Source organism: Natronorubrum thiooxidans, assembly GCF_900156475.1.
GTDB classification, from domain to species: Archaea; Halobacteriota; Halobacteria; order Halobacteriales; family Natrialbaceae; genus Natronorubrum; species Natronorubrum thiooxidans.
The window spans coordinates 110,719-167,936 of record NZ_FTNR01000009.1 but is presented as its reverse complement, the minus strand read 5'-3'; the positions used below and the strand labels follow the sequence as shown (position 1 = coordinate 167,936).

General features: G+C 62.9%; 52 protein-coding genes (2 of these 52 only partly in view). 14 read left to right on the top strand and 38 right to left on the bottom strand.

Annotated features, from left to right (window positions below; all coding sequences use genetic code 11):
* Together BW940_RS13425 and BW940_RS21840 are read right to left on the bottom strand one after the other, a co-directional pair.
* Positions 1–36, bottom strand: partial view of an Hsp20/alpha crystallin family protein gene (locus BW940_RS13425; protein ID WP_076609727.1) — the beginning only. It extends 420 nt beyond the left edge of the window; 36 of the gene's 456 nt are visible here — the first part of the coding sequence; it begins with the start codon at positions 34–36; its stop codon lies off the left edge, out of view.
* A 169-nt stretch (positions 37–205) separates the two neighbouring features.
* On the bottom strand, positions 206–364 hold the full coding sequence (locus BW940_RS21840; RefSeq protein ID WP_173834892.1) for a DUF7559 family protein: 159 nt from the start codon (positions 362–364) through the stop codon (positions 206–208).
* Between the two features lie 115 nt (positions 365–479).
* Here BW940_RS21840 and BW940_RS13415 point away from each other — a divergent pair, with 115 nt between their 5' ends.
* The 3 genes from BW940_RS13415 to BW940_RS13405 all read left to right on the top strand — a co-directional run bounded on the left by BW940_RS13415 (position 480) and on the right by BW940_RS13405 (position 4,379).
* Complete coding sequence (locus BW940_RS13415) at positions 480–2,207, top strand: radical SAM protein (RefSeq protein WP_076609725.1); 1,728 nt, start codon at positions 480–482, stop codon at positions 2,205–2,207.
* A 113-nt stretch (positions 2,208–2,320) separates the two neighbouring features.
* Positions 2,321–2,725 carry a TRAM domain-containing protein gene (locus tag BW940_RS13410; protein ID WP_076609724.1) on the top strand — a complete coding sequence of 135 codons (405 nt, stop codon included), beginning with the start codon at positions 2,321–2,323 and terminating at the stop codon, positions 2,723–2,725.
* Between the two features lie 289 nt (positions 2,726–3,014).
* Entirely contained in the window at positions 3,015–4,379 is a 1,365-nt protein-coding gene (locus BW940_RS13405) for a hypothetical protein (protein ID WP_076609723.1), read from the top strand.
* 18 nt (positions 4,380–4,397) lie between these two features.
* Here BW940_RS13405 and BW940_RS13400 read toward each other — a convergent pair whose 3' ends face one another.
* The 4 genes from BW940_RS13400 to BW940_RS13385 form a co-directional block, all read right to left on the bottom strand.
* Positions 4,398–5,123 (bottom strand): geranylgeranylglyceryl/heptaprenylglyceryl phosphate synthase, encoded by a 726-nt coding sequence (locus tag BW940_RS13400; protein WP_076609722.1) that lies wholly within the window; start codon positions 5,121–5,123, stop codon positions 4,398–4,400.
* A 64-nt stretch (positions 5,124–5,187) separates the two neighbouring features.
* A complete protein-coding gene (locus tag BW940_RS13395) occupies positions 5,188–5,895 on the bottom strand; it encodes a YkgJ family cysteine cluster protein (protein WP_076609721.1) in 708 nt (235 codons plus the stop codon).
* Positions 5,896–5,924: 29 nt separating this feature from the next.
* Positions 5,925–6,710 (bottom strand): MBL fold metallo-hydrolase, encoded by a 786-nt coding sequence (locus BW940_RS13390; RefSeq protein WP_076609720.1) that lies wholly within the window; start codon positions 6,708–6,710, stop codon positions 5,925–5,927.
* Positions 6,711–6,895: 185 nt separating this feature from the next.
* Positions 6,896–7,177, bottom strand: coding sequence for a helix-turn-helix domain-containing protein (locus tag BW940_RS13385; RefSeq protein WP_076609719.1), 282 nt, complete (start codon positions 7,175–7,177; stop codon positions 6,896–6,898).
* 298 nt (positions 7,178–7,475) lie between these two features.
* Here BW940_RS13385 and BW940_RS13380 point away from each other — a divergent pair, with 298 nt between their 5' ends.
* Positions 7,476–8,183 carry a class I SAM-dependent methyltransferase gene (locus BW940_RS13380; protein ID WP_076609718.1) on the top strand — a complete coding sequence of 236 codons (708 nt, stop codon included), beginning with the start codon at positions 7,476–7,478 and terminating at the stop codon, positions 8,181–8,183.
* A 169-nt stretch (positions 8,184–8,352) separates the two neighbouring features.
* Positions 8,353–9,252, top strand: a complete 900-nt coding sequence (locus tag BW940_RS13375; protein ID WP_076609717.1) for a glycosyltransferase family 2 protein — start codon at positions 8,353–8,355, stop codon at positions 9,250–9,252.
* A gap of 3 nt (positions 9,253–9,255) precedes the next feature.
* On the opposite strand, the gene BW940_RS13370 is transcribed toward BW940_RS13375, so the two are convergent.
* Together BW940_RS13370 and BW940_RS13365 are read right to left on the bottom strand one after the other, a co-directional pair.
* Positions 9,256–10,044, bottom strand: coding sequence for an enoyl-CoA hydratase/isomerase family protein (locus tag BW940_RS13370; protein WP_076609716.1), 789 nt, complete (start codon positions 10,042–10,044; stop codon positions 9,256–9,258).
* A 67-nt stretch (positions 10,045–10,111) separates the two neighbouring features.
* Entirely contained in the window at positions 10,112–10,891 is a 780-nt protein-coding gene (locus tag BW940_RS13365) for a DUF7839 domain-containing protein (RefSeq protein ID WP_076609715.1), read from the bottom strand.
* Between the two features lie 147 nt (positions 10,892–11,038).
* Here BW940_RS13365 and artA point away from each other — a divergent pair, with 147 nt between their 5' ends.
* Both artA and BW940_RS13355 read left to right on the top strand, forming a co-directional pair.
* The gene (gene artA / locus BW940_RS13360) at positions 11,039–12,055 is read left to right on the top strand and encodes an archaeosortase A (protein WP_076609714.1); all 1,017 of its coding nucleotides are present in this window, start codon (positions 11,039–11,041) and stop codon (positions 12,053–12,055) included.
* A gap of 3 nt (positions 12,056–12,058) precedes the next feature.
* Positions 12,059–12,769 (top strand): metallophosphoesterase, encoded by a 711-nt coding sequence (locus BW940_RS13355; protein ID WP_076609713.1) that lies wholly within the window; start codon positions 12,059–12,061, stop codon positions 12,767–12,769.
* 115 nt (positions 12,770–12,884) lie between these two features.
* Here BW940_RS13355 and BW940_RS13350 read toward each other — a convergent pair whose 3' ends face one another.
* The 3 genes from BW940_RS13350 to BW940_RS22110 all read right to left on the bottom strand — a co-directional run bounded on the left by BW940_RS13350 (position 12,885) and on the right by BW940_RS22110 (position 14,956).
* Positions 12,885–13,364: a cupin domain-containing protein gene (locus BW940_RS13350; protein WP_076609712.1), complete on the bottom strand. Its 480-nt coding sequence runs from the start codon at positions 13,362–13,364 to the stop codon at positions 12,885–12,887.
* A 67-nt stretch (positions 13,365–13,431) separates the two neighbouring features.
* Positions 13,432–14,721: an NAD(P)/FAD-dependent oxidoreductase gene (locus BW940_RS13345; protein ID WP_076609711.1), complete on the bottom strand. Its 1,290-nt coding sequence runs from the start codon at positions 14,719–14,721 to the stop codon at positions 13,432–13,434.
* A gap of 100 nt (positions 14,722–14,821) precedes the next feature.
* Positions 14,822–14,956 (bottom strand): transporter, encoded by a 135-nt coding sequence (locus tag BW940_RS22110; protein WP_076609710.1) that lies wholly within the window; start codon positions 14,954–14,956, stop codon positions 14,822–14,824.
* Positions 14,957–15,089: 133 nt separating this feature from the next.
* Between BW940_RS22110 and BW940_RS13335 the strand changes: the two genes are divergently transcribed.
* Entirely contained in the window at positions 15,090–15,545 is a 456-nt protein-coding gene (locus BW940_RS13335) for an acyl-CoA thioesterase (RefSeq protein ID WP_076609709.1), read from the top strand.
* Between the two features lie 65 nt (positions 15,546–15,610).
* Here BW940_RS13335 and BW940_RS13330 read toward each other — a convergent pair whose 3' ends face one another.
* The 10 genes from BW940_RS13330 to BW940_RS13285 form a co-directional block, all read right to left on the bottom strand.
* Entirely contained in the window at positions 15,611–16,321 is a 711-nt protein-coding gene (locus tag BW940_RS13330) for an ABC transporter ATP-binding protein (protein ID WP_076609708.1), read from the bottom strand.
* A complete protein-coding gene (locus BW940_RS13325; protein ID WP_076609707.1) occupies positions 16,322–17,053 on the bottom strand; it encodes an ABC transporter ATP-binding protein in 732 nt (243 codons plus the stop codon).
* A complete protein-coding gene (locus BW940_RS13320; RefSeq protein WP_076609706.1) occupies positions 17,050–18,108 on the bottom strand; it encodes a branched-chain amino acid ABC transporter permease in 1,059 nt (352 codons plus the stop codon). The genes BW940_RS13325 and BW940_RS13320 overlap by 4 nt, the downstream gene beginning before the upstream one ends.
* Positions 18,101–18,985, bottom strand: coding sequence for a branched-chain amino acid ABC transporter permease (locus BW940_RS13315; RefSeq protein ID WP_076609705.1), 885 nt, complete (start codon positions 18,983–18,985; stop codon positions 18,101–18,103). Before BW940_RS13315 ends, BW940_RS13320 begins: the two co-directional genes overlap by 8 nt.
* 15 nt (positions 18,986–19,000) lie before the next feature.
* Positions 19,001–20,350, bottom strand: coding sequence for an ABC transporter substrate-binding protein (locus BW940_RS13310; RefSeq protein ID WP_235847805.1), 1,350 nt, complete (start codon positions 20,348–20,350; stop codon positions 19,001–19,003).
* Positions 20,351–20,596: 246 nt separating this feature from the next.
* Positions 20,597–22,093 (bottom strand): Asp-tRNA(Asn)/Glu-tRNA(Gln) amidotransferase subunit GatB, encoded by a 1,497-nt coding sequence (gene gatB / locus BW940_RS13305; protein WP_076609704.1) that lies wholly within the window; start codon positions 22,091–22,093, stop codon positions 20,597–20,599.
* Between the two features lie 67 nt (positions 22,094–22,160).
* Positions 22,161–22,838, bottom strand: coding sequence for a LiaF transmembrane domain-containing protein (locus BW940_RS13300; RefSeq protein WP_076609703.1), 678 nt, complete (start codon positions 22,836–22,838; stop codon positions 22,161–22,163).
* Between the two features lie 72 nt (positions 22,839–22,910).
* Complete coding sequence (locus tag BW940_RS13295; protein ID WP_076609702.1) at positions 22,911–25,991, bottom strand: FAD-binding and (Fe-S)-binding domain-containing protein; 3,081 nt, start codon at positions 25,989–25,991, stop codon at positions 22,911–22,913.
* An 87-nt stretch (positions 25,992–26,078) separates the two neighbouring features.
* Complete coding sequence (locus BW940_RS13290; RefSeq protein WP_076609701.1) at positions 26,079–27,812, bottom strand: L-lactate permease; 1,734 nt, start codon at positions 27,810–27,812, stop codon at positions 26,079–26,081.
* 213 nt (positions 27,813–28,025) lie between these two features.
* Positions 28,026–29,804 (bottom strand): L-lactate permease, encoded by a 1,779-nt coding sequence (locus tag BW940_RS13285; RefSeq protein ID WP_076609700.1) that lies wholly within the window; start codon positions 29,802–29,804, stop codon positions 28,026–28,028.
* A gap of 271 nt (positions 29,805–30,075) precedes the next feature.
* On the opposite strand from BW940_RS13285, the gene BW940_RS13280 reads away from it, so the two are divergent.
* Positions 30,076–30,693: a Fic family protein gene (locus BW940_RS13280; RefSeq protein WP_076609699.1), complete on the top strand. Its 618-nt coding sequence runs from the start codon at positions 30,076–30,078 to the stop codon at positions 30,691–30,693.
* Positions 30,694–30,801: 108 nt separating this feature from the next.
* Here BW940_RS13280 and BW940_RS13275 read toward each other — a convergent pair whose 3' ends face one another.
* Together BW940_RS13275 and BW940_RS13270 are read right to left on the bottom strand one after the other, a co-directional pair.
* Positions 30,802–31,089, bottom strand: coding sequence for a HalOD1 output domain-containing protein (locus BW940_RS13275; RefSeq protein ID WP_076609698.1), 288 nt, complete (start codon positions 31,087–31,089; stop codon positions 30,802–30,804).
* Positions 31,090–31,156: 67 nt separating this feature from the next.
* Positions 31,157–32,944: an L-lactate permease gene (locus tag BW940_RS13270; protein WP_076609754.1), complete on the bottom strand. Its 1,788-nt coding sequence runs from the start codon at positions 32,942–32,944 to the stop codon at positions 31,157–31,159.
* Positions 32,945–33,623: 679 nt separating this feature from the next.
* Between BW940_RS13270 and BW940_RS13265 the strand changes: the two genes are divergently transcribed.
* Together BW940_RS13265 and BW940_RS13260 are read left to right on the top strand one after the other, a co-directional pair.
* Complete coding sequence (locus tag BW940_RS13265; RefSeq protein ID WP_076609697.1) at positions 33,624–34,148, top strand: LUD domain-containing protein; 525 nt, start codon at positions 33,624–33,626, stop codon at positions 34,146–34,148.
* Complete coding sequence (locus BW940_RS13260; RefSeq protein WP_076609696.1) at positions 34,145–36,373, top strand: LUD domain-containing protein; 2,229 nt, start codon at positions 34,145–34,147, stop codon at positions 36,371–36,373. The genes BW940_RS13265 and BW940_RS13260 overlap by 4 nt, the downstream gene beginning before the upstream one ends.
* A 439-nt stretch (positions 36,374–36,812) precedes the next feature.
* Here the strand turns inward: BW940_RS13260 and BW940_RS13255 are convergent, their stop codons facing one another.
* From BW940_RS13255 to BW940_RS13235, 5 genes are all read right to left on the bottom strand, one after another.
* Positions 36,813–37,370, bottom strand: coding sequence for an OsmC family protein (locus BW940_RS13255; protein WP_076609695.1), 558 nt, complete (start codon positions 37,368–37,370; stop codon positions 36,813–36,815).
* Positions 37,371–37,388: 18 nt separating this feature from the next.
* Positions 37,389–37,562, bottom strand: coding sequence for a DUF1059 domain-containing protein (locus BW940_RS13250; RefSeq protein WP_076609694.1), 174 nt, complete (start codon positions 37,560–37,562; stop codon positions 37,389–37,391).
* A 400-nt stretch (positions 37,563–37,962) separates the two neighbouring features.
* On the bottom strand, positions 37,963–38,934 hold the full coding sequence (locus BW940_RS13245) for a deoxyhypusine synthase (protein ID WP_076609693.1): 972 nt from the start codon (positions 38,932–38,934) through the stop codon (positions 37,963–37,965).
* A gap of 107 nt (positions 38,935–39,041) precedes the next feature.
* On the bottom strand, positions 39,042–41,069 hold the full coding sequence (locus BW940_RS13240) for an AMP-binding protein (protein ID WP_076609692.1): 2,028 nt from the start codon (positions 41,067–41,069) through the stop codon (positions 39,042–39,044).
* Between the two features lie 2 nt (positions 41,070–41,071).
* Complete coding sequence (locus BW940_RS13235) at positions 41,072–41,929, bottom strand: SDR family oxidoreductase (RefSeq protein ID WP_076609691.1); 858 nt, start codon at positions 41,927–41,929, stop codon at positions 41,072–41,074.
* Between the two features lie 179 nt (positions 41,930–42,108).
* On the opposite strand from BW940_RS13235, the gene BW940_RS13230 reads away from it, so the two are divergent.
* Positions 42,109–42,819 carry a helix-turn-helix domain-containing protein gene (locus tag BW940_RS13230; protein ID WP_076609690.1) on the top strand — a complete coding sequence of 237 codons (711 nt, stop codon included), beginning with the start codon at positions 42,109–42,111 and terminating at the stop codon, positions 42,817–42,819.
* An 86-nt stretch (positions 42,820–42,905) separates the two neighbouring features.
* Here the strand turns inward: BW940_RS13230 and BW940_RS13225 are convergent, their stop codons facing one another.
* Positions 42,906–43,805 carry a PhzF family phenazine biosynthesis protein gene (locus BW940_RS13225; RefSeq protein WP_076609689.1) on the bottom strand — a complete coding sequence of 300 codons (900 nt, stop codon included), beginning with the start codon at positions 43,803–43,805 and terminating at the stop codon, positions 42,906–42,908.
* 63 nt (positions 43,806–43,868) lie between these two features.
* Positions 43,869–45,311, bottom strand: a complete 1,443-nt coding sequence (gene thiC / locus BW940_RS13220; protein WP_076609688.1) for a phosphomethylpyrimidine synthase ThiC — start codon at positions 45,309–45,311, stop codon at positions 43,869–43,871.
* A 151-nt stretch (positions 45,312–45,462) separates the two neighbouring features.
* Here thiC and BW940_RS13215 point away from each other — a divergent pair, with 151 nt between their 5' ends.
* Positions 45,463–46,161 carry a phosphoribosyltransferase gene (locus BW940_RS13215; RefSeq protein WP_076609687.1) on the top strand — a complete coding sequence of 233 codons (699 nt, stop codon included), beginning with the start codon at positions 45,463–45,465 and terminating at the stop codon, positions 46,159–46,161.
* A gap of 23 nt (positions 46,162–46,184) precedes the next feature.
* On the opposite strand, the gene BW940_RS13210 is transcribed toward BW940_RS13215, so the two are convergent.
* From BW940_RS13210 to BW940_RS13190, 5 genes are all read right to left on the bottom strand, one after another.
* Positions 46,185–47,630: an MATE family efflux transporter gene (locus tag BW940_RS13210; protein ID WP_076609686.1), complete on the bottom strand. Its 1,446-nt coding sequence runs from the start codon at positions 47,628–47,630 to the stop codon at positions 46,185–46,187.
* A 117-nt stretch (positions 47,631–47,747) separates the two neighbouring features.
* Entirely contained in the window at positions 47,748–48,755 is a 1,008-nt protein-coding gene (locus BW940_RS13205; RefSeq protein ID WP_084776765.1) for a segregation and condensation protein A, read from the bottom strand.
* The gene (gene smc / locus BW940_RS13200) at positions 48,748–52,338 is read right to left on the bottom strand and encodes a chromosome segregation protein SMC (protein WP_076609684.1); all 3,591 of its coding nucleotides are present in this window, start codon (positions 52,336–52,338) and stop codon (positions 48,748–48,750) included. The genes BW940_RS13205 and smc overlap by 8 nt, the downstream gene beginning before the upstream one ends.
* 82 nt (positions 52,339–52,420) lie before the next feature.
* Positions 52,421–52,729, bottom strand: a complete 309-nt coding sequence (locus BW940_RS13195; protein ID WP_076609683.1) for a DUF7518 family protein — start codon at positions 52,727–52,729, stop codon at positions 52,421–52,423.
* Between the two features lie 64 nt (positions 52,730–52,793).
* Positions 52,794–53,102 (bottom strand): transcription factor S, encoded by a 309-nt coding sequence (locus BW940_RS13190; protein ID WP_076609682.1) that lies wholly within the window; start codon positions 53,100–53,102, stop codon positions 52,794–52,796.
* A gap of 125 nt (positions 53,103–53,227) precedes the next feature.
* On the opposite strand from BW940_RS13190, the gene glmM reads away from it, so the two are divergent.
* Positions 53,228–54,550 (top strand): phosphoglucosamine mutase, encoded by a 1,323-nt coding sequence (glmM, locus tag BW940_RS13185; protein WP_076609681.1) that lies wholly within the window; start codon positions 53,228–53,230, stop codon positions 54,548–54,550.
* A gap of 29 nt (positions 54,551–54,579) precedes the next feature.
* Here glmM and BW940_RS13180 read toward each other — a convergent pair whose 3' ends face one another.
* The 3 genes from BW940_RS13180 to BW940_RS13170 all read right to left on the bottom strand — a co-directional run.
* Positions 54,580–55,767 (bottom strand): DHH family phosphoesterase, encoded by a 1,188-nt coding sequence (locus tag BW940_RS13180; RefSeq protein WP_076609680.1) that lies wholly within the window; start codon positions 55,765–55,767, stop codon positions 54,580–54,582.
* A gap of 227 nt (positions 55,768–55,994) precedes the next feature.
* Complete coding sequence (locus tag BW940_RS13175; RefSeq protein ID WP_076609679.1) at positions 55,995–56,885, bottom strand: SDR family oxidoreductase; 891 nt, start codon at positions 56,883–56,885, stop codon at positions 55,995–55,997.
* Between the two features lie 72 nt (positions 56,886–56,957).
* Positions 56,958–57,218 carry the 3' portion of a DUF5791 family protein gene (locus tag BW940_RS13170; protein ID WP_076609678.1) on the bottom strand. It continues 165 nt past the right edge of the window, so only the last 261 of its 426 coding nucleotides appear in the window; its start codon lies beyond the right edge, outside the window; it ends in the stop codon at positions 56,958–56,960.

The window sequence follows — 57,218 nt, the reverse complement described above, 5'->3', positions numbered from 1 at the left end:
ATTACCGACCGACTTGCGGAGATCACTGAGACTCACGGGGATTCACCCCTGCTGACTGCGTGCGGGGCCAGATCGGGGACCGGGAGGTGCGTCGAAGGCATGGCTTGTCAGAGTGTTACATGATACGCATTCATATCTCTTTTGATAGAACAAAAGAAACGTCTGACGAGTTTTCCGTTCATGGTGCGGTGACGTTCGTACCGAGCTACAGTTCTACTTTCTCGAGACAGTCTGTCCCTCCACAGACAGGACAGGAGAGATCGATCACCTCGAGGTCGTCGGGCACGTCGTACGTGTAGTGGTTCTCGAACAGATCGAGAAAACAGTCCTCGGCAGTACAGACGATCTCTTCTGTCAGTGGCATACGCGCCAGTACGGGTACGGCGACCATCAACGTCGGGGTTTCGGCGGATCAGGCACGGTCGTCTGCGCTCGAGCGTGTAGTCACCGTTTTACCCCTCGAGGCGCTACCGGGAGCTATGACTGCCCCCGAGACGCTGTCGGTGACGATCGTCGACGGCTACGTCGACGAGCCTGCTCACTTCGGGGTGCCGCCGTACATCTCGACGTACCCGCGGTATACGGCCGGAGCCCTCGTCGATGCGGGTGTGCCACGCGAACAAATCACGTATCACACGATCGACCGGCTCCGGGACCAGCCCGACACGTGGCGCGACGTTGACGAGGCTGACCTCCTGATCTACCTCGGTGGGATGACCGTGCCCGGCAAGTACGTCGGCGGCACGCCCGCTGAACCCGACGAAGTGCGAAAACTCGCCTGGACCGCCACCGGCACGAGTCTGATGGGTGGCCCCGTCAAGTTCGGCGTCGGCGACGAAAACGCCGGCGCGACCGAGACCGAACGCCAGGATCTGGACTTCGATTTCGTCGCCAAAGGCGACGTCGAAGCCGCCGTCTACGACCTCGTCGACAACGGCCTCGAGGGCTTTTCCAACCGGATGCGTGACGTCGAGGACGTTTCCCGGTGGGCCCAGGAGGGTGCGTTCATCGTCGACCAACATCCCAACCACCCCGACCATCTCATCGCCGAACTCGAGACCTCCCGTGGCTGTGCGTATCGCTGTTCGTTCTGTACGGAACCACTCTACGGCAACCCCACGTTTCGGCCGCCGCCGTCGGTCGTCGGCGAGGTCGATGCGCTCTCCGATCACGGCGTGAAACACTTCCGGATCGGCCGACAGGCCGACATTCTCGCCTACGGCGGCGACGGCGAAGCCCCGAACCCCGACGCTCTCCGCCAACTCTACACCGGCATCCGCGAGGTCGCCCCAGACCTCGAGACCCTTCACCTGGACAATATGAATCCGATCACGGTTGTCAACTGGCCCGAGAAGAGTCGGGAGGGGATCCGGATCATCGCCAAATACAACACGCCCGGCGACACGGCCGCGTTCGGCCTCGAGTCGGCCGATCCCGTGGTTCAGGAGGAGAATAACCTGAACGTCAGCGCCGAGGAGTGCTTCGAAGCCGTGCGGATCGTCAACGAGGAAGCGGGCTGGCGTCCAGGGGAGGATCCAGCAGACGCGCCTACCTTCGGTGACGACGCGCCTCGGCGGCTCCCCAAGCTGCTCCCTGGCATCAATCTCCTGCACGGCCTCAAGGGCGAACGCGAGGAGACCTACGAGCGCAACCTCGAGTTCCTCCAGCGGGTCTACGACGAGGGGTACATGCTTCGCCGTATCAATATCCGACAGGTGATGGCGTTCGACGGCACCGACATGTCCGATACGGGTGCCGAGATCGCCAACGAGCACAAAAAGCTGTTCAAACGCTACAAACAGCAGGTCCGCGAGGAGATCGACAAGCCGATGCTCGAGCGCGTCGCACCGTCGGGAACCGTCCTTCCAGATGTCCACCTCGAGTACCACCAGGACGGCAAGACGTTCGGCCGCCAACTCGGCACCTATCCGTTGTTGGTCGGGATTCCGGGCGAACGCGAGCTGGGCCAGACGATCGACGTCGCCGTCGTCGACCACGGCTATCGCTCCGTCACCGGCGTGCCGTACCCGCTCGATCTCAACGACGCCTCGATGGACGAACTCACCGCGATCCCCGGCATCGGCGATCGGACCGCGGGCGATATCGTCGTCAACCGCCCCTACGACTCCGTCGCGGACGCCGGCCTCGAGACCGAGTTCGATCTCGCACAGTTTATGACGACGCGCGTGCTCGAGCACGCCGACTGACGGGAACTCACGTCGCTCAGTCTCGAATCACTAGTGTCTTCTGTGAAAATAACGATTTGTAGTCGGTAGTTCTATTATGGAGGCCCGTCAGAGGTGAGACTGAGGGTCTACCTGTGGAAATATCTGAAAAACTCCTGTGTCTGTTCAGTACGGAGGTCTCGGCAGAGGAGGACCGATACGTTATCGAAGTACCACGCCAAGAAGTCGAAACTGGGGATATCGACCCGGAAGAAGTCTACCGTGTCGCACTCATCTCCCGCGACGAGTCAACTGATACCGAAACACCGACGGCACAGCCACAGAGCGCACCGTCGGAACCACAACCGCCAGTCGATGTCGGCGAGACACGCTATGTCGAAATCGAAGACATCGGCAAACAGGGCGACGGCATTGCCCGTGTCGAACGCGGCTACGTCATCATCGTTCCCGGTGCCGACGTCGGCGAGCGCGTCAAGATCGAAGTCACTGAAGTCAAATCGAATTTCGCCGTCGGCGAAATTATCGAAGAGACGTTCTAGGGAACGACCGTTTTGACGGGCCATCGGCTGCCATCACAGTCGGCGGTCGGCGGCATCGATTCCGCGTCTGCCGCGGAGCGCTCGCTGTGCCGGTCTAGAACTGCGTAAGCGACCCGTCTCTGCGTGTGTCACAATCTGACTCACTGACACGAACTCCCGTCCGGCAGTGCCGGTGCACCTCATCTCACCGCGACCGACTGGCGAGTCTCCCGGTCCATCGGACAGCAGTCCGTATGAGACACTGTCCCGACAGCAGAATTATAAGCGACCAAGAAAGAGCCTTTAAGGAATGCGTCGCTCAATCGTCGTCACGGCGGTCCTCGTCATCCTCGCGTTTCTCTTCGTCGGCGGTCCGTCACTCTTGTTTTCGCCGTCAACGGCCGATATTGCTCCCGAAAAAGCCGATGCGTCGGATCCGGAGATCGTCACTCCGGACGGGAGCGAGAGCGGATTTTGGCCGTATCTCAACGCCCGCGAGGCTCACGAGAAGCGGAGTCCGCTAAACGTCATTGTTCGGAGCGATGCCGAGACAGTCGTCCGGCAACTGCAAGAACACGGTGACAAAGAGTGGAAAGAGACCGATCACGATCATTTCGATGCTGAGGAACTCGTGAATTCGACGACCAACGGAAGCGATGACGAGGACGATATCGTCGGCGGGGATCTCGCCTCCGAAGACACGGAAACGGAACAGTTCCTCTCCCCGACCGAAGTGCCGTGGTCGACGGCCGACGGCGCGACCCGGCTTGCCTACCTCGATCCAGGAAACGGTGACGACGCCTACTGGACGACCGAAACCCTCCAACTGGAGGACGGAGAGTACTACGGCTACCGGTACCACATCCGGCTGTACGAGAGTCCGAACCCGGACGATCAGTGGGTCGTGATGCAGACCCACTCGGAGCATTTCGATTGGTTCACCCTTCGACACCGCGTCGACGGCGTCGAACAGGCCCAGTACCGCCTCGAGAAGGACCTCATGTCGATCCCTGCAGTCGACGAACGCGAAGACGTGACGCGGGTCAATCTCGGGAACAGCGGGCCCTCCGATGCCAACGGCTGGGCGACGAACGTCGACCTCGTGAGTGCAGCCCTCCTGTTCACGCTCGGCCTTGCGACCCGTCGTGACCGATTGCTCGAGCCAGCCAAGTCGGAACTCGATGAGCGGCTCACCGAGACCGATCGAACGCGCATCGAAGCTGCTACTGACCGGATCGAAGCCGGTCACCTCGTTCTCGTTGGGACGGTCATCACGATCATTCTCGGGGTTCGGGTCATGGGGGTGGCCCTCGATCGTCACGCGGGAGTCCTGTCGGTCCACATGATTGCGGCACTGCTGTATCCGTTCATCGCGCTCGGGTTGCCGATTTCGACGTATCTGATCGCTCGCGGGCTCACCAGTCGACTCGACGCCGCAGTCGTCGCGTCGGGTTCGCTTGCCGTGGCGATCTGGCTCGACTACGGCTTCGTCAATCTGCATTCGCTCCCGATCGATGTCGTGGTCCAGCGAATGCTGGTGGTGGTCGCGCTCGGATTGATCGCCGGCGGGGCAGCCAAACGCGCGACCCGGAACTCACCGCTCAACGACCTGTTGCTCGCCGGCATCGCGCTGTGGGTGATCGTCCTCGTAGGAACGCTGTTCGGCTATCTGTAGTCGGGAGCATAACGACCCCTACGCCGTCGGAATCGTCGCCTGAAACCGCTCGAGATCGTCGTGAAAACAGTCACCGACGACGATCGCGTCCGCGCCGGCTGCAAGAATCTCGCGTGCCTTCTCGCGGCTGTCGATTCCGCCGCCGTACAGCAGCGTCGTCTCCTCGAGCACGCGAGCGGCGGCGTCGACGTCTTCTGAGCCGCCGTAGCGCCCGGTGTACTCGACATAAAAGATCGGAAAGTCGTACAACGTCTCCGTCGCGAGCGCCGCACCGGCGACCTGGTCAGGGGTGTACGCTGTGTCGACACCTGACGTGGCCGCGGCCGCCGACTCGAGATGCTGGATCACGTATCCCACACCGAGGATGGGCGTCTCGAGGAGTGCGGTTGTCAACTCGCTGGCCGCCGACGCCCCGTTACGGCCGAGCTCGGTGAAGATATCGACGTGTTTGCCCACAAAATGGTCGCGGTCGCCGTTGTAGACTGCCGGCACCACGATCGCGTCGACGGCGTCGACTGTCGCACGAGAGACGTGGGCTGGACTGGAGGGCTCCTGAAGAACGGGTGTCGCCGGGATCGCGCGCCTGATCGCTTGGATCGCTTCGAGTGCGTTGGCCGCGGTGACGCCATCGGAGCCACCAACGACCACCAGATCGGTTCCCTCGAGGACGTCAAGATCCGCCGGTAATGCCTTTGCGGGATCGACTTTCGTGATGTGTGTGATCTCGCCCCAATCGATAGCCATACTGGGCTTTCGACGAGCCAGCCCAATTTCCTGTCGGTTCCACCGATTCGTGGCCTGAAATCGCTTACTCCTCGATCGGCGTCCCGTCGAGCCCCTTCGCACCTTCAGAGTCGTGGACGACGACCTCGCCGGGCCCCGGCGTGGCGGGCTCGTAGCCGTCCCGGACGGCGATCGCTTCCTCGAGTTCGCGGACGGCGCGTTCTTTGAGCGCGCCGGCGAGTTCCTCGGCGTCCTCGCGGGAGATCTCCCGTCCCAGTCCCTCACACTCGTGGGCGCGGAGAGTGCCTTCTTCGTCGCCGGTATCCCGTTGTGCCGGGAGCGCAACGCTGTCGACAGCCTCGCCCATCGGCTGGCTGGTTCCCGCGAGTGCGACGCTGAACGGGTAGGTTTGACAGATTAGCGGACGGTCGTCGTGGGCGACACAGCCACCGACACCGTCGGCTTCCTCATAAAAGACACAGTCGCCACAGCTGTCGGTCTGGAGCGCCCACTCGAACGTCTCACCCTCGAGGTCGCCGTCGTCGGTTTCGGAGAGGCCATAGGGCATCGGGCGAGCGACATCTCGCCAGTCGTACTCGCCGTCGTACGTATCGCTCGCCTCGAGATCCCGAATCTCGTCGGGAAAGACGGTCGCCGTATGGTCGTCCTCGGCTTCGCCCGTACAGCACGCGCCACAGCGGGTACATTCGAAGCCGATCGACTCGATGGCGTCGGCGAGATCGGCGATCGACAGCTGGCGCGCCGTGTCGAGTTCGGCCTCGAGTGATTGCACACCCGGAGCTAGCCCCCAATGGGGAAAAATCAGTCGCTCGCGGTCACCCGGCTGCCGTCCCACGCGAGACGTCCCTCGACGGCGAGTTTCTCGAGGTGCGCGACGACTGTCGCCTGCGCGAGGTCGCGTACGCCCGTGAGGTCTTTCTCGTAGGCTCCCTCGAGGATCTCCTCACGCGTTCTCGCCCCGTTTTCGACCGCCTCGAGGATGCGTCGTTCCCGGCGTCGTCGGTGGGCGAGGAGTCGCTCGAGGGTTTCCCGTGGCGTCTCGATTTCGGGGCCGTGGCCGGGCCACAGCCTCGGCGGGTCGATCGCCCGGAGTCGCCGCAGGCTCGTCACATACGCTCGCATATCGCCCTCTGGCGCGCCGACGACGACGCTGCCTTCGCGGACGGCACAGTCACCACAAAGAATCGGACCGTCACGGCCGGCCTCGATGGCAACGTGATCGGGGGCGTGGCCGGGTGTCTCGAGGATGCGAACACGGTCGTCGCCGAGTGGAATCGTCGTCTCCGGCGTGAACGTCCGATCGGGCTCGGACCCGACCACGTCCCGGAAGCGGTCAGTTCGACCGTATCGTGCCCAGACGGTTGCGTTCGTGTCGGCGGCGTATGCGGTGACAGCGCCGACGTGGTCGGGATGGGTGTGTGTAACGAGGATGTGTGCGACAGAGCGGTTCCGGACCAGTCGGTCGAGGTCGTCGGTTCGTGCCGCCGGATCGACGAGAATCGCCGGATCGGAGCCAAGCAGGTAGGCGTTGGTCGTCCCGGTCGGCACACGCGTCGTGACTGGGACCGAACACCGAGTGACGTCCATCAATCGACGTATGCCGTCGAACGCACGTCAGTGACGCGGTTTCGATCGATCGGTCACTATCCGATCACGCGACACGTCAAACGGAATCTCGCCGGTCAAAAACGAGCGTCGAAGCAGGCTCGAGACTGCAAGTCCACCCCCACTCCACGCGTGGACCTGGTTGCTGGACGGGACCGCTGTCCCGTTCAGTGGTTGAGGTAGTAAACCTGTTTGCGCGCATCGCGGAAGCTGTACCGGGAGCCGATCAGGTCGACGTCCTCGAGGCGGTTGAGCGCGTAGCGAACGGTCCGGTCGGGCAGCAGCGATTCCTCGGCGAGTTGGCCCTGAGAAAGCGGTGAATCGGTTTCGAGGACCTTTGCAACGAGTTTCGCGCTCGGTGGCAGTTCACGAAGTCGGTCGCGGTATTCGTCTTCTGAAAGGGGTTCCTCGCCAGCAACGCCATGGTCCTCAGCTGTCGTCGTGCTCATACCTACCTCACCGGAATCGCCAATGGTAAAGCTTCCCTATATGTGGATACGAACAGTCCAGTTTGTATAAGGGACCTTCATGGGGTATTAATACAGATCGCCGAATTACTGCTTCGTCGTTCGGTTGCGTTTATATACGATCGTTCGATGCGACCACTGCTGTCCGATCGACTGTCAACGTTTTCCGTTGTGGCTGGCGTTGATATATTGCAACACCTGATACTCCCCCTCTGGTGGATCGGGTTGCCGATAGACTCCAGTATCGTTTTATCCTCCCGCTGCTGTAGTTTCGCCCAGTGTGAAAGGACAGGACTGGTACCAAGCCGACGACGTCGCCGAGGAATACGACGACAAGCGGTTCTCCCGCGGTGGCCAGCTGATCGACCGCCGGGAAAAAACGGCTGTCCTCGAGGCTATCATGCCCGTCGAGGACCGGAACATCCTCGAGATCGCCTGTGGTACCGGGCGATTTACGGTGATGCTTGCCGAGCAGGGTGCTGACGTCGTCGGACTCGATATTTCAGCGGCGATGTTACAACAGGGTCGCAACAAGGCACAGAACAAGACACTCGAGGGAACGCTCGAGTTCCTCCGTGGTGATGCGGGACGACTGCCGTTCCCCGACGATCACTTCGATACCGTCATCGCGATGCGGTTTTTCCACCTCGCGGACGATCCGGAGGCATTTCTCGAGGAGATGCGCCGGGTGTCTCGAGACCAGATCGTCTTTGATACGTTCAATCGGTTCAGCGCCCGCAGCATCTACAACTGGGCACTGCCGATGGGGTCGCGACTCTACTCAAAGAGCGAAGTGAGTGTCTTGCTTGCCAAGACGAATCTGACGCTGATCGACGTCGAGGACGATTTCATCGCACCGTATGGGCTCTACCGGGCGATCCCGAACGAACTCGCCTCACCGATCCGAGCGGTCGATAAGGCGATCGGCACGCTCCCGGTTAGCGATCACCTGGCGTCGGTGTCCTACTGGAACACGCGAGTTCGCTGACGACCGACAGTCACACGTCCTGCGAACGTCATGATCGGCCTGTCGAGGGGACCGTCGTGTACCACTGTGGTGTCGTCGGTCAGATCGTTGCCATGAGGAGCCGTCGGCACAGTCATCTCGCAGCGACGAACTCCCCTAATTTTACTATCACGGGATTCTATCACGGAGTATGGAGCTCTCGGTAGTGGTATCGACGCTCAACGACCGGGAGCAGTTACTATCGTCTCTCGACGCCCTCGCAGACCGGACGCCGCCGTCGACGGAACTGATCGTCGTCAACGGCCCCTCTTCGGACGGGACGACTGGTGTCGTCCGCGAACGCACCGACGTCGACGTGCTCGTCGAAATCTCCGAACGGAATTCGAACGTCTCGCGCAACGCCGGACTTCGGGCTGCGACGGGTGACATCGTCGCCTTCCTCGACGGCGGGTACGCGATTGAACACAGCTGGTACGACGCCATCGAGCGATCGATCACCGATGGCATCGACGTGGTTACCGGCCCGGTGACCGGTGGCGAGACCGACCGTGATCTCCGGACGCCACGAACCATCGCCGGCCGCAGCGTGGTCCACTTCGACGGCGACAACGTTGCGTTCGATCGGACCGTCCTCGAGGCACTGGACGGGTTCGACGAGTATCTCGAGGTCGGCGGCGAGCGGGACTGTGCCCATCGTATGGCTGGACTCGGATTCGACACCGACTGGGACGCAGACATGGCCGCTAGATGTGAGGTCGGGACCGACGGCGGCCAGAACGATCGTGACTGGGGGATGGCGTATCGATCGCTGTCCTATCGCCTCGCGAAAAACTACGGCCCGCGACCCACCGTCCTCGCACGGACGATTGGTAGCGCCCTTCGAGACGGTGCGTCGGGTGTTCGTGGTGTTCTCGCCGGCAACGAGACGCCGACGGGCTGGCTCTCCGACGGGACTGACGTCGTCACGAACGCCGCGTGTGGCCTCCGAGACGGGCTTTACGCTCGCTATACCGACCGCTCGAGTCAGCGCAATCCGAACGGACTGTCGGCCCGACACGACCGTGCGGTTCGCGTCTACGATCGGCGGTAGGCCTTACTCGCCGCGAAACGTCGGCTCTCGATTCTCGAGGCGCGCCTCGAACCCCTCACGGTAGTCGCGGGTGTCGTCGAGTTCGTAGCCCAGTTGTCGTTCGTAGTCCAGTCCCTGCTCGAGAGGCATCTCGAGGGCTGCGTTGAGTGCTTGCTTGGCGTTTCGAAGGCCCAGCGGAGCGTTCTCACAGAGCCTGTCGGCGAAGGCTTTCGTTCGCTCGTCGACGGCGTCAGTGTCGACGACCTCGTGGACAAGACCCATGTCGGCGGCGGCTTCGGGATCGACGAACTCGCCCATGAGGACGAGCTCTTTCGCCTTCGACAGCCCGATCAACCGAGGCAGACGTTGCGTGCCACCGCCGTGTGGGAAGGTGCCGAGTGTGGTCTCGAGCAGCCCGTATTTGGCCTCGCGGCCGATTACCCGGAAGTCACAGGGGAGCGTCAGTTCGAACGCGCCTGCGGGTGCGGCTCGCTTGATCCCGGCGACGACCGGCTGGCGGGTCTCCTCGATAGTCTCGAGAAGGCGCGGGAACACATCCCGATCGATTTCGGAGTCGGGTTCGACTCGATCGCGCATCATGGTGAGGTCCATGCCCGCAGAAAAGACCGGTCCCTCGCCGAGCAGTGTCACCGCCCGAATATCCTCGTTAGCGTCGACCCGTTCGAAGGCCGCGATCAGGTCGTTCATCAGGGGAACGGTCATCGCGTTTCGCTTGTCGGGCCGGGACAGATAGACGTCCGCTCGCCGGTCGTGCCAGTCGATCGCTGCACGTCCTGTGCCAATCGATTTCATACCAACGAGAACCAGTCCCACCACTGTAAGGTTCTGGGAACGAGAACCGACCCTCGAGACGGAGCGCTCAACTCTCGAGGACTTCGTAGGACACGTCGGCATCGCGCAGCGTGTCGGTGACGCGGCCGACCTCGTTGGTCGTCGCAACTGCCGTTACCTCGAGGCCCCGTTCGGCCCCTTCGGCAGCGACGTCACCGGTGGCGAACGTCACGGCCGGTTCGGTGCCGGCCTCTCGACAGGCGACGACGGCTTCGACGCCGGCTGCGACGACTAAATCGCTATCAGCGCAGCGGTCGGCGACGAGGTCCGAATCGATCGCTCGACTGCCGCCGGAGCGGACCGAGGGGACCTGCAGGACGGTGACGGAGCCGGGCTCTAAGTCCATGACGCCCTCGAAGCTCGTGACGCCGACGTCGGTACCAGCCTCGGCGTCGGTCGTTGCGACACCGGTCGCCGGCCCCTTGCTGTGGGGACTCGCGTGGAGTAAGCCGTTTTTCACCGAGAGCGTGACGGTGTCGCCTTCGTCGATGTCGTCGGTTGCAATATAGGCTGCCTCGCTCATCGCACCCAGAATGTCCCCGGTGACGTGGTCGGCGAACCGCCGGACGTCGTCGGCGGTCCGGAAGAGCCAGTCGACACCTTCGTTCGTGACGCGATACCGCGAGCGACCTTCCTTTTCGACGAGTCCGTCGTCGACGAGTTCGCGGATGTACTCGCTGACGGCTTGGCTCGTCACGCCGACTTCCTCGGCGATCTCACCCTGGCTGACGGCCGGCTGGCGCTCGGCGATCTGGACGAGAATCCGAAAGCGCGTCGCGGCTCGCTTGTTATCGAGGACGTCGACCATACGTCTACTCTTTTCCGACCGCGGCAAAAAGGTACACGGTCGGCGACGCTGGCCCGACCCCGACTCGTTTCCGTTTCTCGCCCGTTTGCTCGGTCAGACAGAAGGCGTCAAGTTGATAGCGAACGCGTCCTTCATTCTTTCACGAATATGCCGTCTCTACCTGCTGGGATCGACACGGTGTCGGTCGTCGGCCTCGAGCGTGCAGGCGCGACCGCACTGACACCGTCGATTCTCGGCTCGATCCAACTGACAGACCTGTTAGCATGGATCTCGATCGCGGCGTTTTTCCTGGCATTGGTCCTCCGGTGGCAGGGCGCACTCGAGCCGGCACGGTCTCTCGCGACGGGTGCGTGGATCGCGTTCGGGAGTTTCTGGGTGACGATGGTGCCCTACTACTACTATGAGGTCCAGAGCCCCTTGCAAACCCTGCTGGCGCTCGTTGCGCTGCCGCTGTGTGCCTACACCGGCTATCTCCTGTGGGGCGGCCGTGACTCCCTGTTCTTGCTCACCAAAGCCATCGCGTTGATGGGGTTGATTTACCTCCCGGTCGAGACGATTCCCGTCGTCCGGACGTGGCTGATCGAGACGACCGCGGCCCAGACCCACTACGGGATGGAGGTGCTGGGTCACAGCCCCGGCCTCGTCGAGGGGAGCAACGGCTACCAGAGCAAGTTCGACTTCGATCCCGAGGAGACGGTGACGGGACGGACGACCTACATCATCCTCGCCTGTACTGGCATCGGGAGCATGGCCATCTTCGGCGGCCTGATCGCTGCCGTGAAGGCCCCGTTCAAGCGGAAGGCTACGGCCTTCGCGCTGGCAATCGGCGTTATCTGGTTTCTCAATCTCGTTCGGAACGTCTTCATCGGCCTGGCCTCCCCGTGGGGCTGGTTCCAGCAGGATTGGCTTGTGTCGATCATGACCACGTACATGGGTGCCGAAGCGAACCGCGTCTCCTTCCTCGTCGCCCACAACTACATCGCCCAGTCGCTGTCGGTCGTCGCCCTCGTCGGGATTACCTACCTCGTGGTCAAGATCGTTCCGGAGATCCTCAAGCCGTTAGAGGACGTCCTCTTCATTTTCACCGGCAACGAGTACGACCTCTTCGACGCGCTCGGCAAAGAACACGTCCGCGCTGACGGCGGTCCGGACCACGACGAGTAAGCTGTGACTCCCGCCGTCGACCTCCCCGTCTTGCCGGTCGAACGCGCACTCTTCGTCCCTGCAGCCGACGCTCTCGTCGTCGCCGACGTCCACCTCGGCCGTGGGGCCGACTCGAGCGTCGACGCACCCATCGACGACGGCGGGGACGTCCGCGACCGCCTCGAGTCACTCCTCGCTCGCACCGACCCGGCGACGGTCGTCGTTGCCGGCGATCTGTTACACGCCTTCGATGGGATTCCTCGCGGCCTCGAACGCGATCTGACCGCCCTCGAGGAGTGTGTCGCCGACGCCGATGCATCGCTCGTCGTCACGCCCGGGAACCACGACACGATGCTCGAGACGGTGTTCGACGGGCCCACGCCGATCGAGTATCGGCTTGCGGACGGCGAGACGGTCGTCTGTCACGGTCACGAACCTCCACAAACGGACGCGACGCGGTACGTCATCGGCCACGACCATCCCGCACTTTCCGTCGACGGGCGCAAACGGCCCTGTTTTCTGTACGGGCCGACCGTCTACGAGGGTGCCGACGTGACCGTCTGTCCCGCGTTCTCGCCGCTTGCGGCCGGTGTGACCGTCAACGGGATGCGGACTCGAGCGTTCCAGTCGCCGCTGATCACCGACGTGGATGCGTTTCAGCCGGGCGTCTGGGACGACTCGAGCGAGGAACTGCTGTGGTTTCCGCCGCTGGGAGAGTGTCGGCGACTGCTGTAGCGGCCGTGCTGGCGCGATACCGGAACGAGCGTTTCATACGGATTCCTGTAAGTCATTTCCGGTGCACCCGCGACCGCCCTGCGGTCGCACCGGTACATCGTTACAGCAGACCGTATCACTCCCCGTCCCAGTAATCGACGTCGCCGTCGATGGGATAATACCCGTGGAGTGATCGGTCATCTCGACCGCCAGGCGGTGCGCCGACAAACACGCCCAGTTTCTCCGAATCGGGGTAGACCGTGACGTCTGGGTCGTTCATCGTCGAGACCACGAGATAGCGAAGCGGCGTTTCCGAGTCGTTGATCACTTTGTGGCCGCCCGTCTCGTCGGCCGGAAAGGAAACGTAGTCGCCGTCGGTAAGCGGATAGGTTTCATCGGCCAGCCGAAGCGTCCCCGTGCCGGCGAGTACGTACATCGCTTCCTCGTTCGCCGTGTGGTAGTGATACGGCCACGATTCGTGTCCTGCCGGGAGTTCATAGAGGCTACAGCCCAGTTGCTCACCGTCCGTCTGCTCACCCAACTGCTTTCGTCGAACGTTCATTTCGTCGTGTTCCAGCTCCGTCCACTCGAGGTCAGCCTCGTTTACGACACCCATGGTGATTCTTCTCAACCAACGACCATATTAGTTGGTCTGATAACGCTGGGTCCCAGCTTGGGTCGTACTACGAAACGTCCTCGAGCACCGCTTGTGCTGCGTCTTGCCCGCTTGCCATCGCGCCCTGAATCGACGACCAGCGGGTGTAGTCGCCGGCCAGGTAGACGTTCCCTGCTGGCTCCCGCGTCTCGGGGAGCCGGTCGTGAATCCCTGGCGGCTGGTCGAACTGAGCGAACTCGATTCGATCGGTTCGCAGCGTCTCGAGGCCCTCGAAGCGCTGGTCGGGATACCACGTCTCGAGCGCCAGTCGTGTCCGGTCGGCCAGCTCCGACTCGCTGTGGTCGGGCTCGCCGAGGTAGGTCGCGCTGATCAGCGTCGTGTCGTCGGGAGCGTACTCCGGGACGACTGCGCTGTAGGGAACGATGTGGTTCGGCGCGTCGTCGTCGACCGCATTGAGTAGCAGTCGCTTGCCCGTCTCGAGGTCCACCTCGTCCGGCAGCGCGTAGTACTGTGTCACGCAGGCTCGCGCGTCGGTCGGGATCGACTCAAGGTCGGTGAGCTCGCGCGCCGTCGGCGGGTCGGTCGCGACGACGACCGCGTCGGCCTCGACTGTCTCCCCATCGGCCGTCGTCATCATCGCCGAGTTGTCCGCACTCGAGACAGCTTCGACCTCGATCCCGGCCTCAAGTCGCCCGCCGGCGTCTCGGACGCGGTCTGCAAGCTGGGCCGGAATCGCGCCCATGCCCGCGGCCGGGACCGCGGCCCCACCCGCCGCGAGGGTCCGGAACGTATACTCGAAGACGCGACTCGAGGTCGACAGCGACCGGTCGAGGGTGATCCCGCCGTAGAACGGGGCGATGAAGCGCTCGATGAACCCGTCGGAAAACCCTCGCCCGCGAAGGTAGCGTTCGATCGACGCGTCCGCTCTGTACTCGCCGTCGAAAAACGCGTCCGGGTCGGTTCGGCGTAGTTCCCACCAGAGGCGGGCGACGCGGAGCCGATCGGCCATCGTCACGTCGCTATTGCCCAGCGTTTTCGGGAGCAGCCCGGGCTTCTGGCGCGGGTCGGCAAGCACCGTGCGGTGGTCCGTTCCGACGATGGTCGCTCCCGACGTGAATCGGCGCAGGTCGAGGGCCTCAAGGTCCAGTTCACGCTGGACCGCGGGATAGGCTGGAAAGAGGACCTGAAACCCGCGGTCGAACCGATACCCGTCCTGTTCGTGCGTTCGAACACGACCACCGACGGTGTCACGACGTTCGAGCAACGCTACATCAACACCGCGGTCGGCAAGCCGGCGTGTCGCAACCAGCCCGGCGAGCCCACCACCAACAACGACGACCTGTGGAGTCGACTGCATGCTCGAACGGTGGACAGGAACGCACAAAGGCGTAGGGCCAAACGGAGACTGGCGGTTTCCGATCTCAGGTGCCGACCTCGAGCCGCCGAACGACGGGCTGTCAGAGGCCCGCGAGCAGTCTCAGAGCGACTCCAAGAAGAATCACGAGAACCCCAAGAATCGTCGCAACTGGTGGGATTGGAACGAACAGTAACACGATACCGGCGAGGATCACGATCGTCGAGATTTTGACCATACAACAGTGTCGGGATGACGAGAGGTAGCGTTGTGGCCAGCATTGACAGCGTCACAAAAAACCCAACTCGAGACACGTTCGACTGGTTGCCGAGGCCGGTACGGCTTTAATGATCGCAACGGCGCTATGTTCTATGGGAGCGACTGACAATACCGGACAGCCGGAGTTTCAACCCGTCTTCGAGAACCGCGTCCGCTTCGCCGAAACCGACCAGCAGGGGATCGTCTTCTATGGCGAGTACTTTACGTTTCAGGACGAAGCCGTCTCTCAACTGTTCCGAGATATCGGTTACGACTACGATCGGATGCACGAGAACGGCTGGCAGGTTCACGTCGCCAACACGGAACTGAACTACCGAAGCGCGGCCGAGTTCGGCGACGTCATCGTCAACGAACTCCGCGTCGCCGAGATCGGCACGGCGAGTTTCACCGTCGAGTACCGGGCGAAACGAGCGGCCGACGGCCAACTGCTCGTCGACGGGAGCGTTACGCAAGTGGCCGTCGACCTCGAGACCGAATCGCCGACCCGCATCCCCGACGCGTTCCGGGAGGGTGTCGCAGCGTTTCAGGGTGGCCTTCCCGACAGCTGAGGCCGCGGAATAAAAACAACACGGCACAATCCGTCTCGAAGTCCTGAAAAACCCGTTCGGTCCGCTTAGTGCACGCCGACGTACGCCTCGCGAACGTACTCGTTGTCGTGGAACTCCTCGGATGTCCCCTCGAGTTCGAGCTCGCCGGTTTCGATCAGCGAGAGCCGTTCGGCGTGGCGCAAGGCGAACGTGGAGTTCTGTTCGGCCAGCAGGATCGTCAGCCCCTCATCCTGGAGCCGTTCGATCGCCGCGCTGATGTCCTGAATGATGACCGGCGCGAGGCCGATCGTCGGCTCGTCGAGCATCAGCATGTCGGGATCGCTCATCAGCGCGCGGCCGATGGCGAGCATCTGCTGTTCGCCGCCGCTCATGGTCTCGGCTTCCTGCTCGCGACGTTCATCCAGCCGCGGGAACAGGTCGTACACCATCTCGAGGTCGTCCTCAACCGCACTGCGGTCGTTGCGGAACTGCGCCCCCATCAGCAGGTTCTCGTGGACCGAAAAAAACGGGAACAGATCCCGATCTTCGGTGCAGTACACCAGTCCGTCTCGGACGATCTGCTGTGAGGAGACCGCGGCCAGATCGGTGCCGTCGTAGGTAATCTGTCCCTCGTAGTCGACGAAGCCGGCGATCGCGTTCAGCATGGTCGTCTTGCCGGCCCCGTTGGGGCCGATGACGCCGTAGATTTCGCCTTCCTCGACCGATAGCGAGATGCCTTTCAGCGCGTGGGATTTGCCATACCGGACGTGGACGTCCTGGAGTTCGAGGTGTGCCATCTACGCTTCCTCCGCGGTTCCGAGGTACGCTTTTTGCACGCGCGGGTCTTCTGTGACCTGTGTCGGTGTGCCTTCCATGAGTTTGTCGCCGTTGTTGAGGACGACTGCCCGGTCGACCAACTCCATCAGCCCACCCATATTGTGGTCGACGATGACAATCGTCATGCCGTTCTCGCGGAACCGTTCGAACGTCGCCGCAAGTTCGGTGATTTCAGCCTGATTCATTCCGGCGAAGGGCTCGTCGAGCAACAACAGCTCCGGCTCGGTCGCGAGCGCTTTCGCGATCTCGAGCCGGCGGATGTCGGCGTGTGGGAGTTCGTCCGGCATCTCCTCGAGTTTATCCTCGATGTCGACACGGGCCGCGTACTCGTAGATCTCGGCGTCGCTTGCACCGCCGCCGAACGAGACGATGCTGTTGGGCAGGGTAAACAGCTGAATGTTGCCCCCGACGGGCATCGACTCGATCGGGTTCGATTCCTGTGAGACGCGCGAGACACCGCTGTTGACCACCTCGTGTGTTCGGTGGTCGGTGATGTCGGTCCCGTCGAAGGTGATCGATCCCTCGGTGACGTCGTAGATGCTCATGATGCAGTTGAACACCGTCGACTTGCCCGAGCCGTTCGGCCCGATCAGGCCGACGATCTCGCCGCGGTCGACCTCGAAGGAGACATCGTTGACTGCGAGGAGTCCGCCGAAGCGCTTCGTGACGCTGTCGATCTCGAGCACGCTCATGTCCGCCCCCTTCCATAGCGCTCGAGGCCGTGCCAGAGCTTTCGGAACAGGCCATCGCGGACGAACACCAACACGGCCAACACGAGTGCCCAGAAGATCGTCCACCGGGCTGGCGACGAGAGGTTGGCGAGGTCGGTGAGGATGTAGTCTCGCAACACAATAAGGAAGAATGCGCCGCCGAGCGGGCCGAGGATCGAACTCATCCCGCCGAGGACGGCCATCGCGATCATCTCGATACTGCGGTCGACGGCAATGAACGTCGTCGGGTCGACACCGCCGGTGAAGTGAACCAGCAAGACGCCACCGATCCCCATCGGAATCGAACTCAGCGCGAACGAAAAGATTTTGAATTTCGTCGCATCGATGCCGGCCGCGTTGACTGCGGCTTCGTTCTCACGGATCGAGACGAGAATCAAGCCGATGTTCGAGCGAGCGATGAACGTGAGCGCGACCGCGACCACGAGCATCGGCACGATCATGTAGTAGTATCGGGCAATCGGGTCGTAGGTGAAGACCTCGACGGACTGGATCCCCGTTTCACCGCCGGTGTAGGCACTGAACGAGGGGATCAGCCGATAGAAGATCAACACGGCAACGAACGTGATCAACGAGAAGTACGGCCCGGAGAGTCGAAGCGATGGCAGGGCGATGAGCAGCCCCACTACGAGTGCGGCCAGAATCGACACCGGAATCGTGACCGCCATCGACAGTCCCGGATCGACGTTGTGAATCAACATCGCCGTCGTGTACGCTGCTGCCCCGGAGAGCACCGAGTGACCGAAGCTGATGTAGCCGGTGTAGCCGCTCTGGATGTCCCAGCTCATCGCGAAGATTGCCCAGATCGCTGCGACGGTCATCGCTCTGACGAGCCCGAAGGTTCCCCAAAATGGGGCCGTCAACACGGCGGCGAGCGAGCCGAAGACGAGCACGAACTGCAGCCCGTTGAGCTCTCCGACGTAGTCACCAAAGAGCCGATTGAAGCCGTCCGCAAGCGGCTGGAGTGACTGATCGAGACGGCCCGTCACCGTACTGAGGCGATCCGTTGCGCTACTCATGGACGAGCTCCCTCCCGTAGAGACCGTGTGGTAAAACGAGCAAGACGGCGGCGAGGACGATCAGCGATAAGACTCCCTGAAAGCTCGGGCCGAGGATCTCGATCGATGCCGTCTCGAGGTAGCCGATCAGGTACGCGGCGACGACCGAACCCTTGATGCTGCCGATGCCGCCGATCACGACGATGATGAACGCGAGTGCCAGCGGATTGAGCCACATCTCGGGGGTCGTCGACTGCAACGTCCCAATAAAGACGCCTGCGATCCCGGCGAACGCGCCAGCGATCAGCCAGGTTCGGGATTTGACCGTCTCGAGGTCGACGCCGGTGAGTTCCGCCCCGCGCGTGCTCATCGACGTGGCGAGGATCGACCGCCCTTCGTCGGTTTTGGTCACGTAGTACCAGAGCAGGCCGATCGCGATCCACGAGACGACGAACGCGACCAGTTCCACGTACCGGATCCGGGTGCCGACGGCCTCGAGGGTGATCGAGCCGGACACGATCGGAACCAGCTGTGATGGGGAGGCCCCAAAGCGGATGATGATTACCTCGGTCAGCAAGAGCGCGACGACGACCGTCGCGAGAAACGTGATCACGATGTTGTCTTCGATGTACGAGACCAGCCCCGCATACAGCACGTACGACGCCCCAGCCGTAATCGCGACCGCGAGGACGAAGCCGACGACCGGCGGCAGCGAGAGCATCCCGGCAGTCGATGTGAGTGCGAGGTAGGCGAAGGCACCGACCATGATCAATGCACCGTGGGCGAGGTTCAACACGCCGCCGACGCCGAAGATCATGGTAAAACCGATGGCAATCAGCGCGTAGACGGCGCTGATCATGGCTCCTAACACCAGTATCGAGAGTAATTGTCCTATCATTCGTTCCTGCGGTGGTTAGAGCCACTCGGGTTCGACGTGGTCTGCAGTCGCGTCCGCTTGCGGGTAGACGCATTCGACGACGCCGTCGTCCCCGTCGGGTTGCCACTGCGTGATCGGGAAGTTCGAGATAATCCCGTCCTCGGTTCTGGTCTCCATAACGTCGTGTGGGTAGTCCGAATCCGGCCCGTAGAGCGACACCTCACCAGCAGCGCCGGTGAACTCGAGGTCGAGTATCGCGTCGACGATGGCATCGAGATTGCTCTCGTAGTCGACCGTGTCGGCGGTTGCGGCCGCCTCGGCGTAGAACAGGACCGCGTCGTAGGAGTTGAATCCCATGTACATTGGCTTGCTTGGCGGCCCCTCATCGCCGTATTCGGCTTCGTAGGCGTCGACGAAGTCCATCGATCGATCGGTCAGGGGGGCAACACCGCCGGCCCCGGACTGGGACGTCGTTTCGTACAGACAGGCACCCTCAGTTGCGTCCCAGAACTCGGGGGACATTCCCGGCACGCTGACGCCCTCGAGTGCGAACGGGTACTCGTTTTGGGCCCAGGTGCTGGTGAAGGCTGCTGCACCGCCGTGTGCGATGAATCGGAAGACGACGTCGGCATCCGCATCGTCGGCGTCGTCAAGAAACGGTGTGAAGTTGTCCGTCTCGACCGACATCCGGTCCTCGTGAACGACCGAGAGCCCGTCTGTCGCTTCGATCTGGGTCGGGAGAATGTCTCGGAACGACGTGGTCCAGGCGGCATCGTCCGCCAGAATCGAGAAGTTCTCCCACCCGTATTCCTCGTTGAGATAGGCCGCGTAGCCGGCCATTCCCTCGGCCTGCAGATCGGAGTTGATCGGGCCAGTCCGGAAGACATTCTTGTAGTGGTCGTACTCCTTGCCGTGATTCTCGGTCACCGTGTCCGGATCGGCAGAGCCGGTGATCAGGAACGGGACGTCCATCTCTGCGACGAAATCGATGATTCCCTGTGTGACCTCGCTGACGAACGTCCCGACGAGCAAGTCGACGTTGTCCTGCTGGATCAGATTCTCGGTGACCCGCTCCCCTTCGGTCGGTGAGCCGCCGGTATCTTCCGAGAGCAGTTCGACGTCCCGGCCGAGCACGCCACCGTTTTCGTTCAGTTCATCGACCGCGAGCTGTGCACTTCGCTCGGCACCGAGTCCCATCTCCAGTTCCGTTGGACCGAGATGCCCGATCCGAAACACGTCGTCGTCACCGCCGCTGATGCCGCCGAGACAGCCGGCCAGTGACGTCGTTACCGCAGCGGCCCCCGTCGCACCCAGAAATGTTCGACGACCAACAATTTCTTTACCAGTTCTATTTGATCCCGCAGTATTATTATCTTCGTTAGTCATTATAAGTCATTGAGTTACCGATTCTCATTCTCATCTTCTTATCCATTCATAATAAAGATGAGGGACGTTAGCAAGAGATACGTGAACGACCATCATGTATGTCCAATCGGCCGCGGTGGCGTCTCGCGTCCAGAACTACGCAACCGCGACTCGTTTGGCTGGCACTCTCAAATACTGAATTGAAAGCCCGCTCTACGGGCACAAAACAGACCACTTGCCTCGAGGAATCGCTCGCCAGTCGGGTCGTTACGCCTCGAGTTCGGCTCGCAGCAACTGGTTGACGTCGCCGGGGTCGGCGCTACCGCCGGTCTTTTGCATCACTTGGCCGACGAGGAAGTTGATTGCACCCTCGTCGCCCGATTCGTAGTCGTCGACGGCGTCGGGGTTCTCGTCGATCGCCTCGACGACGGCTTGCTGGACCTCGTCCTCGCCGGTCTTGCCCAGTCCTTCCCGGTCGACGATCTCGTCGGGGGCGTCCCCATCGTCGAGCATCGACCGCAACACCGTCTCGTGGGCGTTTTTCGCCGTGATTTCGTCGTCAGCGACGAGTTCGACGAGTCGGTTCACGTCCTCAAGGCGGCCCTCGAGGTCCGTAATTGCCATATCGCGGTAGTTGAGTTCGCCCAGCAGGTTGTCCGCGACCCACGTCGCTGCCAGATCGGGGTCGAACTCGCCGGCGACGTCCTCGTAGAAGTCCGCGACCTGTTTCGTCGAGGTGAGTTTCGAGGCAGCCTCCTCGCTCAGCCCGTACTCGACCTGGAATCGCTCGCGTCGCGCGGATGGGAGTTCGGGGATCGAAATCTCGTCTTTCCAGCCCGAGACGCGCAGTGGCGGCAGGTCGGCCTCTTCGAAGTAGCGGTAGTCTTTCTCCTCTTCTTTCGAGCGCATCGAGACCGTAATTCCCCGCGATTCGTCCCAGTGGCGGGTCTCCTGTTCGACCGCGCGCCCGCGCTGGATCGCGTTTTTCTGGCGGGTCTCCTCGTAGGCTAAGGCCTTCTCTGCGCCCTTGTGACTCGAGATGTTCTTCACTTCGGTGCGGTTCGCCGCAGCGAGTGCCTTGTCGCCGATCTGGGTGATGTCGTCGCTTTCGATCTCATCTTCGGGGATAATCGACAGGTTGGCGTCGATCCGCAGGCTGCCGTCGCGTTCGGCGTCGAAGACGCCCAGATACTCGAGCACTTCCTCGAGTTCGGCCAGGAAGGCCCGCACCTCGCCCGGACTGCGGAAGTCGGGGGCCGTGACGATCTCCATCAGCGGCGTGCCGGCACGGTTGTAGTCGACGAGCGTGTAGTCAGCGGAGTCGATGCCGCCACCGCCGCCGACGTGCTGGAGGCTGCCCGGGTCCTCCTCGAGATGGGCGCGTTCGATCGTGACGGTTCGGCGCTGGCCTTCGACGCTGATCTCGAGGTCGCCGTCCTGACAGATCGGCTCGTCGTACTGGGTGATCTGGAAGTTCTTGGGCAGGTCGGGGTAGTAGTAGTTTTTCCGGTGGAAGCGGGTCTCCTCGGGGATGTCGGCGTCGATCGCCTTGCCGATCTTGACGGCGGCTTCGACGGCGGCCTCGTTGAGCACCGGCAACGCCCCCGGCAGGCCGAGACAGACCGGACAGACGTTCTCGTTCGGTTCGTCGGTCTGGTCGGTCGAACACCCACAGAAGATCTTCGTGTCGGTCTCCAGCTGAACGTGGACCTCAAGGCCGATGACGGTCACGAGGTCGCCCTGCTGGACGGTCTGGGCAGTCATTGCGCCACGATTCGGGCCGGGCCGGGTAAAACGTAACGGGACGGACTCGAGGGGCTGTCCGTCAGTCTCAATCGACGACGGTGATGCCACCGAACGCAGCGAACCCGGTGACGACGAGATCAACCGAATCGTGTTCTTCGGCCCGGCGTGGCCGTTCGTCCTCTGCACCGCCAAAGATCGGGAGGACATCGACCTGGACGTTCCAGTCAGTCGGAACGCGGACGTCGACGCCGCCGAACACGGCCGTCGCATTGACTCGAGCCGGCCGATCGGAGACGGTTGCATCACGAAGGTCGAGATCGACGCCGCCGAACACGGCCGTCAGTTCGCCACCGGCGAATCCGGCAGTCGTCACCCGGCGGTCGGCTCCACCGAACAGCCCGACCGCCGTCACGAACGCGTCGCTGACCTCGTACGCCCGCGCCCGGTACCGGCCGAGGATCACGGAGAGGCCGAGCAAGACGATAAGCAGGGGCCAGAACGCCTCGAAGTCACGCCATTCGACGACTCCGAGCGTGGCGAGTTGCCAGCCGCCAGCGACGACGATGACGACCAGCGGGCCGGCGACGTTCCGGAGGCGACTCGAGACGAGCGCGTAGACGCCGGCAACCACGAACAGTGACGGGACGAACTGGAGGAGCTGTGTCGTATCGTACACGCCAGTGGTGTCGAGCAACAGGAGGAGACCCAGCAGTACGATGAACCCGCCGAGGAGTGCCTGGGCGGAAATACGGCGTGAAGACATACATACAAACCAGACTGATCACGCAAATAAAACTACGGATGAAGACGGCGACGAAACTCGCGTCAGCGCTGCCTACTGCTGTTCGGCGAGCGCTGCGGCGACGACCTCGATCGGCGTCGGCGGTTCCTCAGTCGCGCCGGGACGATCCTCGAGTTGGGTGCGACAGGAGGCACCGGGCGCGACGACGCGCTCGCCCGTGCTGTCGTCGACTTGCTCGTAGAGGACCTCGCCGATGGCCTTGCTCATCGAGTAGTGTTCGACCTCGTAGCCGAAACTGCCGGCCATCCCACAGCACGTCGAGTCGAGCGGATCGACCGCATAGCCCGCGCGTCGAAGGACGCCGACGGCGTGGTGGTCTTTCGCGTGGGCCTTCTGGTGGCAGTGGCCGTGGTAGGCGAGGTGTTCGTTGGGCGCGTCGAAGGCGATCTCGCGGTCGAGATCGAATCGGTCAATGTACTCACAGACGCCGTAGGTATTCTCGGCGACCGCCTCGACCTCCGGATGGTCGAACAGGTCGAGATAGTCAGATTGGACCATGACGGCGTCGGAGGGCTCGATCAGGACGACGTCGTAGCCGTCCTCGACGTACGGCAGGAGTTCGTGGACGGTGTTGGTCGCGTTTTCGGCGGCCTGATCGAGCAGCCCTTTCGAGTACGCCGGTCGACCAACGTCTCGCGAGTCGGCAATCTCGACGTGGACGCCCGCGGCCTCGAGCACTGCGAGGGCGGCTTCCCCGGCCTCGGGGTACTCGTGGTTGGTGTAGATGTCGGGGACGAGGACGACCCGACGGTCGGCCTCGCGGTCGGCTACGACGGGTCGGTGATCCGCGACGCGTTTCGCGAACGTGTTGCGCTGGAACGTCGGCAGGTCGCGCTCGCGGGAGATCCCCAGCAGTTTTTCGGTGAGCAGACCGCTGCCGGGCAGATTCGCCGCCCAGTTCGAGACGGGGGCGGTGGCGGAACCGACTTTCGCGAGGGTGTCGAAGTTCGTAAAGAACCGATCGCGAAGCGACGTCCCGTTGCGCTTGTGGTGTTCGTAGGTGAGTTCGGCCTTCATTTTGGCCATATCGACCCCGCTCGGGCAGTCGTGTTTACAGCCCTTGCAGCCGATACAGAGGTCGAGCACCTCCTCGACGAACTCGTCGTCGAACTGTTCGTCGGGATCCAACTCGCCGCTCATCGCCTGTCGGAGCATGTTGGCCCGACCACGCGTCGAGAGGATCTCCTCGTCTTCGGCCCGGAACGTCGGACACATCACGCCGCCGGTCGTGGACTGCTCGCCGCGACAGCCCCCACAGCCGTGACAGAGTTCGGCCATCCCCTGAAAGCCCTGGTCGTTGTCCCACTCGAGGACGGGCTCGAAACCGGCATTGAACTCGTACTCGGGACCGAAGCGGTGATTTTCGGTCATATCCGTCGGGTTGTCGTCGCGGAAGACGACCTGGCCCGGATTGAGCAGCCAGTCGGGGTCGAACGCCGTTTTGAGCTCCTGGAACGTCTCCCAGAGTTCCTCGCCGTAGAGTTTGCGGTTCCACTGGGTGCGAGCGCGCCCGTCGCCGTGTTCGCCCGACACGGAGCCGTCGTACTCGACGACGAGATCGGTGACGGCGTCGGTGATCGATTCCATGTCCTCGAGACCCGCTTCGGTCTTCGTGTTCACGAGCGGGCGGATGTGGAGGACGCCCGGCCCGGCGTGGGCGTAGAAGCTGGCGTAGGTGTCGTGGTCCTCGAGGACCTCCTGGAAGTCGGCGACGAACGCGCGAAGGTTTGCTGGCGGGATGCCAGTGTCCTCGATGAAGGCGACGTGTTTCTCGTCGGTCGTCCGCGAGAGCAAGATCGGGAGGCCGGACTTGCGCAGCTTCCAGATCTTCGCGCGACTGTCGGCGTCGTAGGCCTCGATGGCGTCGAACGCGAGCACGTCACTCGCAGTGGTCGTTCGCTCGTCCTCGTCGTCGGCCTCGCCCTCCGACTCGACGCTCGGACAGCGATCTGCGAGCAGGTTCGCCACCTTCCGTTTGCCGTCGGCGACGTCGTCGGCGTAGAACTCGACGATCAACACTGCGGCCGTCCCGTCCGGAAGCAGCTCGGTGACGGGTGCGAACTCGGGGGTGTCCCGGGCGAGGTCGATCATCACGTCGTCAAGCACCTCGACCGCGGCGGGGTCGTGTTCGACGATCGGCTCGACGTCGTCCATTGCCTCGAGGACGCTGTCGTAGGCGAGCAGCGTCATGCTCTTTTCCTCGGGGATGGGCTCGAGCGAGACGGTCGCTTCGGTGACGATCGCGAGCGTCCCCTCGCTGCCACAGAGCAGTTTCGCGAGGTTGATCGTCCCGCCCTCGGCGTCGGGTTCGCCGATGCCGCGCTCGCCGCCGTAGGCGTCCTCGACGAGCCAGTCGAGGTTGTAGCCGGAGACGTTCCGCTTCAGGTCGGGGTACTGCTCGTCGATCAACTCGCCCTGTTCGTCGAGAATGCGTGCGACCTCGGCGTAGATCGCCGACTCGAGGTCGTCGCCGTCGGCGAGGTCGGGCAGGTCCTCGAGGGCGACGTCGCCGAAGGTGGTGACGGTGCCGTCCGCGAGGACGACCTCGACGTCCTCGACGTAGGCGTCGGTTTTGCCGTACTGCAGTGAGTGTGCGCCCGTGGAGTTGTTGCCGATCGCGCCGCCGAGTGCGCTCTTGTCACCCCAGGCGGGGTCAGGTGCGAACTTCAGGTCGTGGGGGACAAGTGTCTCGTTCAGGTTCCCGAGGTAGATTCCCGACTGGGCGGTCGCCCGCCGCTCGTCGGGGTCGATGTTTACGACGCCGTCCATGTACGTCGTGAAATCGAGGACGACGGCCTCGTTGACCGTCTGCCCGGCGAGGCTCGTCCCACCGCCGCGTGGGAGAACGGGAATTCCCTGCTCGGCGCAGTAGGCGACGACGCTCGCGACGTCGTCGGTCGACGTCGGGAAGACGACACCGACCGGCGTCACGTCGTAGATGCTCGCGTCGGTCGCGTACAGCCGCCTCGAGTAGCTATCGAAGCGAACGTCGCCATCGACGCGGGCCTCGAGGGCCGCGAGCAGATCGGGCCGTTCGATGTCGTCGCTCTGGTAGTTGTAGTTCGCTTCGGGATCGTCTGCTGGGTCGAGTCGGTTTGGTGGTGTTATCGTCATTGGATTTGTATCAGGCGTCCGTTAGCGTCAGTCGAACGCTTCGTGAGAGGGGTATTAGAGGTCGATACGTATACTGCCAGCGACGGTTCAGAACACCGTCGGAAAGACGACGTAGGCGGCAACCGTCGTCAGGAGACCGCCGACGACCAGATAGTAGGTGACTGGGATAAGATTAAGTCGAACGACGCGGCCGGTCTTGCCGACGAGTCCGACCGTCGCGAGGGCGGCGATGACGTTGTGAATCGCGATCACGTTCCCGATCGCTGCGCCGGCGGCCTGTGCGCCGAGCATCAACTGGGTCGGCAGCCCGAGACTCTGGGCGACCTCGAACTGGAACGCGCTGAACGTGATGTTACTGACCGTGATCGAGCCAGCGATGAACGCACCGAGTGTGCCGACGGCCGGTGCGAACATCGGATAGGCGGGCCCGATCGCTGCTGCGGTCGCATCCGCGAGGACGACGATCATGCTCCCGTCGGGGACCGCCGCCGCCGAGACGACGTCGGCCTCGACGGGAGCGTCGGTCTTGAGCATGATTTCGACCATCGCGATGACGAACACGAGCGCGACCAGCGGCGAAACGATCTTACTGCCGGCTTCACGCCACGCGCCGACGACATCGTCGGTCCGCATTCCGAACAGCGGGATGGCAATCAGCGCGCTAAGCACGAGCCACGTGCCGGGGACGTACGCCCAGCCGATCGATTGGCCGATTTCAGTGCCGAAGATTGCAGACCACTCGATCGCCATGCCGGGGCCGTTCTGCAGGAACACCGCGATCGGCTCGACCACGCGCGTCCCGATCAGCAACACGACGAGGATCAGGTACGGCGACCATGCACGCAGCAGCGACATCGACTGTGTTGTTTCGTCGATGTTCGCGTCGACCTCGCTACTGCCCGGTTCGATGGATCCGACCCAGTGGTCGGGCCACGTCTCTTGTGGTGGGAACTCCCAGGTAGACTCCGGCTCGAGGTAGCCGGCGTTGAGCGCCCCGACGACGAGTGCGCCACCGACCATCGCGCCGACGAGCGACGGCAGCTCGGGGCCGATGAACCACGCCGACGCCCAGTAGGGAACCGAAAAGGCGACGCCGGCGAACAGACACAGCGGCGCGACCTCCCACAGCGGGGCGAGCGATCGCTCCTCGGTGTCGCCAAAGAAGTAGACGACCATCCCGACGGCGAACGTCGGCATCAACACGCCGAGCAGCCCGTTTAACAGTGCCGCCCAGCCGCCAGCGGCGGTGGCGTACGCGCCGACGGAGAGTCCTTCTCCGGCGATCACCGACTCGACGCTCACAAGCGGTGCTTCGAAGCCGACGATGATCGGCGTGCCGACCGCACCGAACACCGTCGCGACCGCGTGGCCGACCAGCGCGGCGACGACCGCCGCAAGCGCCGGGAAGCCGAGCGCGAGCATCAGCGGTGCGACGACGGCAGCCGGCGTCCCGAAGCCGGCGACACCCTCGATGAACGTCGCGAGGAAGAAGGCGAGCAGGACGACCTGCACGCGTCGATCCTCGCTGATCGAGGCGAAGCCGTCGTTGATCCGGTCGACCGCCCCGGAGCGCATCAGCGTATACAACAGCACGAGCGCCCCGAAGACGATCCAGAGGATCTCGAGGGCAGTCATCAGGCCGCTGATCGTGGCGGCCGCGATCCACTCGAGGGGCATCTCCCAGGCGACGTAACTGACGCCGACGGCGACGAGCCAGGCGGCTGGCATTGCTCGAGCAGCGGGCCACAGCAGGGCAACGAGCAAGACGGCGACGACAACGAGCGGTGCCAGTGCCGCTCCGACTTCGATCAGACCGGTCATAATAGACCCATTCCAGAATGTTCAATCCACTGAATTGTTCTCCCGTCGTCCCATCGAATATGAGATGGCCGCATCGGTCGAGTCTCGAGGGGATCACCATGTATATTTATCGGAATTGTCGAGTACCTCAATGATTGTTGTATATGTAATGAACGTATACCAGAATTACTGGCCATACATCCAGCGGAGCGCGGTGAAGATCGGAACCGCAGGTCAGAAGATGTCCGGGAAGAGGACGTAGACGAAAAGGACGGTCCAGACCCCGACAAAGACGGTATAATAGACGAGCGGAACGAGGTTCACCCGGATCACGCGCCCCTCTTCGCCGACGAGGCCGACGGTCGCGAGCGCAGCGACGACGTTGTGAATCGCAACGAGGTTCCCGATCGCACCGCCGACGGCTTGTGAGCCAACGGTGAGTTCCCGCGAGATGCCGAGGTTCTCCGCGGCGATGAACTGCAGCGGGCCGAACGTAATGTTGCTGACGGTGTTCGATCCCACGAGTGTGGCTCCGAGCGCGCCGATGAGCGCAGCGACGAACGGGTAGGCGGGCCCAAAGACGGTCGCGGTCGCCATCGCGAGGACGACGATCATGCTCTGGGGCGGTGCATCCGGATGGGCGGCCGACTGGAGCATGACCTGTGCCATCGCGAGGACGAACACCAGCGCGATCAGCGGCGTCACGAGCTTTCTGGCGGCCTCGAGGCAGGCGGTCGTCGCGTCCGATCGTTCCATATCGAACAGCACCATCGCTGCGAGCGCGCTGCCCAGCAGCCACATGCCGGGGACATAGCCGAAGTCGATCTCGTTGCTGATCCGCGTCCCGAATATGTCGGCCCACTCGAGGGAGACGAGGCCGATCGTAAACTGGCCCACGCCGGTACTGATCGACCAGAGCGTCAACGACAGCTCCCGTCCGAGGATCGTCACCGTCTCTCCCTGTAACAGTGCCGACAGCGGTTCCACAAGCCGAGTGACGACGAGCAACACGAGCAACAGGAGGTACGGTGTCCACGCACGAACGAGCGACATCTGTGGCTCGCTGGACAACACCGAGCCGCGGTCGCCGGGTTGGATGTCGCCCAGCCAGTGGTCGGGCCACTCCGACTGATCGGGAAACTCCCAGTCTTCCTCGGGAACGAAGTACCCCGCCCGCAGTGCGCCGACGACGACCGTCGCGCCGACCATCGATCCGATCAGACTCGGAAACTCCGGCGTGACGTACCAGGCCGCAAACCAGTACGGAACGCCGAACGCGACGCCCGCGAACAGACACAGCGGCGCGACCTCGAGTGCGGGCCTGATCGATCGACGCTCGCCGAAAAAGTAGACGACCATCGTGACCGCGATAAACGGCATCAAGACGCCGACGAGCAGGTGGTAGGTCGCCGCCCACGCCGCGACGTTGACCGCGAACTCCGCCGCGGTCACCCCCTCGTTTTCGAGGGCCGTTCTGATCCGGAAGACGCTGTCCATCGGTTCCCGGATGCCGACGATGATCGGCGTCCCGACCGCCCCGTAGGTGACGGCGATGATGTGGCCGATCAGCGCCGCGATCACTGCCGCAAGCGCCGGGAAGCCGAGTCCTAACAACAGCGGCGCGACCACGGCCGCGGGCGTCCCGAAGCCAGCGACGCCCTCGAGAAACGTCGCGAGAAAAAAGGCGACCAGAATTACCTGGACGCGGCGGTCCTCGCTGACCGTCGCGAAACTCCGGTTGAGGGCGTCGAACGCTCCCGCCAGCATCATCGTATACAGGAGCACGAGGGCACCGAAGACGATCCACAGGATCTGTATCGCGGTGAGGATGCCTTCGACCGTCGCCGCGGCGAGCCACGCCGGCGGCATGTTCCAGACAACGGCGGCGATGCCGACGGCGGCGAGCCACGCAATCGGCATCGCCCGCGTCGCCGGCCACAGCAATCCAACGAGCAGAACGCCGACGACGAGCAGGGGGAAGGCGGCGAACAGTACGTCTAGTTCTGATACCATACTCGTCAGTTCGTCACACCGGTCTCACAGACGACTCCTGCAGTGTCTCGCTGCTGGCGTTCCCCTGTCATCATGCTGTGTGGTATCTGTGTACAAGTCCTAATTATAGTTGTCGGATCAGATTCCCTCACAGGTATCGCTCGATAATATAAATCGGGGCCACAAACGTGTACTCCTCACGCGAGTATCCGCCCGCATTCGGAATCATTTCCAGTTCCGACCCGGTTTGACGGGGCAAAAACATTTACAGTCGACTGTACTGGTAGCGCGTATGGGTGCTGATCGAGACCGGAACGAACACGGGCAGTACGCCGATCGAATCCCCCCGGAGGCCGCCCTCGACGTCTTCGAGGATCGGTCCGATTACGGGCGGCCGCTGACTGCTGCCGACGTCATGGACGCCCTCGAGTGTTCCCGCCGAACCGCTCACAACAAACTGAACGATCTCGTCGACCGCGGGACCCTCGAGACACGCAAGGTGGGTGCTCGCGGACGGGTCTGGTGGGTGCCGATCGAAACGCCGCCGGAACGAGGACGGTCCGAGGTGGCGTCGGCAGCGGAAGAACGAGCCGAGGGTGACGAGTCGCCCGCCGCCATCGAGACGGCGATCCGTGCTGCCGACCTCCCAGGGTCCGGGCCGACGCTCGAGGCGCGCCGCGACGCATTACGGGCGGCCTACGAGTATATCGTCGATCACCCGAGTGCGACCAAGTCGGAGTTCCTCGAGCACGTCTATCCCAACCACCCCGCCGAGTTCGAGACGCCAGACGGGTGGTGGAACGCGATTCAACCCGCGCTCAAGGAGTTGCCCGCCGTCGACCCGCCCGAAGAGCGGGGCCACATCTGGAACTTCCTCGGGGACGATCGGTTTACGCCGACGCTTGGGTGAACACAATCGTTTAAAACGCGTGGTCGCTCGATCGCCGCGATTGCGGTTTCTGCCCGACACGTTTCCGATCGATACCGACTGTCCTCCGCTGCACAACCGGGAGCCGCGCTACCGGTCCGTCTCTCGAGGACGGACGCGAACGCGCCCCGAATCTGCCACGGAAACCTGGTACGCATCGACCGTGAACGAGACGACGATATCGCCGGAACCGGTTCCGTCCCCCATGATCGCGTTGATCGCTTTGGGGTTGATGGACTCGTACAACGGCCCACTGAATTCGTCCAGATTCGCTGTTTGGTCGGTCTCCTCGAGCGTACTGATTCCGTCGACGATTGCGACAACGGCTGATCTCTCGTCGCCGTACTGTCGTTCGATTGAGTCGTTTTCGGTTGACATTGGTGTAATCAAATGAGTTGGGCCGCCGACCATCACAGGGACGGCGACCGGACGTCGATACGAGGCCCTAGAAGAGGCCCGAGAAGAAGACGTAGCTGAACACCGTTGCGACGATTCCGACCCCGACTGCGTAGTAGACGAGCGGGATCAGGTTCAGCCGCATCACACGCCCTTCCTGCCCAACGAGGCCGACAGTTGCGAGCGCGGCAACCACGTTGTGGATCGCGACGAGGTTCCCGATTGCACCACCGACGGCCTGTGCGCCGACGATGAGCTGGGTCGGCAACCCGAGCTGCGAGGCGGCCTCGAACTGGAACCCGCCGAAGGTGATGTTCGACACCGTGTTCGAGCCGGCCATCGCGGCCCCGAGCGCGCCGATGAGCGCGGCGACGAACGGATAGGCAGGCCCGACGGCGTTTGCGGTCGCCTGTGCGAGGACGAAGATCATGCTTTCGACGCCCTCGGCGTGTGCGCCGGACTGGAGCATTACCTGCACCATCGCGATGACGAACACCAGCGCGATGAACGGCGCGACGAGCTTCTCGCCGGCTTCAGCCCAGGCGGCTTTCACCTGCGTGCCGGACATTCCGTACAGCGGGATCGCGATCAGTGCACAGAGAACCAGCCAGAAGCCGGGGACGTACACCCAGTCGATGCCGCCGCTGAGACCAGTCCCGAAAATCCCCTCCCACGTCGTGGTAAACAGCAGTTGGTGGGCCGTGATCGTGGTCCCGGCGACCTCGACGGCCTCTCCCTGCAAGAACGCTGGAAGCGGCTCGACGACTCGCGTGATGACGAGCAAGGCGACCAGCAGAATGTACGGCGTCCACGCACGAAGCAGCGACATCTGACTGGCGACGAGTCCGCCATCGGCGCTCGTCGCACCGTCACTGGCTCCCTGCTCGACGCCCGGTGCACTGGCCTGACCGGGCTCGATCGTTCCGACCCAGTGGGCCGGCCACTCCTCCTGGTCCGGGAAGTCCCACTCCTCGTCGGGGACGAAGTAGCCCGCTTTGAGCGCGCCGACGACGATCGCGCCGCCGACCATCGCGCCCACGAGGGCGGGGAACTCGGCACTGATCTGTGCCGACAGCCAGTAGGGAACCACGAACGCGATCCCCGAGAACAGCGCCAGCGGCGCGACGTCCCACGCCGGCTGGAGGCTGCGCTCGTCCTGATCGCCAAAGAAGTAGACGATCATTCCGACGGCGAACAGCGGCATGACGAATCCGATGAGGGCATGGTAGGTCGCTGCCCAGACTGCGACTTCGACCGAGTACGCCTGGACGGTAAACCCGGCGTCCGTGATCGCCGCATTGGTCGATTCCGTCGTCGCGAGCGGGTTCTCGATCCCGATGATGATTGGTGTCCCGACCGCGCCGTAGGTGACGGCAATGATGTGGCCAACTAGCCCGGCGATCACCGCCGCAAGCGCTGGGAATCCGAGTGCAAGCAACAGCGGGGCGACGACGGCAGCGGGTGTTCCGAACCCGGCTGCCCCCTCGATGAACGTCGCGAGGAAGAAGCCAAGCAGGATCACCTGTACGCGCCGGTCGTCGCTGATCTTCGCGAACCCTTCGTTGATGCGATCGAACGCGCCGGCCTGCATCAGCGTGTACAGGAGTAACAGCGCGCCGAAGACGATCCAGAGGATCTGGATCGCGGTCATGACGCCGACGATCGACGCCGCGGCGATCCAGTCGGCCGGCATCCCCCAGACGAAAAAGCCGACCAGGACGGCGACGACCCAGGCAATCGGCATCGCCCGCGTCGCGGGCCACAAGAACCCGACGAGCAAGACGCCCGCGAGTACGAGCGGTATCGCCGCGAGCAGTATCTCGAGCGTGCTAACCATGTAACTCACCTCGGCGGTCTCGCCGCTGAGTCGGTGCCGAGCGATCAGTGCCGATGCCATGTGGAATCGTATCTGGCATGGAGGCAGAACTGTTGAAACGGTATATATAATCTTCGACCGTTTGAGTTGGACGTCCGATAAAATCGGTGTTCGAGACGTCTCTCCAGATACTTCACACCAAAAAAACTAGAAAATAATGGTAGAAACGCCTGACTACGCCACGATCGGCCGGAATCTCATGCGGTGGTGGGCGTTCAGCTGGCGGCGTATTCGACCTGTACAGTTGTGTATCTCGGCTACGTCTGCTGATTATCGAAACACTTTGTACAGTATATCAGATCTGACACTCACCGTCACCCACCATTTGGAGGGTAGAGGAAGGGACCGGCGACCTCCTGTATATTCGTGTGCATAGTGAATACACACGTGTATAGAGGCCAGTACAGTTGACTACGATGGCGACGGTGGCTGGCACGCGCTTCCACGGCACACGCCTCGACGCCGAACCTGTCGTTTCACAAAGAGTTACCGCGAGTCGCTCTTTCATGTCCGATATCAGTCCGAAACCGGCTGTACGCACCGCTTCCGTCTGCGACTGGCATCGGTCGTTCTACGACGTGTCGGTCGGCCTGTGTGAACGAACAGAACAATCAAATAGGCACGGTCAAAGAAACGTCCCATGAGCGCCGAGATAGGTTCGATCCGAAACCGGTTCGAAGCATCCCTTGCCGACCTCGACGTCCCCGTAACCAGGACGACTCCAACCGCGTTCGAGTCGACACTCGAGGAGATCGTCTCCGACCCCGTCGTCGGCACGTCACTGCCGTTCGAGGGCGTGTCGCTGCCCGAGTGGGTCGACGACGAACCAACCCCGGCGACGCTCGAGGCGGCGACGACGAGTGTCACCGCGGCCTCGCTGGGGATCGCAGACTACGGCAGCGTCGTGTTGCCGTCGACGCCCGACGGCAGCGAGCAGGTGAGTCTCTTTCCGGACCTCCACGTTCCCGTGCTCCGGGCAGCGGATCTCGTCGCGGATATGCCGACGGCGATCGAACGGCTCGGCCCCCAACTCCGCGATGGCGGGAGCGCTATCGTCGCGACTGGCCCGAGTGCGACCGCCGACATGGGCGCACTCGTCAAGGGTGCTCACGGGCCGAAAGACGTCCACGTCCTCGTCCTCGAGACCGAAGGTGATGCCGAATGAGCGGTGGCACACGCGAACAGAAAGCCGACCACATCCGCCGTCTCCTCGAGACCGAAGGTGACGCCGTCGAGGCGAACACGCTCGGGTTCAACGACGGTCGCTACGAGTCGGTCGCGGACCTCGAGGATTACGAGGGGTTAAAAAGTGAGGCCCGCGCGATCAAAGAAGACGCCATCGAGCGACTGCCGGCGCTGATCGACGAGGTTACCGAAACCGTCGAGGCAAACGGTGGCACGGTGTATCTCGCCGACGACGCCGCCGACGCCAACCGATACATCCGCGAGGTCGCCGGCGAGAAAGAGGCCGAGCGACTCGTCAAATCGAAGTCGATGACCAGCGAGGAACTCGAGGTCAACGAGGCACTCGAGGCCGATGGCGTCGACGTCGTCGAAACCGACCTCGGTGAGTGGGTCCTGCAGGTCGCGGACGAAGCGCCCTCTCATATCGTCGCGCCGGCGATCCACAAATCCAAAGACGAGATCGCCCGACTGTTCAACGAGCAGTTCGACCCCGAGGAGCCACTCGAGACCGCCGAGGAGCTAACGATGTTCGCTCGCGACCGGCTCGGCGAGTTGATCGCCGACGCCGATATGGGAATGACCGGTGCGAACTTCATTACGGCCGACTCGGGCTCGCTCATGCTCGTGACGAGCGAGGGCAACGCCCGAAAGTCGGCCGTCGTCCCCGATACGCACGTCGCGGTCGCGGGCGTCGAGAAGATCGTGCCGTCGGTCGAAGACCTCGCGCCCTTCATCGAACTGATCGGCCGCTCGGGAACGGGCCAGGACATTACCTCCTACATTTCGTTGCTGACGCCGCCGGTCGACTCGCCGGTCGTCGATCCCGACGAGCCGGACATCGCCTTCGCCGACCGCGACGACGACCGCGACTTCCACCTCGTCCTGATCGACAACGGCCGCATGGCGATGCGCGAGGACGACCAGCTCAAGGAGACGCTGTACTGCATCCGCTGTTCGGCGTGTGCAAATACCTGTGGAAACTTCCAGTCCGTCGGCGGCCACGCCTTCGGCGGCGAGACCTACACGGGCGGCATCGCGACTGGCTGGGAGGCCGGCGTCCACGGTCAGGAGAGCGCCGCCGAGTTCAACGACCTCTGTACGGGCTGTTCGCGCTGTGTCGAGGCCTGTCCGGTCGAGATCGATATCCCGTGGATCAACACTGTCGTCAGGGACCGCATCAACCGCGAGGGCGACGACGGCCGCTTCGAGTTCGTCTACGACGAACTGGTTCCCGACGAAGAAGAGACGGGAACCATCGACCTCCAGAAACGGCTCTTTGGCAACTACGAGACGCTGGCGAAACTGGGCTCGGCGACCGCGCCGCTGTCGAACTGGACCGCCGGCCTCGAGCCCGTCAGAGCCCTCCTCGAGCGAACCGCCGGCATCGACCGTCGCCGCGCGCTGCCCGCCTTCGAACGCGAGACGCTCGTCGACTGGTTCGAGGCGCGCGGCCCGCGCGTGTCCGCCGCCGATGCCGAGCGTGAAGCCGTCCTCTATCCCGACACCTACACGAACTACGTCGACGTCGACCGCGGGAAGGCGGCCATTCGCGTCCTCGAGGCCATGGACGTCCACGTCCGGATTCCGACGGTCGGCGAAAGCGGCCGCGCACCGCTCTCACAGGGGATGATCGCGACCGCCGACGAGAAGGCCAGCCGCGTCTACGCCGCGCTGGCCGAACATCTCGATGCCGGCCGCGACGTCGTCGTCATCGAACCCTCCGATCTGGCGATGTTCCACCGCGAGTACGAGAAGTTCCTTCCCGAGGCCTCGTTCGAGCGACTCCGAGACGGGAGCTACGAGGTCCTCGAGTACGTCTACGGCTGCCTCGAGAACGGAGCCAACGGGGCCCGACTACGAACCGGCGACAACGGGCCGGCAATCGCCTACCACTCCCACTGCCAGCAGCGGACGCTGGGCGTCGACCGCTACACGCGGGTCGTCTTCGAGACTCTCGACTACGACGTTCTCGAGAGCGACGTCGAGTGCTGTGGGATGGCCGGCTCATTCGGATATAAACAGGAGTACTACGAACTGAGCATGGACGTCGGCGATCGACTCGCCGACCAGTTCACCGCACCCGAGGCCAAGAACCGACTGGTCGTCGCCAGCGGCACCTCGTGTGAGGACCAACTCGAGGACTTACTCGAGCGCGATGCGGCCCATCCGGTCGAGGTGCTCGATCCGCGCTCGCGGCTTCACTGACCGCACCGGTCCGCCTCTCGAAGGCTGCGTTATACAGACTGCCATCTATCAGTCTCGCTACACCCGCAGACGGGCCGCGATCGCGCCGGGCAATCGGTACCGCAGACGACTCGTTGAGAGTGGCGGCCAGGGTTCGTGGTGAGGGAAGTCCAACGTTCCAGTAGAACGGCTGAGCTGTGGAAGTCGTATATATGTACACTCGAACAGCAGTTCCAATTCCAGTTCGCACGAACCTACCGCCGGAATGTGGATGCTCAGGGACTGGAATGGTGGCGTCTAAACAAGCCCCAGGGTGCGTATACAGCACCGACTATGCATTCCAGATCGACACTACCGAATCGCTAAAGAGGGGTGAAATGAATCCGAACTGGGATCGCTCCCAGGGATTTTTTCGGCTGCTGACGATTCTTTTCGATATCGGGTAATTCACTTATCCCGATCACTCCACGACAAATTCAGTCTCGAGTGAGACCTCGTTCGTGATGTTGTCGACCAGCGGTGAGGTGGCCTCGACGCGCGCTCTCAATTCCTCGAGTTCCTCCTCGGAGGCGTCTGCATCGACATATGTGCTGCAGGTTAGGGCGTCGTATCCGGGTCGAACATCTTCGGAGATGCCAAGGAAGCCCCGGAGATCGACGTCACCCTCCAGTTCGAACCGGAGGTCGTGGATTTCAATGTCCATCGCCGCGGCGTTGGCCGCGTAGCCGACGCTTAGACAGGATCCAAGAGCCGCGAGCAGAAGTTCGACGGCGTTCGGTGCGGTACGCTCGCCGAGGATCTGCTCGGGTTCGTCGCCCTCGATGTGGAACTCTTGTGTTCGGATCTGCTCACCCGCTTGATCGAACTCGTCTATCGTGGTAGTGGACTTTAGCGCGTCCGTCCACTTGGTCTCCGCCTGAAAGCGGAACTCCCCCACGTCTGGATCTTCGGAAATTGCCTCTATCGCTTCAGTGAGTTGTTCTACGTCGACCCCGTTTTTCGCAGTCTTCGTTGCCATAGTGTGAGCCTCTATTCGTTAGACGATTTGGAGATGCTCCTCTCGGAGTTCATCGTCTGCGACCTCCTGCCCGTGAACCTCTTTCATGTGTTTCTTAGCCAATTCAACTGCCTCTTCTTCGTTTTCCGATTGAATAATGAACCGGCACGTGTCCGATACTGATTCACAATCGAGTTTGTGTGCGTCTGCCATGGGTTTTCCCTCCCGTTCTCCCGTCTGAAGAACGGATTTGTTCCTTGATACCACTACACGTGATACCAGGCCGGTACAACTACCACAGCGAGGGTAAGAAAGCTACTTTATGAAAATTTTGCAGCGACTGACTTCTACGCAACCGGTGCAAACGGGAGGAGTTCCGTGAAAGTCGTCTTTTCACTTACTTCAGTCGCCAGCACGTGGCGATGAAAAGCTTCTCCGTACTGAGACCGGCATATTTCGGACAGATCAATAGCCGGCCCGGTAACTGCTTGCCCTAGACTGAGCGATCACTGCCTTCGCAAATCGGGCCCTGATCTCGTGCGACATTCGCGTGTGCAGCTACCGAACCACCAGAAACGGTTCTGCATAACGAACTCGTGCTACGATCTACTGTTTAGTCGAACGCAGCCGCCACGAGCAGCGGGAAGACCAGCGTCGCTTCGGCTTCGATCTGGGTGTAGTTCTTTTCGGCCTCCTTGATCTTGCCCCACGAGACGGCCTCGTTCGGCGGGGCACCCGACAGCGAGCCGTCGCCCTCCATCCCCGTCGAGATGTAGACGACGTAGTCCGCGCCGCCACGGAACAGGTTCGTCATGATCGCGTGATGTTTCGGGACGCCGCCGCCGACAGCGATGAGGCCGGTCGTATCGGAGAGCAGGCCGTCTTCGATCAGCGAGTCGTAGTCGTCTAAGATCTCGATGCCGACCTCCGAGTCGTACCCCTGTCGGTAGTAGTAGAGGAAGTTCCCGACTTCGGCGTCGGTCAGCGCCGGACAGTACACCGGCACGTCGTTGTCCGCGGCCTGTTTGAGGACCGAATCCTCGTCGTCGAGCGTTTCGCCGAGTTCGCTGGCGAACGCCGTCGGCGTCCGGATCTTCTCTTCCGCGAAGAAGTCATCGAAGAAGTCGTACAGGTACTCCTCGAGCCAGACGTACCGGTCGGAGGGGACGAAAATGTTTCCGAGTCGGTTGATGCCGCGTTCGCGAAGCGCGGACTCGTCCGCGTCCCACTCGCCCATCTTGAACGGTTTTTCGGTCTTGATGACGTCCTCGGTCAGCGAGCCGGAGGTCGTGATCAACACGTCGACGTACCCCTTCCGGATGAGGGCGGCGACGACCTCGCGCAGCCCCGAGGAGATGATGTTCGACGTACACGTCAGATAGATCGTCGCGTCTTCGTCTTGCATCCGCTCGGCGATGTCGATCGCCTCCGCGAGCTGTGTGGCCTGAAAGCCGGTCGTTGCATACGAGTCGAGTAACTCACCGAAATCGAACTCGCCGCGGAAATCGTAGCCACGAACGTCATCCGTCGACAGCGCCTCGTCGCTGCCCGGGACGACGTGCTCGTGGGATTCGTCGTCGGTCATATCCCTAGCTACCCGAGCAGGGGTTTGAATTGCTCGGGATCGATCGTGGCGTGTGGGAAGCTACCGCTTGCCGAGAAATCGACCACCGCAACCGCACCTCGAGTCGCCTATCGGGCGTCCTCGAGGTCCTCGAGGACGTCAGGGTTCTCGATACTGCTCATATCACCGAGATCTTCGCCGGTGTAGGTCGCCTCGATGGCGCGGCGGATGATCTTGCCCGACTGGGTCTTGGGGAATTCGTCGACGAACAGCACCTCGCGTGGCCGGAACGGCTTTCCGAGTTCCTCGCCGACCTGTGCGCGCAGTTCGCTCCGGAGGTCGTCCGTTTCCTCGACGCCGTCCTCGAGGACGACGTAGGTGACGACGGCGGTGCCGGTGGTGTCGTCGGGAGCGCCGATCGCGGCGGCCTGGTTGACCGACTCGTGGTCGATGAGTGCGCCTTCGACCTCCGCCGGACCGACTTTTCGGCCCGCCACGTTCAAGGCGTCGTCGGCCCGACCGTGGAGGAACCAGAAGCCGTCCTCGTCTTTCTGGGCCCAGTCGCCGTGGTTCCACAGATCCTCGAACCGCGACCAGTACTCATCGAGATAGCGTTCGTCGCCCGACCACAGCGACTTGGTCATCGAGGGACAGGAGTCACGTGCGACGAGGTAGCCGCGCTCGTGGTCCTTTCTGACCGACTCACCCGACGCGTCGACGATGTCGATATCCATCCCGAGACCGGGGCCGCCGAGCGTACATGGTTTCAGCGGCTCGGTCGGCATCGGCATCAGGAAACAGCCACAGATCTCGGTGCCGCCGGAGATGTTGATGATCGGGGCCTCGCCGTTTCCGACGTTCTCGTAGAACCACTGCCACGATTCGGGGTCCCACGGCTCGCCCGTCGAGCCGAGCAGCCGAAGTGAGGAGAGGTCATGGCCGTCGAGCCAGTCGTCACCGTGTTTTCGCAGCGCCCGGATCGCGGTTGGCGAGATACCAAACTGGGTGAGCTTGTGGCGGTCGATGATCTCCCAGAATCGATCCGGCTCGGGATGGTCGGGTGCGCCCTCGTACATGAAGACGGTGCCGCCGAAGCTGTGGGTGCCGATGAGCGTCCACGGCCCCATCATCCAGCCGATGTCGGAGACCCAAAAGAACCGATCCGATGGCTTGAGATCGAAGCCGAAATGCAGCTCTTTAGCACACTGCATCTGCACGCCCGCGTGGGTGTGGACGATCCCCTTCGGTTTGCCCGTGGTCCCCGACGAGTACAGCAGCATCGACTCCTGACTCGAGTCGAGCGATTTGCTCTCGTAGTCGTCGTCTTGTGTCTCGACGGCGTCGGCCCACCACTCGTCGCGGTCGTCGTCCCACGGCACGTCGTGCTCCGAGCCAGCGTCGCTCGCCCCGAGCCTGTCGAAAACGATCGTCTCCTCGACGTAGCCGGCTTCCTCGATCGCCTCGTCAGCAGCGCCCTTGAGATAGACCGGACTGCCGCGGCGATAAAAGCCGTCGCCGGTAAAGAGCACCGAACACTCCGAATCCGAGATCCGGGTCGCGGCCGCGTCGACGCCGAAGCCCGAGAAGATGGGCACGGCGATCGCGCCGACTTTGAAACAGCCGTAGAGAATCGAGACGACCTCGGGCACCATCGGCATGTAGAGGCCGACCGTATCGCCCGTCTCGATGCCGCGTTCCTCGAGCGCGTTTGCGACCTGATTCGACTGGCGATGGAGTTCGTGGTAGGTTATCTCTCGGATCTCGCCGTTCTCGCCCTCCCAGATCGTCGCCACTTTGTTTCGCCGCTCGTTGTCGAGGGCGGCGTGACGGTCTACGGTGTTGTGGGAAATGTTGAGTTCACCGCCTGGATACCAGTCGGTGAACTGCGGCCCCTCGCTGTCGTCTCGCACCGTGTCGTACTCCTCATAGAACTCGATGCCGAGGTAGTCGACGAGTTCGTCCCAGAACCAGTCGACGCCCGATTCCTCGACTCCCTCGAGGTCGGTCGTCGTGCGTTCAATGAGTTCGTCATAATCGTCGATCCCATACGTCTCCATGAACGCGGCGACGTTGGTCGAGTCGACGAACGTCTCGCTGGGTTCGTGAACGATCTTGTCGACGTCCTCGAGACTCGGATCGGTTGTGTTTTCAGCCATTGTCACTCGTAGGTTAGCGTCATGCCCCCATCAAACAACAGGTCGCCGCCATCGAGGTGTCGGCCGAGATCCGAAAAGCCGAACAGGAAGAGATTGGCGACATCGATGGGTTCCATCATCTCCGTGACGCGGGATTGGCCCAGCATGACGTCTTCGATCACCTCGTCGACGGCGATGCCGCGTTGTTCGGCAGTGTCTTTGAGCTGGTTCATCACCAGCGGCGTCTTCACGTAGCCGGTGCTGACCGAGTACGCACGGGTCTCGCCGTCGCCTTCGGCCGCGATCGACTGGGTAAGCCCGCGCAGCCCGAACTTCGAGACGTTGTAGCCAACCTTGTCGCTGGTGACGTAGTGGCCGTGGACCGAGCCCATGTTCCCCACACAGCCCTCTCCATCCGCCGTCTCGCGAAAGTGTGGAATGCACAGCTTCGAGAGATACAGCGGCGCGCGGAGCATGACCTGGTGCATGCGATCGTAGGTTTCCATGGGAAAGTCCTCGATCGAGTCGATGTGTTGCATCCCGGCGATGTTCGCGAGATACTTGAGATCACCAAGCTGCGCTGCCTCCTCGACGATTCGCTCGAGGTCGTCGTCGCTGGTCAGATCGCCGACGATCGACTCGATGTCGCCCTCGAGACCGAGTTCGTCGCCGCGGTCGATCGTTCCCTCGAGGCCGTCGGCGTCGATATCCGTCGCGGCGACGGTGAGGCCGTTTCCGGCGGCGGCGAGCGCGGTCGCACGGCCGATGCCGGAGCCGGCCCCCGTCACGAGACAGACGTTGCGGTCGGTAAACGAGTCGTCGTCGATCGACTGAATATCGTCATGAGTCACTGTCGGTGGTTCGACTGCTGTTTCGGACATCTGTTGTACTGACTGTACGTTCTCCCGAGACACGCTAAAACACAGCCGTTAACATATCAAACGGCGTCTGGTCTTCGTGTGTCCCCAGTGGCTACTGGTCGCGTTACCAACTACTTCCGGCCGATACCACGACAATTAGTAACAAGTATTAATACCTTGTATGAGTCCTGATCCCTAGTATGATCGACCTCGACATCGATATGCGGCAGTACGACTGTCCGTTTATCGATACGACCGACGACGTCGATATCGCCTTCTCGGCCGTCCAGTGGCAACTTGATACCGACGATGCACAACTCGAGACGCGGCTGATCGCGAGAGGAGAGTCGACGAGTTCGCTCGAGGCCGGCCTGCACGAGCTTCGCGAGCACCCGAATATGCGAGAGTGTTACATTCTCTCGAAACGCGACAACGTCGCCGAGATCGGCACGACGATCGAGGAGACGAACGCGATGCGGACGATCCAGCAAAACGGTGGCTACATCACCGGCCCCTTCCAGATCGAGGACGGGCAGGAACGCTGGCACGTCGGTTTCGACGACGACCGCGACGAGGATCACGCGCTCGCCGAACTCGAGCGACACAACGAGTTCACCGTCGAGGATCGCGACCAGGTCGGCCCGACGGCACTGTTCGACCTCCTCGAAAACTCCGACAGCGCGCTTCGGATGCTCGAGGGCTGTCGATCGCTCACCGAGACCGAACGCGAGACGTTCGAGGTCGCCTCCCGAAACGGCTACTACGAGACGCCACGCGAGACGACGCTCGACGAATTATCGGACCACTTCGACGTCTCGAAGACGGCCGTCTCGATGAACCTGCGCCGGGGCGAGCGAAAGGTCCTGAAAGCTGCTCTCTCGGCGCTCGAGAACATGGACGGAACGCGATAGTTCCGAGACGACGGTTCGCAGTCGTTTCCGGTTCCGTCACCCGAAACCGTTCTTTAGGGATAGGTAACTCGGGACAGCAGACCGTATCAGGCCTCGAGAATCTCCTCCTCGTCGTCCGCCGGAACCACGAGCGAGCCGTCCAGAACGGTTACGCCGCGACCGCCGACCCGGACATCGCCATCGACGCGAACGCGAACCAGTCCCGGGCGGTCGACGTAGTGACCCTGCTCGAGGCGGAGTTCGTCGGGGAAGTCGTCGTCGAACGCGCCGAAGTGATCGAGGTACGCGCCGACGGCACCGCTTGCGGTCCCCGTGACTGGATCTTCCGGCACGCCAGCCCCCGGCGCGAACATCCGCCCGTGCAGCGTCGACTCGCGTGCGAGTGCATCGAACGTGAAGAGATAGACACCAGTCACGTCAAGCGCGTCGGTCAGCGCTTCGACGGCCGTCATGTCCGGCTCGGCGCTCCCGACGTCGGAGAGGTACGTAATGGGGACGACCAGAAACGGCAGGCCGGTCGAGGACACTGCGAGCGGAATGTCGTCGCTTGCGCCCTCGAGGGCGGCCTGTTCGACACCGAGCGCATCGGCAACGCGGTCGTAGCCGATGTCGACCTCGCGCACCTGCGGTCGATCCTGTGTCATCCAGACCGTGCCGTCGTCCTCGAGTTCGATCTCGAGGTCGCCGACGTTCGTCTCGAGGGTGGTCGTGCCGGGATCGAGACCCTCGTCGTAGAGATAGGCAAAGGAGCCGATGGTCGCGTGCCCGCAGAGATCGACCTCCTGGGTCGGCGTGAAGTAGCGAATCCGCCGGTCGGCGCGCTCGCTCGAGCGCAGGAACGCCGTCTCGCTGACGGCAATTTCGGCGGCGATCGATTGCATCTGTGCGTCCGAGAGCCCGTCTGCATCCGGGACGACACCAGCCGGGTTACCGGTCAGCGGTTCGTCTGTGAAAGCGTCGACCTGCAAGACTCGAGTCGTGTTCATATGCCATCGGTCGGCCGAGTGACGTATCAATCCTCGGTCGTCAGCTGTCGACCGTCGAGCGACTCAGTCGTCGCCAACTTCTTCGACTGATCGATCGGTCCACTCCTCGTCCGACGGCAGCGTCGCCGACTCGTGGGTTCCCACAGGGGGACGGTTCACCTCAGCGGCTGGCGACGACTCGAGGTCAATCCCGGACTCGAGGCGGTCCATCTCGCCGCCCGCACGGTCGCGAGCGTCCTGATCGATCCGCATCGAGCAGAACTCGACGCCGCACATCGAGCAGAAACGGGCGTCTTTGTAGTTGTCTTCGGGCAGCGTCTGGTCGTGATACTCGCGGGCCCGGTCGGGATCGAGCGCGAGGCGGAACTGCTCGCGCCAGTCGAACGCGTAGCGGGCTTCCGAGAGGGCGTCGTCCCAGTCTCGAGCGCTGGGGCGACCGTTACCGACGTCGCCCGCGTGGGCGGCGATCCGGTAGGCAGCGAGCCCGTCGCGGACGTCATTCTCGTCGGGGAGGCCGAGGTGTTCTTTGGGGGTAACGTAACACAACATCGCCGCGCCGGCCTGCGCTGCCATCGCAGCCCCGATGGCGCTCGTGATGTGGTCGTAGCTGGGTGCAACGTCGGTCACCAGTGGACCGAGCACATAAAATGGCGCGCCGTCACAGACTGCCTGCTGGCGCTCGACGTTCTCGGCGACTTTATCCATCGGGACGTGGCCCGGCCCTTCGACCATCACCTGCACGCCGTGGTCCCAGGCGCGCCGGGTCAACTCGCCGAGCGTGTCGAGTTCGGCGTACTGGGCCTCGTCGCAGGCGTCGGCAAGACAGCCCGGCCGCAGGCTGTCGCCGAGGCTGAACGTGACGTCGTGAGCGGCGAAAATCTCACAGATCTCGTCGTAGACCTGAAACAGCGGATTCTGCTCGCCGTGGGCTTCCATCCACGTCGCCATAATCGAACCGCCACGGGAGACGATCCCCGTCTTTCGCCCGTCAGTCAGCGGCAGGTGTTCCGCCAGAATCCCCGCGTGGATCGTCATGTAGTCGACCCCCTGCTCGGCCTGTTTATCGATGATCTCGAGCAAGAGCGCTGTCGTGATGGCCTCGGGACTCCCCGCCTGCTTGACGGCCTCGTACAGCGGCACAGTTCCGATCGGCACCGGCGAGTGCTCGATGTGGGTCTCGCGAATCTTGTCCAAGTCGCTTCCAGTGCCGAGATCCATCACCGTATCCGCGCCGTAGTGGACCGCCGTGTGGAGTTTCTCGAGTTCCCCCTCGAGGTCACTGGTTGTCTCGCTGTTGCCGATGTTTGCGTTGACTTTCGTCGCGAACTCGCGGCCGATGATCATCGGATCGAGCGCGTCGTGAGTGGTGTTTGCCGGAATGACGGCCTGTCCCTCGGCGACCTGCTCTCTGACGAATTCCGGCTCACGGTTCTCGCGGACGGCGACTCGGTTCATCGCGTCGGTGATCGTTCCCTCGCGGGCGGCTTCGAGCTGGGTTTGCACCATTGATAACTAAGTTGTATTACTTAGTTATATATCGTTTGTGCTACTCGTCTCGAGGAGCGGTGCGATCGCCTCGAGACACGGTGGTCGGTCTCCGGGATTGGTTTCAGCCCACTTATGGGGGTCGCGCGCGCTTGCTCGAGTAGATAGCATCATGTCCGACCTACCGGACGACTTCGACTGTACGATCACCAACTGGGAGTATATTTACGGGCTGTGTCGTGACGTGAGCGATGAGGTTCGCGACGACGCGTTCGAACCCGACGTCGTCGTCGCACTCGCCCGCGGCGGCTGGTTTGCGGGTCGCTGTCTCTGTGATTTCCTCGGCCTGGACGATCTGACGAGCCTGAAGATGGAACACTACGTCGGAGCCGCCGAGAAAAGCGACGAACCGACCGTTCGCTACCCCATGCCCGAGGGCAGCGTCGCGGGTAAAGACGTGCTCATCATCGACGACATCGCCGACACCGGCGGCTCGATCGAACGTGCCTACGAGTACGTCACCGACCGCAACGCCGGCGAGGTTCGAACCGCGACCCTCCAGTTGCTCGGCACCAGCGAGTACGAACCCGACTACGTCGGCGAGCACCTCGAGGAATGGACCTGGGTCGTCTACCCGTGGAACTTCATCGAGGACATGATCGATCTGATCTCGAGCGTGATGGCCCAGGCCGACCAGGCGTCGTTCACCCAGGAAGATATTCGCCACTATCTCACCGCGTTCCACGGCGTCGACCGCATCGAGATGGAGATCGCCCAGCCCGACCGGATTCCCGAAGTGCTCTCCGAGATGGAACGGCGTGACGTGCTCGAGTCGGCCGGACCGGGCGAGTGGAAACTGGCTGCCGACTGATTTTTCCGGCTTTCGAACCGTCGTCACTCAGCGACGGATTCTGCCTCGGTCGGCTCCGTTCGGTCTGGCTCCGAGTCGTCGTCGACCAGCGACTCTTTCCATGTCCCACGGGTAAACCACGCGACAGCGGCGAGTGCGCCGACGACGTCACCCACGACGACGCCCGTCCAGATGCCCGTTGTTCCCCAGTCGGCGACGAAGATCAGGTAGTAAGTGACCGGGACCCGGACGATCCACAGCCCCAGCACAGAGAACACGAGCGCCGTCTTCGTGTTGCCGGCTCCCCGAAACGCCCCGAGCATGACCTGCATGATGCCCATGAAGACGAACGCGACGGCGGCGAACTGGAGGTACGTGACGCCGTAGGCGAGCGTCTCGGCTCGCCCGGCCGTCTCGGCCGTGAGAAACACCGCGACGAACGGCTCCGGGAAGAGAAACGCAAGCGCGCCGGCGGCGGCCATGATCCCGCCGATCACGCCCGAGGCGAGCCACGTCGCCTTTGCCGCCCGGTCGGCCCGTCCAGCGCCTAAGTTCTGCCCGACGATCGAGTCCGTCGCCTGTCCCATCCCCATCGCGGGCAGGAAGGCGAGTGAGATCAGTCGGTTGCCCAGCCCGTAGGCCGCGACGACCGCCGGCGGGAAGGTGACGACGATCGCCGTCATCGCGACCAGTGCCAGCGCCGTCATCGACTGCTCGAGCGCCGTCGGGACGCCGAGTCGGGTAATCTCGCTCACGTACTCGAGACGTGGGCGAAGGTGGCCCAGTTCAATAGTGGGGCCGGTTGCTGTGTAGTACAGCAAGTAGAAGCCGATCACCGTGGCGAGGCCCCGGGAGACGACAGTCGCAACGGCAGCACCTTCGATCTCGAGGCGAGGCAGTGGTCCGACGCCGAAGATGAGCAGTGGATCGAGCACGAGGTTGACGACGACGCTGATGACCATCACCCGCATCGGCGCGCGGGTGTTGCCGTAGCCCCGCATGAGCGCAGCGAAGACGAAAAAGCCGAACACGAAGGGAACCCCGAGGAAGAAAATGCGCAGGTAGTCCGCAGCTAGCGGGAGGATCGCCGTTTGCGTGTCGCTATCGGCGGGGAGCGCAGCGAGCATCGGATCCGTCGCAAAATACCCAACGACGCCGAGCGCAACCGCGATCAGCGAGAGAAACGAGATCGTCTGTCCGGCAATCAGGCCGCCCTCGCCGCTTTCAGCACCTGTATGTTGGGCGAGTAGAATCGAGCCGGCTGTCGTGAAGCCAGCACCGACGGCGACCACCAGAAAGAGCAGCGGAAAGGCGAGACTCACCGCACCGACGGCGTCGGGCGAGAGCGCCCCGAGCCAGAACGTGTCGCCGACGTTGTAGGCGACCTGCAACAACTGGATGACCACGAGCGGCCAGGCCAGTTTGAACATCGGCCGGACGAGACTCCCCTCCGTGAGGCTACTCTCGTCCAGGGATGGACCGGAGGACATACCCTACCACTGTGGCCCATCGTACTTTATCGCTCGTGAGATGTGACATCTGTGATCACGCTCTCGTGGCGGACCTGACCGTCGTTCTGTCGGAGCCGAGAGTCGACGCTGCAGAATTCAGTCGCCGCTCACGTCACTCGAGTCCGTCGCCACCGTCGCGTCTTGGACCCAGAGATCGCCGAACAGTTCGTCCTGCTCGAGACGGACCCGACCACGGTGGGACAGAAAGAGTAACGCCAGATACGTCATCACGCGCGAGCCGCCAACCCCCTCGATTTCGGCGTACAGCACCTCCTCGCGGCCCTGCTCGTACTGGCTCTCGAGTTCGCCTTCGACGTCGGCGATGACCGTTTCGATGTCCTCCTCGTGGGTCGTGTGCGTGACGTCGTCGCTGGTCGGTTCGTCGTCGACCCGGAAGTCGTCGCCCGAGTGGTAGTTCAGCTCCTGTACGCCGCGGTCGTACCCACGCGGCGAGTCGCTCGTGTCGTAGCTTCGGGACTCTTTCCATCGCGTGTCGCGTTCGGCGCTGCGCAGCTCTCTGACCAACTCATCGAGCGTCTCCGGCTTCCCGCGGGCGTGTTTGCGCTCGAGGCGGCGTTCCATCTCCGCCTCGAGGCTCTCGACGGGGTCGAACCCGGGTGCTGGCCTGCCGTCTTCGTCGCCACCGCCGATCGGCTCCTCGTCCGCGAAGGGGGCCTCCCACGGGGGCAGTTCCTCCTCCTCGGGCTCATCCGGCGCGAACAGCTCGTCGCTTTTCATCCGCAGAAGCACGCTCGCGTAAAATAGCGCCCGGCCCGAGGTCCGCAGGTCGGCGTCGTCGAGCGCCTCGAGGAACTTGTCCGTCACCGCGACGATGTCGATGTCCCACGGATCGATCTCGCCGTCTTTGGCGAGTTGGACCAGCAGTTCGACGGGCTCGACGTCCTCGTCATCGCCGTCGGACGCCGTGTCAAGCTCGTCGTCTTCGGAAAACTCGAGGATCGTCTCCTCAGACGGAGCGTGTTGGGAATCGGGACTCGAGGTCGTTTCCGTGGCTGTATCCGACCCTGACTGCGAATCGCCCGGTCGCTCGCGTGCTTCGTGGCCAGCGATGTGCAGCGGGATGTCGTCGCCATCCTCAGTCACTTGCCGGCACCTCCTCACCCTCGTCCTCGCCCTCGCCGCTCAGATCGATCCCAGTCACCGCACTTACGTTGTCCTGTTGCATCGTCACCCCGATCGCCCGTTCGGAGCGGTCGAGCATCGCAGAGCGATGGGAGACGACGACGAACTGCGCCTTGTTCGAGAGTTCGTCGACCATCTGGCCGATCCGTTCTGCGTTGACGGCATCGAGGAAGGCGTCGACCTCGTCTAACGCGTAGAACGGGGCCGGGTTGTGGCGCTGGATCGCGAAGATGAACGCCAGCGCCGTCAGCGACTTCTCGCCGCCGGACATCGCGTCCAGTCGCTGAATCGGCTTGTCGCCGGGCTGGGCTTTCATCGTCAGCCCGCCGTCGAACGGATCGGCCTCGTTCTCCAGATGGAGGGTCCCGGTCCCCTCCGAGAGCTTCTCGAAGATCTCCGTGAACTGCTCGGCAATCTCGTCGTAGGAGTCCATGAACGTCTGTTTCTTCAGCGTCTCGTACTGTTCGATCCGGTCGCGGATGCCCTCGGCTTCCTCGACCAGCGTCGCCTTCGCGTCCTCGAGGTCCTCGAGATCGGCTCGCACGTCGTCGTACTCGTCGATCGCGAGCATGTTCACCGGCTCCATTGCCTCCATATCCGCCTGCAACACCTCGATCATCTCGAGGACTGTCTCGTGGTCCGGCACGTCTTCGGGATCGTAGTCGCCGACGTCTGCCTCGAGGCTCTCGATTTCCCACTCGAGGTCGCTCAGCCGGCTGCGTGCATTCTCGAGTTTGCTCTCGACGGCGTTGACTCGGTCCTGTTGCTGGTCACGTTTCGTTCGGGCCGTCGAGAGCTCCTCTTTGAGATCGCTGCGCTCGGCTTTGAGCTCGGTGAGTTCGTCCTCGAGTTCCGCGACGGCCTCGCGTTTTGCCTCGAGAGCCTCACGTTTGTCAGCGATTGCGTCCTCGCACTCGTCGATCCGGGCTTCCTGTTCGGCTTTCCGGTTCTGGGCCGTCTCGATGTCGTCGTGGAGGTCCGCGATCGCGTCCTCGGCGTACTCCTTCTCTAAGCTCAGTTCGTTGAGTGTGCTGTCGAGATCCGCGATGCGGTCGTCGCGCTCGTCAATTTCGGCCTCGAGGGTCTCGATCTCGGCGGTCAGTTCGGGAATCTTCGAGTCGGCGAGTTCGGTCTCGAGGTCGTCGATCTCGGCTTCGATCTCCGCGACCTCGGCCGTCTTTGTCTCGATCTCGCCGGAGAGTTCGGTCATCCGCTCGTCGACGGACTCCCGTTCGGCCTCGAGGGCTTCGAGGTCGTTCTGGAGCGTGTCGATCTCGGCTTCGATCGACTCGCGTTTGTCCGCGAGGCTCTCGAGTTCGGTTTCGATCGAGCGCACCTCGTCGGCGGCATCTGTCTTGCGGTCGCGGGCATCGTCGAGGCGCTCCTCGACGCCTCGAAGCTCCTCGCGAAGCGAGTCGCGCTGGTCCTGGAGGTCGGTGATCTGTGTGGCGACGCGCTCGAGTTGGCCCTCGCCACCCCCGGTAAAGGAGTAGCGTGAGCCGCCGCCGGAGCCGCCGGTCATCGCGCCGCTTTTCTCGACGAGATCGCCGTCGAGCGTGACCATTCGGTAGTCGCCCATGTACGAGCGGGCGGTCTCTAAGTCTTCGACGACCAGCGTGTCGCCGAGGACGTACGAGAAGACGTCGGCGTACTGCCCGTCGAAATCGACGAGATTGTACGCAAAGTCGACCACGCCGGGATCGCTCGGCGCGTTTGGCAGCCGGCGCTTGTGCATGTCCGTCATCGGCAGGAACGTCGCCCGCCCCGCGTTGCGCGATTTGAGGTGGTCGATACACTGCTGACCGATGACGTCGTCGTCGACGACCACGTTCGCGAGTCGCCCGCCTGCAGCAGTCTCGCAGGCGACGGCGTACTCGCCGGGGACGGTCCCTAACTGCGCGACCGCGCCGTGGACGCCGTTGATCCCCGCGTTGAGGATCGTCGTCACCGCGCGGCCGAACGAGGAGTCGCCGCTTTTGCCCGCGTTGGCCTCGAGTTCGGCGTACTCCTGTTGTTTCGCCTGAATCTCGTCATCGACGTCGTCGACGTTCGACTGGAGCCGGCGTTTCTCGTCTTTGAGATCGTCGACGACACCTGCGATGTTCTCGCGGTTCTTTTCGGCCTTCTCGAGTTCTCGCTCGAGGTCGGCGTGTTTGCTCTCGAGTTCGGGAATCTCCTCGCGGCGTTGTTCGATCGTCGTCTCTTTCTCGCTGATCGCGTTCGACCGCCGCCGCGCCTCGTCTAACAGGCGGTCCTGTTCGCGCTGGAGGTCGTTTTTCTCGGTCTTGACCGCTTCCAGATCGTCTTTTCGCTCGGCGAGATCGGCTTTTAGTTCGTCGAACTCGGTGTCGACGGCGTCGATCTCGGCCTCGAGGGCGTCGCGTTCGGCCTCGCGGTCCTGAATCTCGCTTTTGACCTGTGCCTTCTCGAGTTTGTGGTCGCGGAGTTCGTCGTCGAGGTCTTCAATCTGCTCCTGTTTGCGGTCGATCTTGACGAACGCTTCGCGGCGCTTCGATTCGGCGGCTTCGATCGCGTCCTCGCTGGTCTCGATCTTGTCCTCGAGCCGGGAGATATTACCTTTGATCTCCTCGATCTCGCTTTTGATCTGAAGCTGTTCGTCCTCGCCTTTGCGTTCGATTTCGGCGTTCAGATCCTCGAGGTCTTCCTGCAGCCGAACGACCACACCCTGGCGCTCGTCGAGTTCGCGCTGGAGCCCCGTCAGTTCGTCTTCGAGATCGGTGACGCGATTCTCGGCGCTCGCGAGTTCGTCGCGCTTCTCCTCGAGTTCGCTGGCCTTCTTGTAACCCTCGTACTCCTCCTTTTCACGCCGCAGCCGTTGGTATCGAAGGGCTTGCTGGCGTTCGTCCTCGAGTTGGGTGAGTCGGTCGCGTTTCTCCTCGATACGGAGTTCGGCCTCGTCGATCCGCTCTTCGACGACCTCGAGTTCCTCGAAGGCATCTTCTTTTTTCGCGTCGAACTCCGCGACGCCGGCGATCTCGTCGATGATCTCCCGGCGAGCATGCGGCGTCATGTTGATGATCTCGGTGACGTCACCCTGCATGACGACGTTGTAGCCCTCGGGGGTGACACCGGCCTGTGCGAGCAGGTCCTGAATGTCCGAGAGGTTGACCGAGCGATCGTTGAGATAGTAGTAGGAGTAGTAGTTGTCCTCGGTTTCTTTGACCCGCCGGCGGATGCGAATCTCGTCGACGTCGCCGATGTCCTCGCTGCCGGCGGCGTTGACGACCTGTGACCGCTCGAGCGTGCTGTCAGCGTTGTCCAGAATGACCTCGACGGTCGCCTCGCGGGGGCCGGCAGAACGGTCGCCGTCTTCGTGCCCGGGGTTGTAGATGAGGTCGGTCAGTTTTTCGGCCCGAATGCCGCGGGTTCGAGCCAGTCCGAGCGCAAAGAGGACGGCGTCGATGATGTTCGATTTACCGGAGCCGTTCGGCCCGGTGACGACCGTGAAATCCTCGTAGAACGGAATCTTCGTCTTGCGGCCGAAGCTCTTGAAATCGTCCAGAACGAGTGCCTTGATATACATGCTTGAGCCAACTTCGTCACGGCAGGGAATCGCGGTCAGGTCGTCACGTCTCACTCGAGTGAGACGCGACGCCGCCGCGCAGTTATGCGACAATAATGTCGTCGCTACCTGAGTCTTCCGTTTCGTCGGTGGCCGTCTCGTCTTCGGCGTCCGCATCGGCGGCCGCTTCGGCGACCTCGTCGGGCGCTGCCTCCTGGGTGTTCTGGTCGTTCGCCGTCTCGTCCGTGCTGACGCGTCGTTCGGGAACGCGCGTCGGCGTCTCGGTGTCGAGTTCGGCCTCGAGAACGCGGATGCGCTCTTTCGATTCGATGAGTTCGTCCGTCAGCCCCTCGACCGTCGACTCGAGTTCTGCAACCGTCGCTTCGAGCTGCTCGACGCGATTGTTCGACATATCATCTAGCGGTCCGTCCGCCCACATAAACGTACGTCAGACACAGCTAACTGTTCTGGTATGTTCAGTTATCGTCTTCGCGCCACTTGTGTTCACATTCGGTGCAGATGAAAAAGCGCGTCTCGGATTCGTCGGCCGAGCGGATCTGTTGCATATACCAGTGGGCACGATCGTTGCCACACTCGGGGCAGTGGGCATCCGTCTCCGGTAGCGACGTTTCCCCGGACGACTCGATGACCTCGCTCGCTTCCTGGTCGTCCGTCACGGTATACTCGGACGTGTCACCTTTCGGTTTCGTATAGCCACAGCTCCCACACTCCCAGCGGCCGTCGTCGGCTTTCATCATCGAACCGCATTCGTCACAAAATTCCATCGTTGTCCGGGCTACATCGGCCGAGTGACTTAAGCGGCGCGTTTACTCTCCTTGTCGGGCCTGCCCTCTCAGAACGCCGGACGGTGTTCCGATTTTTATATACCCACCCGTGCTATCCCTCGAGCATGTTCGGAACGAGCGGTATTCGCGGCGAGGTTGGCGAGGAGGTCACGGCCGAACTGGCGCTGTCGATCGGTCGGGCGCTCGCTTCGGAGGGGTACGAACGCGTCGTCGTCGGCCGTGACGTCCGCGAGAGTGGCACGATGCTGGTCGACGCACTCTCTGCCGGCGTCCGCGAGTGTGGCGGGGACGTTGTCGAGGTCGGTATTGCGCCGACGCCGACTGTCGCCCGCGGCGTCGACTGGCTCGAGGCCGACGCAGGGGTTGTAATCACAGCTTCGCACAACCCGGCCAAAGACAACGGGATCAAACTCTGGTCGCCGAGCGGGCAGGCCTTTGACACCGAGCGCCGGGCGGCGATCACCGACCGCGTCGAGAACGAGCGCTACGACCTCGAGGACTGGACCGGCATCGGCGACCGCAGCCACCACGACGGCCTGCTCGAGCGCCACGTGGAGACGATCGTCGACACCGTCAGCGAGGTCGACGGCCTCGAGGTCGTTATCGACGTCGGCAACGGAGCCGGCAGTGTCACGGCGGATGCGCTGGTCGAACTGGGCTGTGAGGTACGGACGCTCAACGCCCAGCAAGACGGGCGCTTCCCGGGCCGGCCCAGCGAACCCAACGCGGAGACGTTGACGGATCTCCAGCAACTGGTCGGCGCGACGGACGCCGACCTCGGGATTGCCCACGACGGCGACGGCGATCGAATGGTGGCCGTCGACGAACGCGGCGAGTTCGTCCCGAAAGACCTCCTGCTCGCGCTGTTCGCCCGCGAGGCGGCGGGCGATGGCGAGCAGGTCGCTGCCCCGCTGAACACGAGCCTCGCCGTCGACGACGCGCTCGCAGCCGTCGGCGCGACCGTGACGCGGACGGCCGTCGGCGACGTCTACGTGGCCGAACGGGCGACCGAGCCCGAGGTCGTCTTCGGCGGCGAACCGAGTGGTGCCTGGATCTGGCCCGCGGAAACGCTCTGTCCCGACGCGCCGCTCGCAGCCGGCATCCTCACCGCGATGGTCGCTCGAGACGGCCCACTCGGGGCAGCGGTCGACGCCCTCGAGACGTATCCGATCCGGCGAACCGCGATCGAGGTCGAGAACAAGGCTGCCGCCATGGACCGCGTCGAGGCCGCGGTCCGCGAGCGCGACTTGGAGATCGATGCGCTCGATGGGATCCGGATCGAGTATGGCGACGGCTGGACACTCATCCGTCCCAGCGGGACCGAGGCGCTCGTCCGCGTCACCGCGGAAGCACGCGATCCCGAGCGGGCCGAGGCGCTGTTCGAGGACGCCCGTGGGCTCGTTGCGGACGCAGTCGACGCCGCGTAGACCGGCCTCGAGTGGCTGTCAACGATCTCCTACCGTTCGCCAGCTAGCGCCGAAAAGAGCCGCGCTTCGAACTCGTCTTTGCTGATCCCGTCTGAGGGACCGATCCCTGCCATGTGATCGACGGACACCTGCCCGCCGCCCATTCGGGCGTGGCCGCCCGCATCGGCCATCGGAATACCGCTTACGGCGTGGCGGAGCGTTTCTCCCATGTGGACCCGATCGTCCCGGGAGCGCCCCGAAAGGTGGATCGTACCGTCGTTCTCGCCGTAGACGACGACTGCCGTGATCCCCTCTAACTGCATGAGTTCGTCTGCGGCCTGGGGGATCGCGTCGACGTTCGAGAGTTCGCCGACGTCACAGACGGCAAACGGGCCTTCGACGCGTTTCTCGGTGATCGCCGTCGCCTTGATCTGCAGGACATCGTCGCTGACCTGTGGGTTAGCGATCCGATCGAGCAGATCCTGATCGATACCCGGAAACAGCGTCCCACAGGCGTCGAACTCCGCCCGCGAGCAGCCCTTTGTCAGGTGGTTCGTATCGGCTAGAATGCCATACAGCAACCCGGTCGCAAGCTCCTCGGAGACCTCGAGCCCGGCCTCGTTTCCGGGACCGATCGTTGCCTCGAGTTCGTCGAGATACTCGACGAGGATCGTCGACGCCGCGCCGTACGCTGTGCGGACGTCGGTAAACTCCGTTCCCGTCCCGTTGCCGGGATGGTGATCGATGACCGCAATCGGTTCGACGGTCTGTGACCCCGCAAAGCCACGCGGCGTGTTGTGGTCGACGAGGACGACGGCGTCAGCAGCGAGCTGTGAACTCGACTCGATCGACTCGACCTCGACGTCGAGGACGGTTCGAAACGCCCGATTTTCCTGATGGCGGATCTCACCGGCGTACTGGAGCGTCGTATCGGTCCCGGCGGACGCCGCGATCCGTTCGACTGCCATCGCACAGGACATCGCATCCGGGTCCGGGTTTGGGTGCATCAACACCGCGACGTCGTCGTAGTTGCCCAGCAGTCGCTGCAGATGGACACCCGGCGGCCGCCGAAACCACCGAACGACCCACCAGCCGCCGAGGACAACACCGACGGCCGCCACCACGAGCAAGGAGAGCACCAGCGGCTCGAGGGATCGTGCCGTATCGACGACCGAGTCGACCACCACCAGAGCCACCTCGAGGGACGCACTGCTACTTGAGGTGGTCCGATTTAGCATATCACACAATTATATCGAATCATCAAGAATTTTCCCCCGCACGTGACGGCACGCTGTCAGCCGTAGTCATGATTGTCGACGTTCAGGAGCCACTGACCGTCGCTGCACACCGCATCGCACGACGGCGCTGCGATATGTGATAGGACCGCTGTCAGTCAGTGCCGGTACAGCCACGACTGCCCTGCGAGTGCACCGGGACATCGGGACAGCGGACCGTCTCAATCGTTTCAGTTGGTGCTATAGGCGTCGATTGCGTCACGGTATCCCTCCCGATACGTTGGGTAGACGAAGTCATAGCCCAGGTCCCGCAGTTTCTCGTTCGAACAGCGCTTGCTCGTCAGGATCCGTCGCCGAGCGGCCTCCGAGAGCCCCGTATCCTCGAGTCGGTCGGCCTTCGTCCGTTTCGGCGGCTGATCGACACCGCAGGCCTCGGCCAGCCAGTCGGCGAACGTCCACTTGTCGACGGGTTCGTCGTCGACGACCTGGACGACCTCTCCGCGGGCGAGGTCATCCTCGAGCAGGTAGCGGACGGCTCCTGCGGCATCGTCGCGATGGACCATGTTCAGATAGCCCTCGGTGACCGGTCCCTCGAGGTAGCGCTCGAGACGGTAGCGACCGGGGCCGTAGAGGCCAGCGTAGCGTGCGACGGTTCCCTCGAACCCGTACTCCGGCGGTAACTCGAGGGCGACTCGCTCGGCCTCGGCGAGCACCTCGGTTTTCTCGGTCGTCGGCTCCAGTGGCGTCTCCTCGTCGACCCAGTCGCCGTCGTGGTCGCCGAGGACACCCGTCGAGGAGGTGTACACCAGCCGCTCGGGGCTCGCGTCGCGTTCGCCGAACTGTTCGATCGCCGTCCGGAGCCCCTCGACGTACACCTCACGGGCTGTCGCTGCGCCACGTCCGCCGCTGCTGGCGGCGAAGACGATCGCATCGACGTCCGGCACGGTCTCGAGGGCCTCCCGGTCGGTGATATCTGCTTGTACGGCCTCGAACCCGGCCTCGGTGATCGCCTCGATACCGTCGTCGGATCGACGCACCCCGATCGCGTCGTGGCCGCGGTCGGTGAGCTGTCGGCCCAGCTCGAGGCCGACGTACCCACAGCCTAAAATTGCAACGTCCATGCTCACAGTCCGGCCTGATTGATTATAACCCCCCTGCTCGCAGCGAGACTGGCTGGCACTGCCGCTCGAGGCTCAGCGAGTGCCGTCGGCGATCACGTACTGGATGTGGACGAACTCCTCGAGTGACATCGGCGCGCGCCGTTCGATCTTCTGTTGGACCTCCTTGGCCTCGAGGTCGATCTCGAGTTCGGTCTCGATCGCGTCGACGTCGAGGACAGCTGTCGACATCCCCAGGAGGAGATGCTCACAGGCGATGGTCTCGATCTCTTCTGGGTCGGGTTCGCCGTCCTCAAGTGCCTGAATTTGCGCTGTCTCGGTGAGTGTGAGCGAGAC

What these genes read in the sequence shown, in the direction of transcription:
- BW940_RS13375 (WP_076609717.1), top strand. Translation starts at nt 8,353, where the DNA reads ATGGAGCTCTCGGTAGTGGTATCGACGCTCAACGACCGGGAGCAGTTA.
- BW940_RS13335 (WP_076609709.1), top strand. Translation starts at nt 15,090, where the DNA reads ATGGGAGCGACTGACAATACCGGACAGCCGGAGTTTCAACCCGTCTTC.
- BW940_RS13330 (WP_076609708.1), bottom strand. Translation starts at nt 16,321, where the DNA reads ATGGCACACCTCGAACTCCAGGACGTCCACGTCCGGTATGGCAAATCC.
- BW940_RS13225 (WP_076609689.1), bottom strand. Translation starts at nt 43,805, where the DNA reads ATGAACACGACTCGAGTCTTGCAGGTCGACGCTTTCACAGACGAACCG.
- thiC (WP_076609688.1), bottom strand. Translation starts at nt 45,311, where the DNA reads ATGGTGCAAACCCAGCTCGAAGCCGCCCGCGAGGGAACGATCACCGAC.
- BW940_RS13320 (WP_076609706.1), bottom strand. Translation starts at nt 18,108, where the DNA reads ATGAGTAGCGCAACGGATCGCCTCAGTACGGTGACGGGCCGTCTCGAT.
- BW940_RS13345 (WP_076609711.1), bottom strand. Translation starts at nt 14,721, where the DNA reads ATGCAGTCGACTCCACAGGTCGTCGTTGTTGGTGGTGGGCTCGCCGGG.
- artA (WP_076609714.1), top strand. Translation starts at nt 11,039, where the DNA reads ATGCCGTCTCTACCTGCTGGGATCGACACGGTGTCGGTCGTCGGCCTC.
- BW940_RS13280 (WP_076609699.1), top strand. Translation starts at nt 30,076, where the DNA reads ATGGGTGCTGATCGAGACCGGAACGAACACGGGCAGTACGCCGATCGA.
- BW940_RS13235 (WP_076609691.1), bottom strand. Translation starts at nt 41,929, where the DNA reads ATGTCCGAAACAGCAGTCGAACCACCGACAGTGACTCATGACGATATT.
- smc (WP_076609684.1), bottom strand. Translation starts at nt 52,338, where the DNA reads ATGTATATCAAGGCACTCGTTCTGGACGATTTCAAGAGCTTCGGCCGC.
- BW940_RS13265 (WP_076609697.1), top strand. Translation starts at nt 33,624, where the DNA reads ATGAGCGCCGAGATAGGTTCGATCCGAAACCGGTTCGAAGCATCCCTT.
- BW940_RS13240 (WP_076609692.1), bottom strand. Translation starts at nt 41,069, where the DNA reads ATGGCTGAAAACACAACCGATCCGAGTCTCGAGGACGTCGACAAGATC.
- BW940_RS13325 (WP_076609707.1), bottom strand. Translation starts at nt 17,053, where the DNA reads ATGAGCGTGCTCGAGATCGACAGCGTCACGAAGCGCTTCGGCGGACTC.
- BW940_RS13255 (WP_076609695.1), bottom strand. Translation starts at nt 37,370, where the DNA reads ATGGCAACGAAGACTGCGAAAAACGGGGTCGACGTAGAACAACTCACT.
- BW940_RS13295 (WP_076609702.1), bottom strand. Translation starts at nt 25,991, where the DNA reads ATGACGATAACACCACCAAACCGACTCGACCCAGCAGACGATCCCGAA.
- BW940_RS13245 (WP_076609693.1), bottom strand. Translation starts at nt 38,934, where the DNA reads ATGACCGACGACGAATCCCACGAGCACGTCGTCCCGGGCAGCGACGAG.
- BW940_RS13405 (WP_076609723.1), top strand. Translation starts at nt 3,015, where the DNA reads ATGCGTCGCTCAATCGTCGTCACGGCGGTCCTCGTCATCCTCGCGTTT.
- BW940_RS13390 (WP_076609720.1), bottom strand. Translation starts at nt 6,710, where the DNA reads ATGGACGTCACTCGGTGTTCGGTCCCAGTCACGACGCGTGTGCCGACC.
- glmM (WP_076609681.1), top strand. Translation starts at nt 53,228, where the DNA reads ATGTTCGGAACGAGCGGTATTCGCGGCGAGGTTGGCGAGGAGGTCACG.
- BW940_RS13385 (WP_076609719.1), bottom strand. Translation starts at nt 7,177, where the DNA reads ATGAGCACGACGACAGCTGAGGACCATGGCGTTGCTGGCGAGGAACCC.
- BW940_RS13415 (WP_076609725.1), top strand. Translation starts at nt 480, where the DNA reads ATGACTGCCCCCGAGACGCTGTCGGTGACGATCGTCGACGGCTACGTC.
- gatB (WP_076609704.1), bottom strand. Translation starts at nt 22,093, where the DNA reads ATGACTGCCCAGACCGTCCAGCAGGGCGACCTCGTGACCGTCATCGGC.
- BW940_RS13315 (WP_076609705.1), bottom strand. Translation starts at nt 18,985, where the DNA reads ATGATAGGACAATTACTCTCGATACTGGTGTTAGGAGCCATGATCAGC.
- BW940_RS13365 (WP_076609715.1), bottom strand. Translation starts at nt 10,891, where the DNA reads ATGGTCGACGTCCTCGATAACAAGCGAGCCGCGACGCGCTTTCGGATT.
- BW940_RS13260 (WP_076609696.1), top strand. Translation starts at nt 34,145, where the DNA reads ATGAGCGGTGGCACACGCGAACAGAAAGCCGACCACATCCGCCGTCTC.
- BW940_RS13290 (WP_076609701.1), bottom strand. Translation starts at nt 27,812, where the DNA reads ATGACCGGTCTGATCGAAGTCGGAGCGGCACTGGCACCGCTCGTTGTC.
- BW940_RS13310 (WP_235847805.1), bottom strand. Translation starts at nt 20,350, where the DNA reads ATGACTAACGAAGATAATAATACTGCGGGATCAAATAGAACTGGTAAA.
- BW940_RS13190 (WP_076609682.1), bottom strand. Translation starts at nt 53,102, where the DNA reads ATGGAATTTTGTGACGAATGCGGTTCGATGATGAAAGCCGACGACGGC.
- BW940_RS22110 (WP_076609710.1), bottom strand. Translation starts at nt 14,956, where the DNA reads ATGGTCAAAATCTCGACGATCGTGATCCTCGCCGGTATCGTGTTACTG.
- BW940_RS13180 (WP_076609680.1), bottom strand. Translation starts at nt 55,767, where the DNA reads ATGCTAAATCGGACCACCTCAAGTAGCAGTGCGTCCCTCGAGGTGGCT.
- BW940_RS13275 (WP_076609698.1), bottom strand. Translation starts at nt 31,089, where the DNA reads ATGTCAACCGAAAACGACTCAATCGAACGACAGTACGGCGACGAGAGA.
- BW940_RS13300 (WP_076609703.1), bottom strand. Translation starts at nt 22,838, where the DNA reads ATGTCTTCACGCCGTATTTCCGCCCAGGCACTCCTCGGCGGGTTCATC.
- BW940_RS13175 (WP_076609679.1), bottom strand. Translation starts at nt 56,885, where the DNA reads ATGGACGTTGCAATTTTAGGCTGTGGGTACGTCGGCCTCGAGCTGGGC.
- BW940_RS21840 (WP_173834892.1), bottom strand. Translation starts at nt 364, where the DNA reads ATGCCACTGACAGAAGAGATCGTCTGTACTGCCGAGGACTGTTTTCTC.
- BW940_RS13270 (WP_076609754.1), bottom strand. Translation starts at nt 32,944, where the DNA reads ATGGTTAGCACGCTCGAGATACTGCTCGCGGCGATACCGCTCGTACTC.
- BW940_RS13250 (WP_076609694.1), bottom strand. Translation starts at nt 37,562, where the DNA reads ATGGCAGACGCACACAAACTCGATTGTGAATCAGTATCGGACACGTGC.
- BW940_RS13400 (WP_076609722.1), bottom strand. Translation starts at nt 5,123, where the DNA reads ATGGCTATCGATTGGGGCGAGATCACACACATCACGAAAGTCGATCCC.
- BW940_RS13215 (WP_076609687.1), top strand. Translation starts at nt 45,463, where the DNA reads ATGTCCGACCTACCGGACGACTTCGACTGTACGATCACCAACTGGGAG.
- BW940_RS13195 (WP_076609683.1), bottom strand. Translation starts at nt 52,729, where the DNA reads ATGTCGAACAATCGCGTCGAGCAGCTCGAAGCGACGGTTGCAGAACTC.
- BW940_RS13230 (WP_076609690.1), top strand. Translation starts at nt 42,109, where the DNA reads ATGATCGACCTCGACATCGATATGCGGCAGTACGACTGTCCGTTTATC.
- BW940_RS13210 (WP_076609686.1), bottom strand. Translation starts at nt 47,630, where the DNA reads ATGTCCTCCGGTCCATCCCTGGACGAGAGTAGCCTCACGGAGGGGAGT.
- BW940_RS13350 (WP_076609712.1), bottom strand. Translation starts at nt 13,364, where the DNA reads ATGGGTGTCGTAAACGAGGCTGACCTCGAGTGGACGGAGCTGGAACAC.
- BW940_RS13285 (WP_076609700.1), bottom strand. Translation starts at nt 29,804, where the DNA reads ATGGTATCAGAACTAGACGTACTGTTCGCCGCCTTCCCCCTGCTCGTC.
- BW940_RS13370 (WP_076609716.1), bottom strand. Translation starts at nt 10,044, where the DNA reads ATGAAATCGATTGGCACAGGACGTGCAGCGATCGACTGGCACGACCGG.